Annotated in this window: 56 protein-coding genes and 1 riboswitch (1 of these 57 cut by a window edge); of the genes, 33 read left to right on the plus strand and 23 right to left on the minus strand. The window is 56.3% G+C overall.

The window, feature by feature from the left end:
- Window positions 1–91: 91 nt before the first annotated feature.
- On the plus strand, window positions 92–1,468 hold the full coding sequence (locus D3871_RS29090) for a hypothetical protein (RefSeq protein ID WP_147376942.1): 1,377 nt from the start codon (window positions 92–94) through the stop codon (window positions 1,466–1,468).
- Between the two features lie 385 nt (window positions 1,469–1,853).
- On the plus strand, window positions 1,854–2,039 hold the full coding sequence (locus D3871_RS29100) for a hypothetical protein (RefSeq protein WP_119772627.1): 186 nt from the start codon (window positions 1,854–1,856) through the stop codon (window positions 2,037–2,039).
- A gap of 446 nt (window positions 2,040–2,485) precedes the next feature.
- On the opposite strand, the gene D3871_RS29105 is transcribed toward D3871_RS29100, so the two are convergent.
- The 10 genes from D3871_RS29105 to D3871_RS29145 form a co-directional block, all read right to left on the minus strand.
- Window positions 2,486–3,010, minus strand: coding sequence for a CHRD domain-containing protein (locus D3871_RS29105; RefSeq protein ID WP_119772628.1), 525 nt, complete (start codon window positions 3,008–3,010; stop codon window positions 2,486–2,488).
- Between the two features lie 293 nt (window positions 3,011–3,303).
- Window positions 3,304–3,810 carry a hypothetical protein gene (locus D3871_RS29110; protein WP_147376943.1) on the minus strand — a complete coding sequence of 169 codons (507 nt, stop codon included), beginning with the start codon at window positions 3,808–3,810 and terminating at the stop codon, window positions 3,304–3,306.
- On the minus strand, window positions 3,798–4,187 hold the full coding sequence (locus D3871_RS29115) for a hypothetical protein (protein WP_119772630.1): 390 nt from the start codon (window positions 4,185–4,187) through the stop codon (window positions 3,798–3,800). Before D3871_RS29115 ends, D3871_RS29110 begins: the two co-directional genes overlap by 13 nt.
- 605 nt (window positions 4,188–4,792) lie before the next feature.
- Window positions 4,793–5,059 carry a hypothetical protein gene (locus tag D3871_RS29120; RefSeq protein WP_119772631.1) on the minus strand — a complete coding sequence of 89 codons (267 nt, stop codon included), beginning with the start codon at window positions 5,057–5,059 and terminating at the stop codon, window positions 4,793–4,795.
- 205 nt (window positions 5,060–5,264) lie between these two features.
- A complete protein-coding gene (locus D3871_RS29125; RefSeq protein WP_119772632.1) occupies window positions 5,265–7,340 on the minus strand; it encodes an NHL repeat-containing protein in 2,076 nt (691 codons plus the stop codon).
- A 40-nt stretch (window positions 7,341–7,380) separates the two neighbouring features.
- Complete coding sequence (locus D3871_RS30075) at window positions 7,381–7,812, minus strand: hypothetical protein (protein WP_147376944.1); 432 nt, start codon at window positions 7,810–7,812, stop codon at window positions 7,381–7,383.
- 392 nt (window positions 7,813–8,204) lie between these two features.
- Window positions 8,205–9,200, minus strand: coding sequence for a tripartite tricarboxylate transporter substrate binding protein (locus D3871_RS29130; RefSeq protein WP_119772633.1), 996 nt, complete (start codon window positions 9,198–9,200; stop codon window positions 8,205–8,207).
- Between the two features lie 209 nt (window positions 9,201–9,409).
- Window positions 9,410–10,420: a porin gene (locus tag D3871_RS29135; RefSeq protein ID WP_233575867.1), complete on the minus strand. Its 1,011-nt coding sequence runs from the start codon at window positions 10,418–10,420 to the stop codon at window positions 9,410–9,412.
- Between the two features lie 76 nt (window positions 10,421–10,496).
- A complete protein-coding gene (locus D3871_RS29140; protein ID WP_119772903.1) occupies window positions 10,497–11,474 on the minus strand; it encodes a Bug family tripartite tricarboxylate transporter substrate binding protein in 978 nt (325 codons plus the stop codon).
- Window positions 11,475–11,738: 264 nt separating this feature from the next.
- Window positions 11,739–12,638 carry a LysR substrate-binding domain-containing protein gene (locus D3871_RS29145; protein WP_119772635.1) on the minus strand — a complete coding sequence of 300 codons (900 nt, stop codon included), beginning with the start codon at window positions 12,636–12,638 and terminating at the stop codon, window positions 11,739–11,741.
- Window positions 12,639–12,751: 113 nt separating this feature from the next.
- On the opposite strand from D3871_RS29145, the gene D3871_RS29150 reads away from it, so the two are divergent.
- Genes D3871_RS29150 through D3871_RS29165 form a run of 4 tightly spaced genes read left to right on the plus strand, consistent with a single transcriptional unit; the run spans window position 12,752 to window position 16,526 of the window.
- Window positions 12,752–13,846, plus strand: coding sequence for a 4-oxalomesaconate tautomerase (locus tag D3871_RS29150; protein ID WP_119772636.1), 1,095 nt, complete (start codon window positions 12,752–12,754; stop codon window positions 13,844–13,846).
- Window positions 13,843–14,868, plus strand: a complete 1,026-nt coding sequence (locus D3871_RS29155; protein ID WP_119772637.1) for an amidohydrolase family protein — start codon at window positions 13,843–13,845, stop codon at window positions 14,866–14,868. Before D3871_RS29150 ends, D3871_RS29155 begins: the two co-directional genes overlap by 4 nt.
- Window positions 14,869–14,870: 2 nt before the next feature.
- Window positions 14,871–15,569, plus strand: a complete 699-nt coding sequence (gene ligK, locus D3871_RS29160) for a 4-carboxy-4-hydroxy-2-oxoadipate aldolase/oxaloacetate decarboxylase (protein WP_119772638.1) — start codon at window positions 14,871–14,873, stop codon at window positions 15,567–15,569.
- A 42-nt stretch (window positions 15,570–15,611) separates the two neighbouring features.
- Window positions 15,612–16,526 carry an amidohydrolase family protein gene (locus D3871_RS29165; protein ID WP_119772639.1) on the plus strand — a complete coding sequence of 305 codons (915 nt, stop codon included), beginning with the start codon at window positions 15,612–15,614 and terminating at the stop codon, window positions 16,524–16,526.
- 59 nt (window positions 16,527–16,585) lie between these two features.
- On the opposite strand, the gene D3871_RS29170 is transcribed toward D3871_RS29165, so the two are convergent.
- Window positions 16,586–17,059, minus strand: coding sequence for a MarR family winged helix-turn-helix transcriptional regulator (locus D3871_RS29170; RefSeq protein ID WP_119772640.1), 474 nt, complete (start codon window positions 17,057–17,059; stop codon window positions 16,586–16,588).
- 34 nt (window positions 17,060–17,093) lie between these two features.
- Here D3871_RS29170 and D3871_RS29175 point away from each other — a divergent pair, with 34 nt between their 5' ends.
- Window positions 17,094–17,831 carry a siderophore-interacting protein gene (locus tag D3871_RS29175; protein ID WP_119772641.1) on the plus strand — a complete coding sequence of 246 codons (738 nt, stop codon included), beginning with the start codon at window positions 17,094–17,096 and terminating at the stop codon, window positions 17,829–17,831.
- A gap of 11 nt (window positions 17,832–17,842) precedes the next feature.
- On the opposite strand, the gene fdhF is transcribed toward D3871_RS29175, so the two are convergent.
- Window positions 17,843–20,665 carry a formate dehydrogenase subunit alpha gene (gene fdhF / locus D3871_RS29180; protein ID WP_119772642.1) on the minus strand — a complete coding sequence of 941 codons (2,823 nt, stop codon included), beginning with the start codon at window positions 20,663–20,665 and terminating at the stop codon, window positions 17,843–17,845.
- A complete protein-coding gene (locus D3871_RS29185) occupies window positions 20,662–22,392 on the minus strand; it encodes an NADH-ubiquinone oxidoreductase-F iron-sulfur binding region domain-containing protein (protein WP_119772643.1) in 1,731 nt (576 codons plus the stop codon). The genes fdhF and D3871_RS29185 overlap by 4 nt, the downstream gene beginning before the upstream one ends.
- Before the next feature lie 136 nt (window positions 22,393–22,528).
- Between D3871_RS29185 and D3871_RS29190 the strand changes: the two genes are divergently transcribed.
- Entirely contained in the window at window positions 22,529–23,641 is a 1,113-nt protein-coding gene (locus D3871_RS29190) for a substrate-binding domain-containing protein (protein ID WP_119772644.1), read from the plus strand.
- A gap of 191 nt (window positions 23,642–23,832) precedes the next feature.
- Here D3871_RS29190 and D3871_RS29195 read toward each other — a convergent pair whose 3' ends face one another.
- From D3871_RS29195 to D3871_RS29210, 4 genes are all read right to left on the minus strand, one after another.
- Entirely contained in the window at window positions 23,833–25,920 is a 2,088-nt protein-coding gene (locus tag D3871_RS29195) for a TonB-dependent receptor (protein ID WP_119772645.1), read from the minus strand.
- Window positions 25,921–26,189: 269 nt separating this feature from the next.
- A complete protein-coding gene (locus D3871_RS29200) occupies window positions 26,190–26,534 on the minus strand; it encodes a DUF2149 domain-containing protein (protein ID WP_119772646.1) in 345 nt (114 codons plus the stop codon).
- Window positions 26,531–26,965: a MotA/TolQ/ExbB proton channel family protein gene (locus tag D3871_RS29205; protein ID WP_119772647.1), complete on the minus strand. Its 435-nt coding sequence runs from the start codon at window positions 26,963–26,965 to the stop codon at window positions 26,531–26,533. The genes D3871_RS29200 and D3871_RS29205 overlap by 4 nt, the downstream gene beginning before the upstream one ends.
- 17 nt (window positions 26,966–26,982) lie before the next feature.
- Complete coding sequence (locus tag D3871_RS29210; protein ID WP_119772648.1) at window positions 26,983–31,308, minus strand: cobaltochelatase subunit CobN; 4,326 nt, start codon at window positions 31,306–31,308, stop codon at window positions 26,983–26,985.
- 241 nt (window positions 31,309–31,549) lie between these two features.
- Window positions 31,550–31,754: riboswitch (cobalamin riboswitch) on the minus strand.
- A 105-nt stretch (window positions 31,755–31,859) separates the two neighbouring features.
- On the opposite strand from D3871_RS29210, the gene D3871_RS29215 reads away from it, so the two are divergent.
- The 3 genes from D3871_RS29215 to D3871_RS29225 all read left to right on the plus strand — a co-directional run bounded on the left by D3871_RS29215 (window position 31,860) and on the right by D3871_RS29225 (window position 34,911).
- The gene (locus D3871_RS29215) at window positions 31,860–33,014 is read left to right on the plus strand and encodes a zinc-binding dehydrogenase (protein ID WP_119772649.1); all 1,155 of its coding nucleotides are present in this window, start codon (window positions 31,860–31,862) and stop codon (window positions 33,012–33,014) included.
- 474 nt (window positions 33,015–33,488) lie between these two features.
- On the plus strand, window positions 33,489–34,421 hold the full coding sequence (locus D3871_RS29220) for a DMT family transporter (RefSeq protein ID WP_119772650.1): 933 nt from the start codon (window positions 33,489–33,491) through the stop codon (window positions 34,419–34,421).
- A 166-nt stretch (window positions 34,422–34,587) separates the two neighbouring features.
- Window positions 34,588–34,911 (plus strand): hypothetical protein, encoded by a 324-nt coding sequence (locus D3871_RS29225; RefSeq protein ID WP_119772651.1) that lies wholly within the window; start codon window positions 34,588–34,590, stop codon window positions 34,909–34,911.
- Between the two features lie 323 nt (window positions 34,912–35,234).
- On the opposite strand, the gene D3871_RS30080 is transcribed toward D3871_RS29225, so the two are convergent.
- On the minus strand, window positions 35,235–35,444 hold the full coding sequence (locus D3871_RS30080) for a hypothetical protein (RefSeq protein WP_147376945.1): 210 nt from the start codon (window positions 35,442–35,444) through the stop codon (window positions 35,235–35,237).
- Between the two features lie 607 nt (window positions 35,445–36,051).
- Between D3871_RS30080 and D3871_RS29230 the strand changes: the two genes are divergently transcribed.
- From D3871_RS29230 to D3871_RS29335, 20 genes are all read left to right on the plus strand, one after another.
- Window positions 36,052–36,396: a hypothetical protein gene (locus tag D3871_RS29230; RefSeq protein WP_119772652.1), complete on the plus strand. Its 345-nt coding sequence runs from the start codon at window positions 36,052–36,054 to the stop codon at window positions 36,394–36,396.
- A 581-nt stretch (window positions 36,397–36,977) separates the two neighbouring features.
- Window positions 36,978–37,430 (plus strand): hypothetical protein, encoded by a 453-nt coding sequence (locus D3871_RS29240; RefSeq protein ID WP_199724982.1) that lies wholly within the window; start codon window positions 36,978–36,980, stop codon window positions 37,428–37,430.
- Between the two features lie 12 nt (window positions 37,431–37,442).
- On the plus strand, window positions 37,443–37,886 hold the full coding sequence (locus tag D3871_RS29245) for a hypothetical protein (RefSeq protein WP_119772655.1): 444 nt from the start codon (window positions 37,443–37,445) through the stop codon (window positions 37,884–37,886).
- Window positions 37,887–37,920: 34 nt separating this feature from the next.
- Complete coding sequence (locus tag D3871_RS29250; RefSeq protein ID WP_119772656.1) at window positions 37,921–38,103, plus strand: hypothetical protein; 183 nt, start codon at window positions 37,921–37,923, stop codon at window positions 38,101–38,103.
- A gap of 348 nt (window positions 38,104–38,451) precedes the next feature.
- Entirely contained in the window at window positions 38,452–39,192 is a 741-nt protein-coding gene (locus D3871_RS29255) for a GNAT family protein (protein ID WP_119772657.1), read from the plus strand.
- 270 nt (window positions 39,193–39,462) lie between these two features.
- On the plus strand, window positions 39,463–39,708 hold the full coding sequence (locus tag D3871_RS29265) for a hypothetical protein (RefSeq protein ID WP_119772659.1): 246 nt from the start codon (window positions 39,463–39,465) through the stop codon (window positions 39,706–39,708).
- An 11-nt stretch (window positions 39,709–39,719) separates the two neighbouring features.
- Complete coding sequence (locus tag D3871_RS29270; RefSeq protein ID WP_119772660.1) at window positions 39,720–39,911, plus strand: hypothetical protein; 192 nt, start codon at window positions 39,720–39,722, stop codon at window positions 39,909–39,911.
- Window positions 39,912–39,945: 34 nt separating this feature from the next.
- On the plus strand, window positions 39,946–40,155 hold the full coding sequence (locus D3871_RS29275; protein ID WP_119772661.1) for a hypothetical protein: 210 nt from the start codon (window positions 39,946–39,948) through the stop codon (window positions 40,153–40,155).
- A gap of 36 nt (window positions 40,156–40,191) precedes the next feature.
- Entirely contained in the window at window positions 40,192–40,863 is a 672-nt protein-coding gene (locus D3871_RS29280; RefSeq protein WP_147376946.1) for a TonB family protein, read from the plus strand.
- Window positions 40,864–40,984: 121 nt separating this feature from the next.
- The gene (locus tag D3871_RS29285; RefSeq protein WP_119772663.1) at window positions 40,985–41,512 is read left to right on the plus strand and encodes an MltR family transcriptional regulator; all 528 of its coding nucleotides are present in this window, start codon (window positions 40,985–40,987) and stop codon (window positions 41,510–41,512) included.
- A 59-nt stretch (window positions 41,513–41,571) separates the two neighbouring features.
- Complete coding sequence (locus tag D3871_RS29290; RefSeq protein WP_119772664.1) at window positions 41,572–42,015, plus strand: hypothetical protein; 444 nt, start codon at window positions 41,572–41,574, stop codon at window positions 42,013–42,015.
- Window positions 42,016–42,053: 38 nt separating this feature from the next.
- Entirely contained in the window at window positions 42,054–42,263 is a 210-nt protein-coding gene (locus tag D3871_RS29295) for a hypothetical protein (RefSeq protein WP_119772665.1), read from the plus strand.
- Window positions 42,264–42,273: 10 nt separating this feature from the next.
- Entirely contained in the window at window positions 42,274–42,468 is a 195-nt protein-coding gene (locus D3871_RS29300; protein WP_119772666.1) for a hypothetical protein, read from the plus strand.
- A gap of 17 nt (window positions 42,469–42,485) precedes the next feature.
- Window positions 42,486–43,130 carry a YkgJ family cysteine cluster protein gene (locus D3871_RS29305; RefSeq protein ID WP_119772667.1) on the plus strand — a complete coding sequence of 215 codons (645 nt, stop codon included), beginning with the start codon at window positions 42,486–42,488 and terminating at the stop codon, window positions 43,128–43,130.
- An 11-nt stretch (window positions 43,131–43,141) separates the two neighbouring features.
- Window positions 43,142–43,876 (plus strand): energy transducer TonB, encoded by a 735-nt coding sequence (locus D3871_RS29310; RefSeq protein WP_119772668.1) that lies wholly within the window; start codon window positions 43,142–43,144, stop codon window positions 43,874–43,876.
- 13 nt (window positions 43,877–43,889) lie between these two features.
- Window positions 43,890–44,078 (plus strand): hypothetical protein, encoded by a 189-nt coding sequence (locus D3871_RS29315; protein WP_119772669.1) that lies wholly within the window; start codon window positions 43,890–43,892, stop codon window positions 44,076–44,078.
- Between the two features lie 203 nt (window positions 44,079–44,281).
- On the plus strand, window positions 44,282–44,563 hold the full coding sequence (locus tag D3871_RS29320; RefSeq protein WP_119772670.1) for a hypothetical protein: 282 nt from the start codon (window positions 44,282–44,284) through the stop codon (window positions 44,561–44,563).
- 245 nt (window positions 44,564–44,808) lie between these two features.
- Entirely contained in the window at window positions 44,809–46,278 is a 1,470-nt protein-coding gene (gene xdhA, locus D3871_RS29325; protein ID WP_119772671.1) for a xanthine dehydrogenase small subunit, read from the plus strand.
- Window positions 46,279–46,294: 16 nt separating this feature from the next.
- Window positions 46,295–48,649, plus strand: coding sequence for a xanthine dehydrogenase molybdopterin binding subunit (gene xdhB, locus D3871_RS29330; protein ID WP_119772672.1), 2,355 nt, complete (start codon window positions 46,295–46,297; stop codon window positions 48,647–48,649).
- Between the two features lie 107 nt (window positions 48,650–48,756).
- The gene (locus D3871_RS29335) at window positions 48,757–49,854 is read left to right on the plus strand and encodes a porin (RefSeq protein WP_119772673.1); all 1,098 of its coding nucleotides are present in this window, start codon (window positions 48,757–48,759) and stop codon (window positions 49,852–49,854) included.
- Between the two features lie 111 nt (window positions 49,855–49,965).
- On the opposite strand, the gene D3871_RS29340 is transcribed toward D3871_RS29335, so the two are convergent.
- Entirely contained in the window at window positions 49,966–50,862 is an 897-nt protein-coding gene (locus tag D3871_RS29340; RefSeq protein ID WP_119772674.1) for a LysR family transcriptional regulator, read from the minus strand.
- Window positions 50,863–51,205: 343 nt separating this feature from the next.
- Here D3871_RS29340 and D3871_RS29345 point away from each other — a divergent pair, with 343 nt between their 5' ends.
- Entirely contained in the window at window positions 51,206–52,732 is a 1,527-nt protein-coding gene (locus D3871_RS29345; RefSeq protein WP_119772904.1) for an MFS transporter, read from the plus strand.
- Between the two features lie 327 nt (window positions 52,733–53,059).
- On the plus strand, window positions 53,060–53,185 hold the full coding sequence (locus tag D3871_RS31500; protein ID WP_274381790.1) for a hypothetical protein: 126 nt from the start codon (window positions 53,060–53,062) through the stop codon (window positions 53,183–53,185).
- 140 nt (window positions 53,186–53,325) lie between these two features.
- On the opposite strand, the gene D3871_RS29350 is transcribed toward D3871_RS31500, so the two are convergent.
- From D3871_RS29350 to D3871_RS29365, 4 genes are all read right to left on the minus strand, one after another.
- Window positions 53,326–54,636, minus strand: coding sequence for a hydantoinase/carbamoylase family amidase (locus D3871_RS29350; protein WP_119772675.1), 1,311 nt, complete (start codon window positions 54,634–54,636; stop codon window positions 53,326–53,328).
- A gap of 127 nt (window positions 54,637–54,763) precedes the next feature.
- Window positions 54,764–55,702 carry a LysR family transcriptional regulator gene (locus D3871_RS29355; protein ID WP_119772676.1) on the minus strand — a complete coding sequence of 313 codons (939 nt, stop codon included), beginning with the start codon at window positions 55,700–55,702 and terminating at the stop codon, window positions 54,764–54,766.
- A gap of 121 nt (window positions 55,703–55,823) precedes the next feature.
- Window positions 55,824–57,242, minus strand: a complete 1,419-nt coding sequence (locus D3871_RS29360) for an amidohydrolase family protein (protein ID WP_119772677.1) — start codon at window positions 57,240–57,242, stop codon at window positions 55,824–55,826.
- Window positions 57,243–57,492: 250 nt separating this feature from the next.
- Window positions 57,493–57,671, minus strand: the 3' end of a protein-coding gene (locus D3871_RS29365; protein WP_119772678.1) for a BMP family ABC transporter substrate-binding protein. Its footprint extends 910 nt past the window's final position; 179 of the gene's 1,089 nt are visible here — the last part of the coding sequence; the start codon falls outside the window, past its right edge — the gene reads right to left on this strand; it ends in the stop codon at window positions 57,493–57,495.

Genomic DNA, 57,671 nt, shown 5'->3' on the forward strand with positions numbered 1-57,671 from the left:
CGTTTTGGCCCCGTATTCGCGGGCTCATCTTGCATTTATACGCTACTGCACTTTCTTGTTTCTCTCATTTATTTACCGTTAATTACTCTGCATGACCACAAAACTTAAACAACCCTCTCCTGCCGCGGTCATTAAATGGACTGACGGAGAATGGGAATTGATTGCAAAGCAGCTTTATCAAACAATGGGTCCCGCATTGTCGTCGTCCGCGGACCTCAGCGAGGTCAAAGCCAAGGATGTCTTTCTGGCGCAGGAAAGCGCATTGCCGGAGGACCGGCATCGCAAGCTCATTTCCATTTCACAAGGGTTTCAGGCGATCCGTCAAAAGCTAAAGCCGATTCTTGCGAAGGCAGCAGGCACGCCCCAACAGGAACCCTTGCAAGCTCAGTCACGCCAGATTGAACCGAAGTCTCCTGGCCAAAATACAATGGAGGCGGACAACAAGACCGGCGCTACGCCAATTTCCATTGAAGTGCCAGTTGGGATCCCTGATACCGGCCGCGCAGACGCGGTAGCGTCTTCAGAAAGCGGTCACGCTACACAGAACGGATCGCGGCTCAATGGTGCCACCGCTACAGTCGACGTCGCTCGACCAGCTTTCAATGCCGACAGAAGTAAGGAACGCCAAGGTCAGCCGCGTGATCCTCGCCCTGCCGACTCGCTCTCGAAACACAAGTCGGCGACCGGACACGTAGGATCTATGCAGCAACTGCCTGCTCCTGCTACAAAGGACTTCATTGAGGTCGTACGTCCCTTTATTACCATGGTATGTGAGGAGTTCGCGAAGGCATTGGTTAACGTCGTGTCCCAACCAGCCAATATCAATGCCATGTCCGCTATGTTGCGACGAGCAATACCCCCTGCCGGCGGAATCGATCGGAACAAGGCTGGCACCGGCGATCCATCGCTCCGCCGAAATGAACAACACCGGTCGAACCCGCGCCAGGAGCCTGTCCTTTATAAAAAGGCGGACGCGGTCGGCAACGTATATCCGGAAACGACCGTCGACGATGAAGAAGAAAGTGATATGGACAATGATGTGCAACCATTGTTTGATCCAAAGTTGCCGCCGTCTGCCAATAGCAGTTTTAAACCCATCGTGGGTGTCGTCGGTGCAAGCCCACAGGACTTCAGCGACTTGCAACAGATGTATCCGCAACTGAGTTTGACAGCCATAGCCGTCGATGATGTGCCCCATGCCCAGGCGCTTGATCAATGCCAACGCGTGATCGGTCTGCGTGAGGATGTACCTGCCAAGACGGATGAAGTCTTGCGACAGACCTTCAGAAACCGTTACTTGCGACTAACCGGTGGCATGGCACGCGTTCGGGAACAGCTGGATGCCTGGCTTGATCAGCCCGGCGCGACGGAGCCACGTCGTCCAAAGTTTAATAAGTCGCGCGGCAATAAAGGTGCGGGCGGCGCGCCGAAGAAGCACAATGGAAATTTTCAGCGTCCGCCCCGCTAGAGTAGTTTCGCCCTGACTTGCCAGGTGAGGCCGAGGCGATTTGTCTGTGGAACAAGGCGCGGCGACGCGACATGGCGAGCCATGGCAAGGAGATGCAACGCCGTGCCGCGGGCAAAGCGTCCGGCATCGACGGCACAGTCAGGGTGAAACTACTCTTAAATGAGCTCGCGCCGGTCAGTGAATTGTGCGGCCGGTTCAGCACGAACAGGGGATTGATGCGTACACGCTTTACAGCCACAATCTGTATTAGTTATGCTACATATTGAATACGCCATGCGAGTACCGATACGCAAGCAAGTTTTTCTAACCGATGTCCAATGAGGCCTTAATGGGTCATCTATAATGCGGCACGCGGTAATACTTAACGAATAATGAGGAGAATGTTATGCCGAGATCGATTTCAACAGTGGTCAGCAGCAAGCCGGATGGTTTCATCAACGTGCCTGTATCGCAGGCGACGCGTCAAGGTTTGCATGAATTGAAAGAGTCCATGGGCGTTGCCAGCCAGGCCGAGGTCATTGAGAAAGCCGTGGCGATCATGCTGGCGATTCAGAAGATCGCACGGAACTAAGCAACTAAATCTTCCGGTCAAGCGGGATGTGTGGATCCTGTAGCGGTGATCGCGACACAATGAGAGGCCCCGCCACACTCCGCTTGACCATGGTTTCTTTCGTCCGTTTAGCCGATTCCTCTCCGAATTTAGCTGCTTCGGACGCCTGGTGTCCTGTTCCGCCAATTCGTTGAAAAATAAATGCGGCGAAATTGTGTCGAGACAAGGAAAAAGCACAGCAAGGCCGAGGCCTTGCTGTGCTTTTTTGACGCGGTATCGGCGCAATTGTCGTCGCGTTTATTCAACGAACTGAGGAAACAGGACTCTAGCCAGGGGCACTGTAGTCATTGATGCCTTCCCGGCTGTGGCCGATTCAATATGCTTCGGACCCGCCAGGTGGTATCACTGATTGCCGACAAACCCGTTCTCAAGGTTCTTGGCACCCGATCCACGTAGTAGTTTACCTCTTACTGCCCCGTCCTAAGAAGCTGGCCGCGGAGTTCTCCTGCGGGAAATCTCGTCGTATGAACGTTTCCATAGGCTGTGCGAGTCGCAATGGCAGCAACCAGGCCAGTGAAATCACCAGCGGCCAGATTTTGCGGGGCCTGTGCTACAACACTCTCGGAGGTGATCGTGCCGCTGACTGTACCTTCAAGTTGCGGGCAGGCAGGAGTGCCGGTCGGGGGATTAGCCAGATTCGAGCACAGGAAGGCGATAACGCCACCGTTAACATGATGTTTGCCGAAGTGAATATGGGCTTGAGACACTGGACTTGTCACGCCCGAATAGGACAGCGTGTATTGCATTGTGCCTGCGCCTTCATCAATGGATACATCAAGTGTTCCGGATCCTGGCGACAGGATGGCGAGGGGAACTTCATTGAATCCGGTCAAGCGCGCGGAGAAATTACGTCCCGAGTCATTCTCGGCGCCTGCAAAGCCGGTAAAGAGATAAGAAACTGCAAACAATGTTCCAATCATCCTGCGGTTCATGTCACACCTCTACTTTCCTTGTTGGTCAGATTTTCAAGGTTCCCCTTATGCCAACCTGGCGGGCTTCTTCAGCCTGCACCGCTATCAGCTTAGTAAGGGACGCATGCGCGCATTAGAGATATGTCAATATGGCCTTGCCTAGTTGTCCAAACGGTGTCATCGCACCACGCTTGCAATCCCGGTGGTCATGATCAATAGTGCAGTTACTGGCAACTGCCGCAACTATCGGCCTCGCCATTCAACGAACAGTTTTTCCATTGGTTATTTTAGCGTCCGCAGGCGACTCGTCCGGCTCAATTGCTCGTGCAAGTAATCGCGTCCCGCAGTCCCCGACGCAACACTTCAACCGCTTCCATATTTCCGACTTTTTCGGCCAGTCCGCCAAGATCAGTGAACTGGGTTGCGCCCAACGCTTTCGCAGCAGCGCGCAAGCCATGCACGATCGCCGGCGAGTAAGCGTAACGCCCTTTCGAATCGAGCAGCACGAAAAACGGGACCTGGCCAACCGTTGAACTTGATCTCACAAACTGCAAAAGCTCGAATACCGCACCTTGGGAAAAATGCACGCCGCAGACAACTGCCTCTATACCCTTGGCAACAGCGGCTTGGGCGGTTTCCAGGGTATGGCTAAATACCAGCTCGTATTCGTCTCCCAGGATAGTGTGTGCAAGCGGCATGTCCGTTTCCCGAATGGCGATAACGAGTTTGGATCGATTGTTCTGAGGAATCATTCTTGGAAATACTTCGTTGCGTTTACCAGACAGAATATAACGACCAGATCGGACCATCAGAAGTTCCACAGTTCCAACTGTTTCGGCTTTTCCCTGTCAGGCGGCTTTTCCATATTGCACGCGACCCGCTTTGTAGCTGCCTGGCCCGCAGGCGGCTGATACTGCTGGAGGCCGGTATGCAGTGCAACAATGCGGTGAACCGCCTCGCTCAACTGCGCTGCGGACAATCGCTCAACTGCTGTGCGTATTTCCGTTAAAACACTATCTACGGAACACGGATGAAGGTGGGTGTACAGCCAGTCATGATCCTGTCTTACCTCGCTGGGCAGATCCTTCAATCTGACCTTGTCCAGGTGTCGGTACGCCTCGGCCAGTCGGACCCGGATGTCACCTTGTTTGCGTAATGCCCGTATTGCATTTTGAAGCTCATGCCACGCATCTGCCATTGTCGACCTCGTCAGTGGGACAACCGTTTTGCTGTAATCTTGTCAAGAGGAATGAATATAAACGGCCTGGAGAAAAGTTGCAAATGCTATAAACGTGAAGAAGTTGCAAACGATAACGCCGGCCTTGCGAGTGCAGTGTAACCGGTCAGGATATTTCGCGCTGACTGCGAGCGCTGGAGCGCATATCTGTCATGCAATACCCTCCTGTTCATCGATTGCTCTTTTGCAATTGAAGTGAGGACATCCCCTGGGCCGAGTGGGTATTTCTTGCGAAATTTTTTCTCTTATCGAACACACAGGCGACCATTTTCTTGGCGGCAGTTCGATGCGTGGCTTAACGCGTATGGAGGAAATGCGCAATGGGCAGGTTCGCCAACACGCGAAATGGGCCGAGCGGCTGGCGATCCAGACTTGCGCCCATTTTGTTATTACATTGCCAATGCAGTGCAATTCTGTAAGACCGGGGGATCGGACCGAACGAATCGCCGGGAGCTGTAGGAAGCATTTCCGGTTAAACGTAACAATGGAAATGCACCATCAAAAAAAGCCGCCTCTATAAGGGAAGCGGCGTTTGGTCCAGCAGAAATTAATTTTGTGCAGACCGCTTAATCATGCTGCGAAGCGATCGCCCGTAGTTCTGCAAGGACTGCCGGACGAACGGAATCAGTGCTGCCCGATAGACGATACAACTTCATCAGATTGACGCCGCTGGCACTTGCCGATACAGCAGCGGTCTTCGGGGCGGCGGCTACGATTCGGGGCTGTGCGCCCAGTAACGCGGCGATCAGTCGACGAGCAGCACGACCCAGGTTGTCGGCATAGTTACCGGCAACGCCGGAGGCGGGGTAAGTGGCAACAGTCGCTGTAGTCATTATGAGCTCCTTCATTACATGTGTAGACTTCGATGTAATCAGTATGGAGCAATCCAGAAATAATCCCACTTTCCGTTCATGATGTGGCGCTATTCACTTTCGTGATACCTCAGGTTCTTTATCAAAACTTCACTTTGCCTGGAGAACCGGCAAGCTTGGCAACAGCGTTGTCATGAGCGATTGGCCTGGCGTATGGCCATCCTTACTATTGCAAGCTAAGCTTGATTACGCTATTCCCACTAGTAACGGCCATGCTATTCGGACCGCTCAATGCCAAGCCAACAGGAAAATCAAGATTTCCTGGCAAAGCGCCCAAAGCGACCCCGCCAACGTTCGGGGTACCGGCAATGGTTGTGACATCGCCTGCGGGGGTAAGCCTGCGAATGGTGTGATTCCCGGTATCGGCGACGTAGATGGTTCCTGCCGCATCCACCGCGATGCCTACTGGAGTGTTGAACTGCGCTTGTCGCCCATTGCCATCCAGGCTGCCGGCGGTTTCGACACTCCCGGCAACCGTACTGACCACGCCTGCCGGGCTGACCTTACGAATCGTGTGATTTCCTGAGTCTGCGACATACAGGGTGCCGCCAGGATCGGATGCGATGCCAAGCGGTGTGTTAAATCGCGCGGCGGGGCCGGTTCCATCGGCACCGCTGCTAAAGCTGCCCGGCACCCCCGCGAGAGTGGAGACTACGCCTGTGGATGTGACTTTACGGATCGTATGATTGCCCGTGTCCGCTACATAGACAGTGCCCGCCGAATCCACAGCAATGCCGGCCGGGGTATTAAAACGCGCATCCAACCCGGTTCCGTCGGCATTGCCTGCCTGTCCGGCAACTCCCGCCATGGTCGTAACCACACCTGTGCCGGTGATCTTGCGGATAACGTGATTGCCGGTGTCGGCCACATATACATTGCCAATTGTATCGACTGCGATACCGTACGGCAGATTGAATTGACTCGCAACGCCGCTACCATCGGCGGCACCCGGACTGCCCGCCGTTCCTGCAAAAGTGGCCACTGTGCCCGCGGGACTAATCTTACGAATAGAATGGTTTCCGGTGTCGGACACGTAAAGGGTTCCTGACGCCTCAGCAGCGATGCCGAATGGAATAGTAAACCGGGCCGCAGCGCCAGTTCCGTCCATGCTTCCCCCGCCTGGCAAAGGACCTGCGTAGGTCGTGACTGCACCCGCAAGCGAGATTCCCCGAACGGTATGGTTGCCGGTATCGGCAATATACAAACCGCCGGATGGATTGACCGCAATCCCGTATGGCGCGTTAAATCTCGCTTCTGCAGTCCCGTCTTCATTACCGAAACTGCCCGCGATCCCAGCGAAAGTTGTCACCGTACCGTCAGCACTGATGCGACGTACCGTGAAATTTCCCGTATCGGCCACCCAAAGGTTTCCAGTGTTATCGGCGGCAATTCCGAAAGGCGTGTTGAATCCGGCAATAGTTCCAATTCCATCGTTGGCAGCGGGAATGCCGGTCATTCCCGCCAAGGTAGTCACTACGCCTGCCCCATCGATCCTGCGCACTGTATTGTTTCCGGCATCTGCCACATACACGTTAGCTGCCGTATCCACAGCAATGCCCACCGGTGTATTGAAACGAGCCGCTTGTCCTGTCCCATCGTCACTTCCGCTGATGTGGGGCATACCGGCGAGAGTAGTGACAACGCCTGTCGATGATATTCTCCGAATCGTATGATTGAACGCATCCGCGACATACAGGTTGTTGGCTGCATCTACGGCTATGCCAGTTGGAGCATTGAACTGCGCAGCGGTGCCAACTCCATCGACGCTACCGCCGACCTGCATCGTACCTGCGACGGTGGTGGTGACACCGGACGGCGAGATCCTTCGAATGATGTGGTTACCAGTATCTGCAACGTATACATTTCCTGCGGCATCGACGGCGATTCCGACAGGCGTATTGAAGCGCGCCATGTTTTGTGGGCCGTCGGCGCCGCCAACAATTCCCATGGTGCCGGCGAACGTGCTCACGCCGCCGCCTCGATCGATCTTACGGATCGCGTGGTTGCCCGTGTCGGCCACATAAACATTTCCCGCAGCATCGGCTGCGATCCCGGCCGGCACTCTGAATCGTGTTGCTGTTCCGACGGCATCGACCGCACCTGGCCCACTGGTATTGCCGGCAATCAGGGCCAGACCAGCTTGACCAAAGGCAGGAATAGCTATCAGGAAGGTAAGGAAGAATATCAGCAGCCTGGACCATATCGATTCCTGCCGCCGAAAGATTAACCCTAGCCGCAACATAGTCGCTCCGATCGTCGAAGTGGAAGAGTGAGCAGCAATGTCACCTGAAGTTGCCGAACCAGGGGCCGCAGGCGATTACATACGGTGTGTAGCGTATGGGGGTTCGCACTCTTGCTAAAAACGTTTCATAGCGAATTCCCTGTTGCAAGCGCACTTGAACCTCTCCAGGGAAAACGTCGAACGGTATGAAATATTGCCCGCGATATCCGTCGTTTATCCACACGTGGGCGGTACGTCGATAGTTAACACTATCAGCCAGAAGGGCAACTGTCGTGCCGTTGGCATGTTGCATTACAAATGGCGTAATGCCCGGAATGTAGCTTGTACTTTGGCAGCCTTGTGAGTGAGAAGGTGTTGTGTACGCCGCACATACAATGAGAGCGATGACAAATTTCGAACGACGAATGCACGTAAGAGTTGTTGCACGCTCGACGCGGAAGAAGCAGGCATCATCTTGACGGGATGCAGACATGGCAATCTCCTCAGTTCTTAATGGCTTGGCCCACTAAGGCGAAAAGCCTTTATTGCCATGCCAGGACGCGAGTCACATATTCCGTTAGATCCCGGATACGATAAACGCATGAGGTAACAAGAACTATAGCCACTCAAAGGAGAATTTCGACTACTCTTTTTATTTGGTGACGTACACCTTGATATTAATCAGCGCTCCCTTCCGGACAGTATGTTTAATGTGCGAGGCTTTAAATTCGTTCTGCAAAGACGCTCGCGGTCATTTCCGAAAAGTGCGGAATCAGCATTGGTGCCCTCTTTGACAATCATGATGGGGATGCAACGCGGCGCGATGCATCCCCATACTCGCATGCAAATACCTGCAAGCCATATAAAGAAGATTATTCCTGAACGTCAGTCAGGCTGGATACTTGCGGCTTTGATTACTTTGGTCCATTTCGCAGTCTCCTGCCGTACAAATGTACCGAATTCCGGCGCGCTGCCAGGGGTTATCGTCGCGCCCAACTCACTCATTCGCTTTTCCACAGCGGCATCTGCAAGGGCCTGACGCAATGCTCCGTTAAGCTTGGCAACAATGTCAGGTGAAGTTCCCTTTGGTGCGACCAATCCCCACCATACTGTAGCGGAGCTGCCAGGCAGTCCCAGCGAGTTCACCGTCGGGACTGAAGGCAACAATGGCGTGGGTCGTGTATCCATGACCGCAAGTGCACGCAGTTTTCCACTCTGGATATGTGATATCACTTCCAGCGGATTAATCGACATGAAGGAAATGCGATCACCCAGAAGATCGGTAATTGCCGGGGCGCCACCTTTGTAGGGAACATGCAATGCATCGAAACCGGCCTCTTCTTTCAACAGTTCACTCGCCAGATGACCGGAGCTGCCATTGCCGGCAGATCCATATGTCAGCTTGTCTGGATTGGTCTTGCCAAACGCAACGAGATCGCGCAATGTTTTAAACGGTGAAGCCTGAGGCACGACAACAACTAAGGGAGCATATCCGATGCCACCGACCGGAATGAGATCCTTCTCCGGATCGAAACTCATATTTTTGTAAAGGGCGCCGTTGCTTGCCAAGGTATTAGAAGCGGTCAAAAAGGTATAACCATCCGGCTCGGACTTTGCTGCAGCGCCCATCCCGATATTGGTTCCCGCGCCCGGACGATTGTCCACGATCACGACCTGTTTAAGAAGCTCGCCCATCTTTTGACCCACGAGGCGAGTCACGATATCAACCCCGCCGCCGGGAGCATAGGGAACGATGATGCGAACCGGTTTATTGGGATACGCGTCTTGCGCTTGTGCTGCCGATGCCGCAGATGCTGCAAGCAATACGGCAACGCTAATGTTTTTGCAAAATGCGGATAGCGACCAAACGGCGTTTGCCATGGCTGTCTCCTATAAGATTCGAAGTGGAAGGTAGGGAATGAATGCGTCAGCGATACTATGGAATATCGGTTGGCGATCTGAAAAGCCGCCATACCAGGAAGGTACGTGGCCCCATTTTTGTTGCCTTGCTTTGTCGATCGCGATGGCAGCGGCATGATCGATTGGGGCGCAGTAAGGGCGCAATAGGTTCGCATTGCGCCCCGCTTCGATTAAAACGTATGCCGTACGCCCATACCAATTGTGCCGGTCGAACCAAAGCCGGTCTGCCGGTCACGAGAATAGACGGCATAGACATCCGTACGTTTGGACAAGAAATAGTCGTAACCGACCGATCCGGTATGGCGCTCATTATCCGGAACGCCGGCGCGAGTACGCTTGGTATGTGCCCACTCAGCCAGCAGAGCACCGCTTTTGCTTACGGGTATGCGTACTCCGACGTCGTAGGTGCGCGTATCGTTGGTGGTCCCGCTGGCGTCGGTCTTGACAACGGACCCATACAGCTTGACGACTTTAAAGTCATACGTCGCGCCCAACAGGTACGCGTCTTGTTGGGTAAGCGGTGCAGTCACCGGAGTACGGAATCGCTGTGCAGAGAAAGCCGCACCGAAGTTGCCGTTCACATAATTGGCATGCAGGCCGATATTTGCAGTTCCCGGACCTCCGGCAACCTCGCCCAGGCCGTACATCACGCTACCGCCGAGACCGGCTATACGAGGCATCGTGTACTGGATCGTATTGTTCCAGACCGTATCGCCCACCAAGGCGCCGTTGTAGGTCCCGATGAACGACTGCAACACTAAAGGGGAAAACACGACCGAGACGCCGAATGGGCTCAACGTACCCATGTTGACGTAGGTCGGGTTGGTCTGGCGGCCAAACGTCAGTTTACCGAATCCGCCTTCAAATCCGACATAGGCATTTCGAGAAAACAAGGGGTCCGTCGCGTTTCGTCCCATGCCACCGGTATCGGTCTGGAAGAAGCTCTCCAGTGCGAAGATCGCCTTGTATCCGCTGCCCAGGGCTTCGGTACCTCGTACTCCCCAGTACGAGGTAGTAAGCCCGCCATGGCCAAGTTGCGTCACGGCTGCCGGTCCGCCGCTGCGCTCCGATTTCGCGACGTAGGCACCGACGAGCCCGTATAGTTGAACCTGCGTTGTCTCCTGTCCGAAAGCAGTCAGCGCTGCGCCCGCAGCGATGAAGCCGACTCCCAGCTTCATCATTTTATTGTGTCTCTTTTTCATTGTTATGGATTTCGAATTAAAGGGTGAAATAAGTCACTTGGCCAGGCGATCGCGCTTACTGCTTTTCGATTTTTGCTTTTTCGATCACGACGCCCCACTTGGCAATATCGGAAGCAAGCAGGTTCTTGGTCGAATCCGGTGTGCCGCCCTGCGCGACTACGCCGAGTTCCAGCAGGCGTCTCTTGACGTCCGGGTCCGCTACTGCGAGATTGATTTCCTTGTTCAGACGATCGATGATGACTTTGGGCGTCTTGGCGGGCGCGGCAAGTCCGTTCCATGAGGTCGCCTGGTAGTTCGGCAAACCGCTTTCCGCGACGGTCGGAACGTTAGGCAGGCCGGCAAAGCGCTTCGTGGACGTCACCCCGATCACGTTCAGGTTACCCGCCTTGATTTGGGGAAGCGTCGGACCGAGGATTTCGACGGCCACATCGATTTCACCCGTCGTGACCGCGGTGATGACTTCCGGCGTTCCCTTGTACGGCGCGATCAAAGCGTCGATACCTGCCATTGATACAAACATTTCGGCGGCCAGGTTCTGCGTGCTGCCGCGATTGATCGTTCCGATATTGAGCTTGCCTGGATTGCTCTTGGCGTAGCTGATCAAATCCGCCGCCGTTTTGATCGGCAGCTTTTTGTTAACGATCATCGCCAGATCGAAATATCCCAGCGTGGATATCGGCGCAAAGTCTTTCAGCGTATCGTAGGGCAACCTCTTGAACAAACCCGCACTGATAGCTGTGCCGTTACTGATCAGCAGCAGCGTATAACCGTCGGGATTCGCCTTGGCGACGGTATCGGCCGCAACGATGCCGCCCGCGCCGGGCCGGTTTTCCACGATGATGGGCTGCTTCATCGAATCGGACATTTTCTGTGCGACCACACGCACGGTGAGGTCGGCGATGCCGCCTGCACCGAAGGGCACAACAATTTTCACCAGCTTGCCGGGATACTCCTGGGCCAAAGCCGATGTGGAGAGTACGAGCGCCAGAGCGGCAACGCAGCACTTACTATTCTTGAATATTTGTCGGATCATGAAAGCACCTTGGTAAGGGAATAGATTGCCGTGCTTCTGGCAGCCCATATCGTGAATGGAAGTGGTCTATGGAAGCTGCTCTAGATAGCACTGCCTTGCTTCACTGTGCGGCGATTATCAGCCAGCCCTTATTCATAAACAATGCGATATATGCGCTAGCTGCTATAACAGATTGTTATAGCAGCGGCTTCGGACGGCATTGGCTACATTGGCTAACGAGGGGGAATCCGTCGCGGAACGTACGGTTCCAAACGCGCTCTTTCTTTACGTCTTGCGAAGGACCTCGTTGGCGACGCTCTCCAGCAATTGCATCATTGCCTGCTGCGTGCCTGTTGCAGGGCGATGGGAATTGATAGCAATAAAAAGCTTGGACCGCAGCCCCGGCTCGACGATGGGACGCGTCGCGTAACGCTCCGGATGTGCCGCCGTAGTGACTGCATTGCCCGACAGGATGGCCTTGCCCATGCCATCGGCGACAAGATCGAGAATCGCCCCAACGCCATCGACTTCCATCGCAATTTTCGGTTGCACGCCAATATTGATGAGCTCCGTTTCCACGTGCATGCGTATGGCATTCGGCCGGCTCGGAATAATCAATGAATGTTTGCCGATGTCCTTGAGCTTGACCGGTTTCCCGCTGTCCGCATCGCTGAGACGCTGCACTAACAGGAGTTCTTCCTCGACCAGCGGCAGCAGGTCGATGTCCGGGGACGGCGATGCGTTATAGAGAAGCGCAATATCGAGCCGGCCGGATAACAGCGACTCCAGCATGGTCTTCGACAAACCTTCACTAATTGACAACGTGGCCTCAGGCATTAAGCGCTTGAATTCTCGCGTGATCGGCACCGTCAGTATCTTGGACAAGGTCGGCGGAAGGCCGATCGCGACACGTCCCGCCAACGAGCCCTGCACCAGCGACAATTCTTCGCGCAGGCGGTCCATCTGGTGCAGTACGCCGCGACTGTGCTCCAACAAGACCTTCCCTGCCTCGGTCAGTGTGATGCCCCGTCCATTGCGCACCAGAAGCGTCTGCCTTACCTCAACCTCCAACAGGCGCACTTGACGACTCAAGGCAGGCTGAGCGATATCCAGAGCTATTGAAGCGCGCGTGAAACTGCCTAGTTCGGCCACGCGAACGAAATAGGAAAGTTGTTTGAAGTCCATCTTCGTAGAAAGCCGGAATTGCAATAGATCGGCCCATGATATAACAAATTGCGATAGCTGCTAGAACGCTGCAGGCCTTACTCGGAAGCGGCAACCGGTCCAAAATGCGGCCCATGCAAACATCTATCCGAACCCTTTTCATGCGAGGAGGCACCTCGCGCGGACCATTCTTTCTGGAATCCGATCTCCCTGCCGACAAGGCAGCACGGGATCGCGTTCTGCTTGCCGTCATGGGATCGCCGGACCGACGTCAAATCGATGGCTTGGGTGGCGCCCATCCGCTGACCAGCAAGGTCGGTATCGTTCGGCGCAGTAAGGTGCCCGGCGTCGATATCGATTTTCTGTTTGCGCAATTGCAACCGGACAATGACACGGTCGATACCACGCCCAATTGCGGGAATATGCTTGCGGCTGTCGTGCCATTCGCGCTGGAAACCGGGCTTGCGCAGGTACAAGGTGACACCACGACCCTGCGCGTACTGACCCTCAATACCGATATGCAATGCGATATCACCGTGCAGACTCCACATGGCCATGTTGCCTATAGCGGCGATGCGCACATCGACGGTGTCCTCGGCTCGTCTGCGCCTATCACCATTAACTTCCTGGATACCGCCGGCTCGGTATGTTCGGAACTTCTGCCGACAGGCAATGTTGTAGATGTGATCGACGGTGTCGAGGTGACCTGCATCGATAATGGCATGCCGCTGGTGATCTTCCGTGCAGAATCTATTGGCCGCACCGGCTACGAAAGCGTCGCCGAGCTCAATGCCGACGACGAGCTCAAGGCACGCGTCGAAAAGCTGCGCATTGCCAGCGGTTATGCGATGGGCTTGGGCGACGTAACAACAAAGAACTATCCCAAAATGACGTTGATCGCCCCGCCGCGCGACGGTGGCAACCTGACTACCCGCAGTTTTATCCCGCATGTCTGCCACGACGCGATCGGCGTGCTCGCCGCCGTTACGGTAGCCACCGCCTGCGTGCTCAAGGGTTCGGTGGCCGACGGTATAGCCGTCGTGCCTGAAGGCCAAGTCAAACAGGTATCGGTCGAGCATCCCACCGGCGAATTTTCGGTCGAGCTCGAAGTCGACGCCGCTGATCCACAGAACGTAACGCGTGCCGCCCTGCTGCGCACCGCCCGTCTCATCATGCGCGGAGAAGTCATGGTACCCACCTCGGTATGGAACAAAGGAGAAACAGCTTGATCATCGATATCCACGGTCATTACACCACTGCCCCGAAGGCGCTCGAAGAGTGGCGTAACCGTCAGATTGCGGGGCTTAAAGATCCCGCTGTCGCGCCCAAGGCATCCGAACTAAGGATCAGCGATGACGAACTGCGCGAAAGCGTCGAATCCAACCAGCTTGCCAAGATGAAGGAACGCGGCTCGGATCTCACCATCTTTTCGCCGCGCGCCAGCTTCATGGCGCACCACATCGGCGATTTCAATACCAGCGCGACCTGGGCTGCGATTTGCAATGAATTGTGCCATCGCGTCAGCGAACTGTTTCCCGACTACTTCATCGGCGCGGCGATGTTGCCGCAGTCGCCTGGCGTCGATCCGGCAAGCTGCATCGCCGAGCTTGAGAAATGCGTGAAGGAATATGGTTTCGTCGCCATCAACCTCAATCCGGATCCGTCCGGCGGCCACTGGACCAGCCCATCGCTGACCGACCGCCACTGGTATCCGATCTACGAAAAGATGGTGGAGTACGACATCCCGGCGATGATCCATGTGTCGACCTCGTGCAATGCCTGCTTCCATACCACCGGCGCGCATTACATCAACGCCGATACCACAGCCTTCATGCAATGCCTGAGCGGCGATTTGTTCAAGGACTTCCCGACGCTCAAGTTCGTCATTCCGCACGGCGGAGGGGCTGCGCCCTATCACTGGGGGCGTTATCGCGGCCTGGCCCAGGAAATGAAGAAGCCCCTGCTGCAGGAACATCTGCTCAACAACATTTTCTTCGATACCTGCGTCTATCATCAGCCCGGCATCGATCTGTTGACGCGCGTTATCCCGGTGGACAATGTCCTGTTTGCGTCCGAAATGATAGGCGCAGTGCGCGGCATCGATCCTGAAACCGGGCACTACTACGACGATACCAAGCGCTACATCGAAGCAGCCAACCTGACTGCGGAAGAACGCTACAAGATTTACGAAGGCAATGCCCGCCGCGTCTATCCACGCTTGGATGCAGCGCTCAAGGCGAAAGGAAAATAAACATGACGACTCCCTTGTTCAATCAGTTGGGCGTAGTCAGACGCAATATTGTCCGTCCCGATCCGGCAGTGACCGCGCAACTTGGAAAGTTTGGCAGTGCCACTGCGCATGAGGCCATGGGTCGGATCGGCTTGCTCAAGCCCTACATGCGGCCCATCTATCGCGGTGCGCAGGTTTCCGGCACTGCAGTCACCGTATTGCTGCATCCCGGCGACAACTGGATGATGCATGTCGCCGCCGAGCAGATACAGCCGGGCGATATCGTCGTCGCGGCGATCACCGCGGAATGTACGGATGGTTACTTCGGCGACCTGCTTGCCACCAGCTTCATGGCACGCGGCGCACAGGCACTGATTATCGATGCCGGCGTGCGCGATGTGAGAGTGCTTACGGAAATGGGCTTTCCGGTGTGGAGCAAGGCAATCAGCGCCAAAGGCACCATCAAGGCGACGCTGGGCTCGGTGAACATTCCGGTTGTCTGCGCCGGGGCGCTGGTTCATCCGGGCGATGTGATCGTGGCCGATGACGATGGCGTGGCAGTCGTGCCGGCAGCCGATGCCGGTCGCATTGCCGCTGCGGCCCAAGCGCGTGAAGAGCTGGAAGGCGATAAGCGTAAAAAGCTTGCCGCCGGCGTACTCGGTCTGGACATGTACAACATGCGCGGGGCGCTGGAAAAAGCCGGTCTTAAATATATCGATTGACACTATAGACAGTGATTCGAAAAACTGGCGCTATTAATCACAATGGAATTCATGAAGACACCCGGTTGGCTAGATTGGCATCAAGACCCGAGCAAGCCTCGCTTCCAGTTACCGGCAGGCGCAATCGATGCGCATTGCCATGTATTTGGCCCAGGAGCCGCTTTTCCTTTTGCTCCGGAACGCAAGTACACGCCATGCGACGCCAGCAAAGAAAAGTTGTTTGCGTTGCGCGATCATCTCGGCTTCGCACGCAATGTGATTGTCCAGGCGACTTGCCATGGCGCCGACAATCGCGCGATGGTCGACGCATGCCTGTCATCCGGTGGCAAGGCGCGCGGCGTTGCCACTGTGCGCCGCAGTATTAGCGATGAGGAATTGCAGCAACTGCATGACGCCGGCGTTCGCGGCGTACGCTTCAATTTTGTCAAACGCCTGGTCGATTTCACACCGAAGGATGAACTGGCGGAGATTGCCGGACGGATTGCGCGTTTCGGCTGGCATGTGGTGGTCTACTTCGAGGCACAGGACTTGCCGGAACTATGGGATTTCTTCGCCGCCTTGCCGACCACGGTAGTCGTCGACCATATGGGCCGGCCGGATGTGAGCAAGCCGGTCGATGGCGAAGAATTCGCACTGTTTCTCAAGTTCATGCGCGAGAATCCGCAGGTCTGGAGCAAGGTCTCTTGTCCGGAGCGGCTGTCGGTCACGGGTCCCGAGGCGCTGCATGGGGAACAGCACGCTTATCGCGACGTGGTTCCTTTCGCCCGCCGTATCGTCGAAGAGTTTCCGGATCGCGTATTGTGGGGCACCGATTGGCCGCATCCGAATCTGAAAGGCCACATGCCGGACGATGGTCTGCTAGTCGACTTTATCCCGCATATCGCGCCGACTTCCGAACTTCAAAAGAAGCTGCTGGTAGACAACCCGATGCGCTTGTACTGGCCGGAAGAGTTCTAACGAGCTAACGCAAGCGGGCGACTAAAGTGATTCGATGCCACCGAAGTTGCCCGGCAAATTCACTTTTCCTCGCTCTCAAGGTTGGATCGGACCCGATCCAGCATAGAAACAAGCACCTGTTTCTCCTCCTCGCTTAAACCCTTCACAGCGATGTGGGACAAATGCCGTCCCTGTTGCTGCAAGTGCCTGAACACGGCCTGTCCTGCGGAGGTCACTTGCAGGCGAACGCTACGGCGATCTGCTGCATCGGCACCGGCCTCCAGGAAGCCGCGGTCCTTCAAGCCTCGAATCAGACGGGCAAGCTGGGCTTTGTCCCGTCCCGAGTGCATGACAAGATCGCTTTGCGTTGCTCCTGGATGCCGCGCGAAGAACCCAAGCACCTTGTTTTCCATATGCGTCAGGTCATGAATGCCATCACGCAGCGCTCGATATTGCTGGGAGCGGTAGAGATGCATGATCGTATGAATACGTTCAAATACCTCATCGGCGGCATCGGCCGAAATTTGGTTGACGTTATCAACTTGTTTTCTCATAATAGGAGACATTATCAACTAATAGGTGGAATCGATGGAAGCAATTTTGTATAAGCAGCGCGTTCAGCGCGTCCGTCATGAAATAAAACAAAGAGAAGTGGAAGTGGTTAGTGTCAATCCGATAGGTGCCAACTTTATCAGCATTACGTTTAAAGGCGACACATTGCACGACTTCGTGTCCGACTCTTTCGATGATCATGTCAAATTCATATTCGTTGACCCGAACGGCGAACGCGTGCGCAGAGACTATACCCCCCGGTCTTTCGATCGGGCGAAGCAAGAACTGACAATCGAGTTTGCCTTCCACGGCGATGGACAAGCGTCGGAATGGGCACGACAAGCCACGGTGGGACAGCGCGCGGTTATTGCCGGGCCGCGCGGGTCAATGATTATTCCAGTCGACTACGATTGGCATTTTCTTGCAGGCGACGCCACTGCACTACCTGCAATCCATAGACGCCTTGAAGAGCTTCCCGCGACTGCACGCGTGACTGTCGTAGCGCAGGTCGCCGATGCGGCGGATCGGCGTGAATTTATCGGCGACCCGCAGCTGAAAGTACATTGGGTCTCGACAGCGCAAGAGTTGGTTGCGGCGGTACAGGCTATACAACTGCCTCAAGGCGATGGTTTTGCATGGTGCGCCGGCGAGGCTTCGGTGATGGTTCAGCTGCGCAATGTCTTATCGGTAGAGAAAGGTCTTCCGAAAGAGGCTATGCGGGTTGCCGCTTATTGGAAGCATGGTGCTTCAGAGCATCACCAGATGCTGGATTAAAAGGCATCGCATCAAGATTCAACCACTGCTCGCGTCAGGATTTGGCCGCCGCCGTAACTGCCCTGCAGCGGACTTGTGCCGCCCAAGGAAAGTCGCACTGCGCAATACTTGAACTCGGGGATTTTTCCGAAGGGGTCCAGTGCTGGATTGGTCAATTTGTTAATCGCCGCTTCGTAATAACAGAACGGAACAAACACCGCACCGACAGGCGTGCCTTCATCCACCCTGGCATACAATGCGACTTCGCCGCGACGGGATGTCAACGTGACGAGGTCGCCTGCCTTGCCGCCGAGTCTTTCCAGATCGAGGGGATGGAGCAGCGCAACCGGATCCGGCTCCAGGGCATCGAGGACGGTAGCGCGACGCGTCATGCTGCCCGTGTGCCAATGCTCAAGCTGTCGCCCGGTAATCAGCACATGCGGGTACGCCGCATCCGGCTTTTCGGCTGCGGGAATAACCTCCACCGGCACGAAGCGCGCCTTCCCTGTCGCTGTCGGAAAGTGATCCGTGAACACCACCGCGTCCCCGGCATCGCCTTCTTCCGTGCAGGGATAGGTGACCGCATGCTCATCGAGCAGCCGCTCCCAGGTAATCCCTGCTATGGTCGGCATGCTCCGACGCATTTCATCGAACACGTCCGACACATCGGTATAGTGCCAGTCGAGTCCCATACGTTCGGCAATCTGCTGAATGATCCACAAATCCTGCCGAGCGTCGCCCGGCGGATCGATCGCCTGTCGTCCCAGTTGCACAAGGCGGTCCGTATTGGTGAAGGTGCCGGTCTTTTCCGGGAATGCCGAAGCGGGAAGCACAACATCAGCCAAGTAGGCCGTCTCCGTCAGGAAGATATCCTGCACGACCAAATGATCGAGCGCAGCCATCGCTTCACGTGCATGGTTGGCGTCGGGGTCGGACATTGCCGGATTTTCGCCCATGATGTACATGCCGCGAACCTTGCCTTCCTTCGCTGCATGCATCACTTCGACGACAGTCAGGCCGGGCTCTTTGTCGAGGGTGGTTCCCCACAGGCGCTCGAACTTCATGATCGCCTCGGGGTTGTCGACGCGCTGGTAGTCCGGATACATCATGGGAATGAGTCCCGCATCGGACGCACCCTGCACATTATTCTGCCCGCGCAGCGGATGCAGCCCGGTGCCCGGCCGGCCGATTTGTCCGGTCATCAGCGCCAGCGCAATCAGGCATCGCACATTGTCCGTGCCATGGACATGCTGTGACACGCCCATGCCCCACAGGATCATGGACGCCTTCGATGTGGCATACAGGCGCGCGACATAGCGTATGGTGTCTGCATCGATACCGCAGACCGGCGCCATCAGTTCCGGACTGTACCCTTCGACGTTGTGCTTCAGTTCTTCGTAACCGATCGTGCGGGAGGCGATGAATTGTTCGTCGACCAGGCCTTCATGAACAATGACATGCATCATCGCATTGAGAAGCGCCACGTCGGTATCGGCCTTGAACTGCAGGAAGCGATGCGTCAACCGATCCATGTCGGATCGGCGTGGATCGGCAATGATGAGTTTGGTACCGTTCTTGACGGCGTTCTTGATCCATGTCGCTGCCACGGGATGGTTCACCGTGGGATTGGCCCCGATGATGATCACGACTTCGGCTTTGGTCACGTCCATGACCGGATTCGATACCGCGCCGGAACCGATGCCTTCCAGCAAGGCAGCAACCGAAGACGCGTGGCATAGCCGGGTGCAATGGTCGACATTATTGCTACCAAAACCGGTACGCACCAGCTTCTGGAACAGATAAGCTTCTTCGTTGCTACCCTTGGCGGACCCAAAACCGGCAAGCGCCTTTTTACCGTAGTGATCGCGAATAGATGACAGGCGATTGCCGACAAGATCAAGCGCTTCTTCCCAGGTCGCTTCGCGGAACACATCCATGACCCGCTCCGGATCCATGGCCATGTCGGCACGTTTCGGTACGCCAGCCCTGCGAATCAGCGGCTTGGTCAGGCGCTGCGGGTGATGCGCGTAGTCGAATCCATAGCGTCCCTTTACACATAGCCGTGCGTGGTTGGCCGGGCCGTCGCGGCCCTCGACATAAAGGATTTTGTTGTCCTTCACGTTGTAGGTGAGCTGACAGCCGACACCGCAATAGGGACAGACCGAATCAACTTTCTTGTCGGGTATCGAAAGTGCCGCATCGCGCGCAGGCATCAATGCGCCGGTGGGACAAGCCTGCACGCACTCGCCGCAAGCCACACAAGTCGATGCACCCATCGGGTCATCCATGTCGAACACGATTTTCACTTCGTTTCCGCGCAGGGCCAGGCCGATGACGTCATTGACCTGTTCGTCGCGGCAAGCCCTCAGGCAACGGGTACATTGGATGCACGCATCAAGATTGACCACGATCGCGGGGTGGCTCTGGTCGGGGACAATGCGTTCACGCGGGGCAAAGCGTGGTTTGCCAAGTTCCAGTTTCGCAGCCCATTCATCCACTTCGTTGTGGCGCGTGGTCGCGACTTCCGGCATGTCCGACTGCAGCAACTCGACCACCATTTTCTGGGCCTTCACCGCGCGTTCGCTGTTGGTGGTGACTTTCATGCCCTTGCTTGGGTAACGGCAGCAGGATGGCGACAGTACGCGCTCGCCATTGATTTCCACCACGCAGGCGCGGCAGTTTCCTGCGGCCGCAAGTCCGTCCATGTAGCAAAGATGCGGAATCGCGATGCCTTCGCGTTTGGCGATCTGCAATAGGGTTTCGTTTTCGCGTCCGGTGACTGTTTGCCCGTTGAGCTCGAAAGTAATCGTAGCCGCATCTTGCGACAATTGCTCGCGACGAAGGATGGCGTTCATGATGTCCTTGTTCCGGTTTCGGTTAACTCATGCGGAAAATACTTGATGACGCAATCGATCGGGTTCGGCGCTGCCTGTCCCAGACCGCAGATGGATGCATCCCGCATCACTTCCGACAGGTCCGCAAGCAATGCTTGATCCCAGTGCGACTGTTGAATCAGGTCGAGGGACTTCGCGGTGCCGACGCGGCATGGCGTGCATTGTCCGCACGACTCATCGTGAAAGAATTTCGTCATGTTCCGGGCCGCGCCGACCGCGCTATCCTGCTCAGACAAAACGATGACTGCGGCGGAGCCGATAAAGCAGCCATAAGCCTGCAGCGTATCGAAGTCGAGCGGGATGTTGTTCAGGCTCGCCGGCAAGATGCCTCCCGACGCACCGCCCGGCAGATAAGCATAGAAACGCTGACCCGCCTGCATGCCGCCACAATATTCGTCGATCAGTTCCTGAATCGTGATACCTGCGGGCGCAAGATGGACGCCGGGCTTGTTGACGCGGCCGGATACCGAGAAGGACCGCAGTCCCTTGCGGCCGTGCCGTCCATGCGAGGCAAACCAGTCGGGGCCTTTTTCAATGATCTCGCGCACCCAGTACAGGGTCTCGAAGTTATGCTCCAGCGTCGGCCGCCCGAACAAGCCGACCTGCGCAACATAAGGCGGCCGCAAGCGCGGCATGCCCCTCTTGCCCTCGATCGATTCAATCATCGCGGATTCTTCGCCGCAAATATAGGCCCCTGCGCCGCGACGAAGATGAATCTCCGGCAGCTTGCCGGCTGGCGGATTTGCCTGCAGCTTCGCCAGTTCCTGCGTCAATAAAGCGCGGCATCCATGGTACTCGTCACGCAAATAGATGTAGATGGCCTCGATGCCAACCGCCCATGCGGCGATCAGCATGCCTTCCAGGAAGCGATGCGGATCGCGTTCGAGATAAGTCCTGTCCTTGAAGGTGCCGGGCTCTCCTTCATCGATGTTGACTGCCATAAGACGCGGTCCCGGTTCATTGCCAACGATGCGCCACTTGCGGCCCGCAGGAAAACCGGCGCCGCCCAAGCCCCGCAACCCGGAACTCTCCATCGCTGACATCACGGCTTCGACGCTCTTGTCGCCGGACAAACAGTCGGTCAATAGCCGATAGCCGCCTTGCTGCAGATAGCCAGCGTAGTCGATGTAGCCCGAAGGCGTGTCCTGCGTTTCGCCGGCGTCGACTACGGCGCAAACTTTCTCGGTTGAGGCATGCGCAACCGGTTTTTGCCCCACGACTGCCACCGGAGCCTGCTCGCAACGGCCGACACAAGGCGCAGCCAGTACGCGCACATCGGCGCCGAGCAGCCCCGGCAGCCGTTCCAGCAAATCCCTTGCTCCAGCCATTTCGCATGAGAGGCTCTCGCAGACGCGCACAGTCAAGGCGGGCACTGCAGCGGCATTGGTTGCGGCGTCGTCTCTTACCACGTCGAAGTGGTGATAAAAGCTCGCGACTTCATAGACTTCCGCCTGCGCCAAACGCATTTCCTGTGCGAGTGCCGCAAGGTGATGGGTCGATAGCCGGCCATAGTGGTCTTGAATCAGATGCAGGTGCTCGATCAGCAAATCCTTGCGGCGAGGCCGATCGCCAAGCAAGTGCTGCACTTCGGCAAGCAATGCCGGGTCAACCCGACGTCCTTTTGGCGCCTGCCTCTTGCGCTCGCGGGTAGGCGACATAGGCCGAATGGGGATAATTTTCTGTTCCATATATGAATGTGAACCACCGGACTGCCTGATAAAATCGGCACCAATATATGCAAATATAAACATATATGACACCCAGCTTTATTCGAACTCTATCAGACGAATTCCGATTACGAAATATGTAATAGTTTGCACATATATGAAAATATCCATCACACCACGCTGGGCGATACAGGCTCCCTCGCACGACACGATTACTCCAGCCATCGATGCGACGATGCTCATCCAGCTGCTGACGAATATACAAATCTCGGGGTCGATAGCCTCTGCCGGGCGTTCGATGGGCTTGTCGTACCGGCATGTCTGGGGCTTGCTTCGCGATGCAGAGCAAGTGCTTGGGGCGACGCTGATCACTAAACATCCTGGTCATGGCACCTACCTGAGCGACCTGGCAAATCTGCTTATTCAGGCAGACAAGCGTATCGTGGCCCGGCTTGCCCCAACGCTAGAATCCCTGGCATCGGAACTCGAAGCGGAACTTCGGAAAGCCTTGCCTACCGAAGGCGCGGTACTGCGGCTTTGTGCCAGTCACGGCTTCGCGGTAGAGACGATGCTCAATATGATGAGGGAAAAGGATTTGCTGGTCGAAGTGCGTTATAGAAACAGTACGGAAGCACTTGCAGCACTTGCCAACGCCGACTGCGACATGGCGGGTTTCCATGTACCGGTTGGCACTTTCCAGCAGCAGGCGATAGAGCAATACATGAGGTGGCTGTCTCCCGGCCATATGCTTATTCACTTGGCAACGCGCCGTCAGGGATTGTTCACGGCTCGTGATAATCCACACGGGATTAACGGACTGAAGGACCTTACCCGGAAAGATATTCGGTTCGTCAACAGGCAGAATGGTTCCGGCACTCGCATGCTAATGGAAATGATGCTGAAAAAGCAGCGCATTTCACCCCATAAGATCACGGGTTTTGAAACAGCCGAGTTCACCCATGCGGCAGTTGCAGCGTATATTGCAAGCGGCATGGCCGATGTTGGGTTTGGCATTGAAACAGCCGCACATCGATTTGGTCTGCATTTCATTCCTTTGGCCGAGGAACGGTATTTTTTTGCGGTGAGAAAGACGGCACTGGATCTTTCAACTGTTCAAGACACGCTCTCAGTTCTCAGATCCGGAAGGTTTCAGGCGGCAGTATCGCAGTTGCCGGGATATGAATCATCCGGTGCCGGTACGGTGATATCGGTTCAGGATGCATTTCAGTTGGCACCGGATCGACCGAAAGGACCAAAGCAGATCGCCTGAGGAATTATTGCTCGAATGAACGGCTCGGAAGAGCGCACAATAGATTGTATGGCGTCATCGTTGATGAGGAGGCTGCCATGACAATGGAGCATTCCCCACAGCACCTGACCGTACCATTTTTGCGCGATGAATATAAAAAGAAGCCGGAGCCCCTTTGAACAGCTTGGCTACAGATGGCTTTGCCCGCCTGGCTAGAAGTTCATGTTCAACGTCACCCTGAACGAGCGCGACTCAATAGGATGAAAGTGGATATCATCGGTTGACGTGCCGACCGGCTCATTGGTCAAGCGCGAAGCATAGTAATAGTCGATGGCGGAGTCCTTCCGGTTGGTCAGATTGAATCCTTCCAGTTCAATACGTGTTTTCTTGTTGATCTTGTAGCCGATGCGGCCATTGAGGGTCGCCGTGCTCTTGGAGCGCACGCTGTTGTCTTCAATCAAAGGGCGGGGGCCGAAATAGCGCAGTTGCAGGGCGCCGAAATACGGACCGATATTGTTTACCGCGAGCGCGACCGAGGCAACGCCTTCGACTGCACCCGGTATATGTCGTCCGGTCGGATCGAAACCACGGAAACGCGCCCTCGCAAATGCGAGATCGGCATCAATGGTCAGCCAATCAGTCGGCTTATAGTAATTGTTGAACTCGAAACCGAGACGTCGGCTCGGGCGGCCCGCTTCAGTGGTTCCGGCATCACCGACGAACACCAGTTCCGAGTCGAAGTCGAGTTGGTAAACGGAAAATGAGCTTTGCAAGCCTGGAATGATCTCGGTACGGATACCTAACTCGGCGCCTTTCGAGCGAACCAGAGGCGGGACGCGATCGGCAGCCTCGCCTGAGGCCGGGTCTATCGTAATCGTGGTGCCGCGCGCATCGTTGCTATGAAATCCGGAACCGATATTGAAGTAATACTCTGTCTTGGCCCACGGCCCGAAGATCAGGCTCAGCTTGGGGCTGGCGATGCTGTCATTTGCCTTCCCCGAGTTCGCCGGGTTATCGCTATTGATGTTGAAGCGGTAGAAGTCTTCGCGCAGACCCGCCACAGTCCTGAACGTATCGGTCCAGCGGGTATTGTTTTCGAAATAGATGCCGGCACTACTTTCAACAATATGGTCCGCCCGTGTCGTCGACAGCCTTTGCCGGGCGGCGGTGCCAAATAGTCCATTGAAAATATTGTCGTTCTGTAGCTGCAGTCCGATGGTATTGTCGGACTCGCGTCCAAACATTCTGGTCGGCCATGTATGACTTGCGTTCATCCCGGTCGTCGTGCGCTTGTCGCGTTGATTGAATTGGTCTCCGTTTACCGGGTCTACATCAAAATACGTGAAGTTGGAATACAGATCGAGTTCATTCCGGATGACATAGGCGTTCACATTTGTCGATCCGGATGCCGTGCTTTGCCGCCACGCGCTCGACAGGCTGTATCTGCGCGCATTGCCGCCATCTGTCGGATCGATCGCATCAAACCGTCCGATCAGCCCGCTCTCGACTGCGCGCCGGGGAATCTGGTCCGTGGCGTTCCAATTGCCGCGGTAAGCCATCGCAGTGACATTAAAGCCATTGGCCGTCGTGCCTTCGCTGTAGCGCAGAACGCCATTCAGCTTCCGGTAGTCGTCCGGATTGGTGAACGGTCCGTCGTTATGAAAAAGTTCCAGCGCATACAGCAGGTTACCGTTGCCGGCTTTCGGAGCATCCATCAATAAAGTCCGGCGATATCCGTTCTGGCCTATGCCTATGCTTGCCAGACCCTGGTCAAGTCTGTTCGGATACAAGACGCTGACGGCCCCGGCGGAAGCGAAATCACCTTCAGACGCATAGTAAGGACCTTTCTTGTAATCGAGTCGGTTCGCGAGTTCGGGAATCAGGAAGTTCAAGTCGGTCCATCCCTGGCCGTGGCCATGGCTGCGCTGATTGACCAGCATGCCGTCGACGGAGGTACGAAGGTCCGTTCCGTGATCAAGATTAAACCCGCGGAGGTAGAACTGATTCGCTTTGCCCTCACCGCTATGCTGACTGACAATCAATCCGGGCATGGCTTCCAGTGTTTCACCTGCCCGGTAAACAGTACGAGCCTCCAGCTGCTCCTGGGTGACGAAACCGGCATTCGCCGACTCCGCAACGCCGATCTGGCTTGTCCGTGATGCATCGACGCTTACTGCGGGCAGGACGTTATCCTGTGCTATGGATGTCGGAGAAAAGCCGAGAATTGAAGCGCCGAAGAGGGTCGCGACGAGCGGATTATGTTTAAAAGACCGAATTGCGAATTGGTTGGAGTATTTCATTATTTTTACCAAAGGCAAGTTTGCAAAATTAGTCTTCCACCAAATCCGGGCAGATCATCAAATAGTACGGTGATAGAACAGCGATGGATTCAAAATACCGGACAAATTGCTATTCATTAATCAAGAGTCACGAAGATGCGTACTGTGTATGTCCTACTACTCGTCCCAGTAATCCGTCGCTCTTCAATTTTCGGCTTACCGCCATGTTGGCGGAAGCGTGCCGGAGCACTAGACTGAAATTGAGATGGAATCCACGACTAACTGAGCAATTATTTGTTCTGCTGGTTCTTAGTAAAGGGAGTAGAAGGCTCGATCAAAACGAGCTTGCCGGTTTTCGGGTCACGAAATACCTCGCCGACGCGGTCATAGCCGTTGCCTTGCTGGGTAATGCCGCTGGCCGGGCGCTGAATTTCCCGGCCCTTGTCTACTGGCTTCGGTACCTTCAATGCGTTTTGCGTGCTAGCTGCCAGTGCCGCGAGCAGGCCGCACGCAAAAACGAGCATAACATCGACCAGATTGACCAGACTTGCACGCGGGTCTTCGTCAACGTCGTCGAGGTGAGCATCGAGCCGGGAATAGAGGCGCAGACGCTTGCGCGCTTGATTGGCTTTCATTCCATCGCCTCCAGTGTTTCTTCGTACCAGCGGCGCCGCAGCTTACCGATGACCAGGCCGCCCATTCCTGCCAATAGTCCCAGCACGGTAGCGTCGAATGCGACGGTGACCGCGCTGGCCAATTGTGCGGGATCACCCTTGCCAAGCGCGGCTAATCCCGGGCCAAGCGGAATGATGGTGGCCATCAAGCCAAGCATGGGCGGAATGCGAGCCAGCAGGTCAGCGCGTTCGAGGCGATGGCGAGCGACAGCCTGGACGCGCTGCACGTCGCCGACGGTCTTAAGCCGGGCAAGGCCGTAAAAGCGTTCCCCGACAGCGATCCCTGCTTCAATGAGGGCGATGGCGCATGCTAGCAATAGTGCAGCGAGCGCTGGCGTCAGTAGCCAGGTGACGCCTTCATGTAGCCAGGCGAAGGATAACGAATCGTTCATCAAAAACTCCTTTCAGGTTATGAGGTTTGCCGGCCGCACCACAGGCCGGCACTAAACAGGACAAGGCTTGCGGCAAGCAAACCGAGCAGGTTGATGGTACGACCGACAAGATCTCTTGCCGGTGCATCAGGTTCGGTCAGTTCGTAGTAACGCGGCACGGCTTCGGGAGCGGTCGGCGCATCTGTCGCTTCCTGGTATTTTGCCGGTAGGACCGCGGGGTTCGTCTTGGCGGCTTGGATCGGCGGGCGGGGTGCAACAGCGGGCTCTTCACCTCGTGATTTGGCCAGCGTCACACCGAGCGCATGCGCATCAGCGCTGTCGAGTTGCGGCGAAAGCCACTGCCACATCGGGTGGTTCGGCGCGGTATGACCGCTGCCGGGCAAGCCGTTTTTGGCAACGAGTCGGGCCAGTTCGCCTCCCATCTGCTTGATGGTGGCAGCGTCGGTATTCCAGAAACCCTTTTCAGCAGCAACCATGAAGATGGCCAGCATGTGTGCCTTGACATGCGCATTCTGTCCCTCGCCGAGGAACTGAGCGAGGCCGAGCTTATGCGCATCATCGAAGTAGACCGATTTCACCTCGTCCCAAGCCCAGTTCTTGATCAGGTCGGGACGCGTAACCTGCCAGCCCCACAGGTTTTCGAGGAATTCCGTGCCCATCGTACGGGCACCGGCATAACCGTGACCCATCAGCGGCCTGAGCCATGCGGGATTAAGGAATCGGCCACGCAGTTCGCCCAGCAGTGCGCTTGTCAGTGGCTCGACATCGGCCCGGCCGGGTTCGGCATGCTGCAGGATCAGCGCTTCCGGCGGGCGCCCGGTGCGGCCTTCGATTGCCAGCGACAGGCCGCCGAGGTAGTCGAAGGCGTCGTTGTTGTCGAGTAAGCCATAAAGGTTGCTGGCACGGCCATGGTACGTACGAGCGATGCCGTCGAGCGCCGTGTCGAAAGCGGCGTGGCTGGCTTCGCCACTGTCATCGAGGCCATAGGCGTGACCCATCCGGTTGCGATAGACGCGGCCAATTTCGTCGCGTTCGCGCCAGGCACCTGAGCGTTCGGTCAGCCGGTTGACGCCGGTACCGTATGCGCCAGGGGCGTCGCCGAAGATACGCTGGGCGGCAGCGCGGCCGGCCTCGCTGGCTGAAAGACCGGATTGCCTGAGGGCGGCAAGACGGTTCATCCATTCGCGGGCAATCCGATTCTCGGCCGCCGCCTCATGGCCCCAGATCGCCGTCGGTACCGGACCAAGGGCCGCGACCAATGCTTCCTTGAATTCAGGCCGCTCTTCGGACAAGCCTGCAGCGGAAGCCGCCAGCGCCATTCTGCCGGCCCGGTCGATGAGATTGATCAGGTTGGGGTAGAGGTCGCGGAACAGGCCAGAGGTGGTGATGATCACATCGCGGCGCTTGGCCCCTGGTTTGAGGCGGACGTCGGTGACGATACCGCGAGCATTCCATACCGGTTCAGCACCCATCATGGCGAGCGCGAAAGCGACCATGACACCTTCGTCGCGAACCGCGTCGGAAGCCCACAAAATGACACCTTCGGAGCCCTGCTCCGACCTGCTACGGGCCAGGGCCTTGCCAACCAGTTCCTCGCCAAGACGGTAACCAAGGCGGGTCGGCAGGATGTCGCCGTCCACGGCATGAAAATTACGGCCAGTCGGCAGTGAATCCGGCGAACGCAGCGGGTCGTTCCCCTTGCCGGGCGGGATATAACGCCCCTCGAGCCCGGCCAGCAGGCCACGCATTTCGAGGCGCGGTGAATCGGCTAGCATGCGGCTGATATGCGGGTCGTCGATGCCGCCTTTCCTCATCGAGTCGAGCATCAGATCCAGGGACTGCTGACTCCAGGTACGACCGAAAATGTGCAATCCGAAGGGCATGAACTTTTCCTGCAGCTTGGTCAGATAGTGGCCGACTTCGTGAGCCAGCAAGTCGTCGTCGGCCGCTTCGTAGTCGATGCCACGTACTGCCAGCACGTCCGCCATCGAGGCTTCCAATTCTGCCTTCAGGTTGAGAGCGATGACCTGTTCGCGGATGGTGCGAGCGGCCTGGGCTTTCAGCGATTCGCTGGAGGCAGCCTGAAAGCTCTCGACAAGCTGGCGCAAGGCCAGCAACTGGTCGTAGAGGGGCGTCGCGGCTAGCGGTGGCGTGAGGTGATCGACGATGACGGCCAAGCCGCGACGCTTTGCCTGGGTTCCTTCGCCGACACCATCGACGATATAGGGGTAGATACCGGGAAGGTCGGCTGCGATCAAGCTTGGATAGTCGTCGGCCGTCAGCCCTACTGCTTTGCCAGGCAGGAATTCGTAGGTGGAGTGGCGACCTACATGCACGATCGCATCGGCCTGGAAGCGGTCACGCAGCCAATGATAGAAGGCGAGATACTGGTGCGGTGGCGTGACGCTGGTATTGGCGTGCAGGAGTTCCTCATCCACTTCCCAGCCACGCGGCGGCTGCGGACCGATGAATACGTTGCCGAACGTGATACCCGGCACAAGCAATTTCCCGCTGTCGACCATTACTTTGCCCGGCGCTGCGCCCCACCCCTTCAGTCCCTCAATACCGTAACCCGTCAGCCGGCGGTTGAGTGGGGCTAGCGTAACGCAACGGTGGCTCGGCTTGTCGGCCAGGCAGGCGAGATAACCGGCTTCCAACGACTGCATGTCGCGGATTGCCTGGTCGCGTTTCGGATGATCGGCGCCGTCCACCAGATGACGCAATTCCTTTAACACCGCATCGACTCGTTTGCGACCGACCGCACGTTCGTTGGCGGCCTCGGCTTCGAGCACTTCAGCCTGCAGCCGTCCGAGCGGTCCGCCCGTCATTTCAGCCTGGACGCGAACCGGCAGCGTCGCAAACCAGCGGGCATAATCGGCTGCTTTGATCGTTTCAACGGAAGAGCTCAACTCACGTAGCGCAGCGCGGTCTTCCGGCAGATTCACACCGTGAGACATGATGCGATCGAGCAGCGCTTCCGGCGACGCGGGCAAATCACCGACCGTATAGCCTGCCGCCTTAAGCGCGTGCAGCATGTCGAACAATGACGCCGGCACATCAAGGTTGTCGGCGCCGATGTTTTGACGTCCCGGCGGGTGGTTGTAATAGATGATGGCAACGCGCTTGTCCCGGTTTGCCTTGCTGCGCAACGTCAGCCATCGATGGACGCGGGCCGCGAGGCGATCAACTTCCACTGCCAATGTGGCGGGCGGTCGCGTTTCAATGCCGGTAACCCGATCCAGCTTGCTACGTCCAAGCGCCGAGACGACAATAGGCTGGCCGATACCCTGCAGCTCAGGCAAGGCAACGCGGTACTGCACGGAGTCGGCCGGCAGTCCATCGGGTGAGAGACGCCACTGGGTCACGTTACGATCAGTTAAGCGGATAGCTTTGAGCACTGGCACATCCAGCTTTTTGAAGGCTTCAGTTACAGTCTCCCGTCCTTCGGCGGCTCCCACCACGAAATCCTGCAACACAATCAACGCTTTCGGCTTAGCTGGAGCAATCAGCTCGGGCAGGCGCTCGAGCGCGTTCCGCGAAGCGCCGCCCCAGCGGGTCAATACCTGCACACAGGGCAGGCCCCGTTGTTCGATGCGCTGGCAGATAGCTGTGGGAGCGCTGCCGTCCATGTTGGCGAGGTCGAGGACAACGACGGTTGGCATCGCCTTCAGGCCAAGGGCTTCACCGCCGCCCCAGGCTGCCGCATCGCTTAATTCCTTGTCGCCGACACGCAATCGCAGCGTCGGTTCCGGTTTCACTGCTGCCAAGGTGTGGCGCGGGTCAAGTAGATGCGCGAAGAGCGCCGCCGTATTTTCAGTGCCGCCGGCCTGCCATATTTGGCGCGCGGCTAGCCAGTGACGGGCCGTCGGGTAAGCTGTGGCGGCAGCCAGTGCTGCTGCGGGCGGGTGTTCAAGCGCAAGCTCGCGTAAGGTTTCTGGAGGGAAGTTATTCAGGCTGCCTGATTTATTCGCAGAAAGATTACGGCTCATCAGGCTTAAACCGGAGTCGCCGTTCATCGCCAGGACAGCCGCTTGCGGTCGGGCATACCGCGCCACGGCATCCTTCAGGCGCCGCGAGGGATCCCCGAAGACAGAGACCGCTAATACGATGTCGGCCTGCGCAAGCCACTGGCTGAGTTGCCTGTCGCTCGCCGCCATGAGTTGAGCCGGCGTACGCAACAGAATGCGGTCGTTCGGGTGGCTTGCGAGATGGCGGTGCGCTGCCTCGATCGCAGTCGGAGCAGCGCGTTCAGTGACGATGCCAAATAGGGTTGCCGCGTTTAGCTGCCCAGAGATCGCGCAGAAGAGGATGCAAACCAGATAGGATGCGAGTTTACTGACCATCAATATGGATTTTCACTATAGTCCAGCGCTGATCAGTGGTAGAAAAATCAGCGAAGAGAACTCTTGGGGAAGCTCACCATCCGTTGCAGAAGCTTTTTTGTCGAGCGTGCAAAAGATTATCGAGCGACACTAGGTTCCCTTTGATTGGCATATGCAATGCACCAGATCCAGGCGAAACTGTTCTATGAGAGGTTGCGGCACGCAGCCATCAACAGAACCTTTCCCATCACCCCGGGGAATGGTGCTACTTATGCTTTAGGCCGGTCTCCTGGCTTGCCATCTTCTTTCTCCGTTCCTTCCCATGCACTAGCACAGTGGAGCAATGCGGAGTCATCCGGCCTACAGTAGCGGGGGCTGCGCCGGAATGTCTGAATATCAGAGTCACCGGCTTCCCGTTTCACCCTCTCAATGAACATGAGAAAGGCACCTAAAGTGGCCCGGAGTATAACACCAGTTGAATGGATCGCCGCCTTAAAACATGCAAATCCCGCCGGTGTTAAGATCAGCGTCATTCCCCAAAACCGGCCAAAGCCATCGCGAAGGAGACAGCAATGCACACCAATGAATCAGGTACCTCCCTGCAACTTCGTTCGCTCGTCAAAAAAAGCGGTGAGCTGGAGTTGTCTCTGGTTGAAGTGCCTGTGCAGGTACCCAAGGACAATGAGGTGCTGGTTCGCATCGACGCCTCCCCTATCAACCCCTCCGACATTGGCCTGCTGTTCGGCGCAGCCGACATGAGCGCGGCGACGGCCATCGAAACGGCCAACGGCCCTGTCGTCACAGCCCGTGTTCCAGAACGCGGATTGAAAGCCATGGCCGCGCGGCTCGACATGTCCATGCCGGTGGGTAACGAGGGCGCCGGACTCGTGGTTGGATCGGGCGCATCCGCCGCTGCCCGGCAGCTGCTGGGCAAGACCGTCGCTGTGCTCGGTGGCGCCATGTACTCTCAGTACCGCTGCGTCCCGGTAGAGCAATGCCTGCTGCTGCCGGATGGCGCAACCGCCGTGGAGGGGGCATCCTCGTTCGTCAATCCATTGACTGCACTCGGCATGGTGGAAACCATGCGTGCGGAAGGACACAAGGCACTGGTGCACACGGCCGCTGCATCCAATCTTGGCCAGATGCTGAACCGCATTTGCCTGCAGGACGGTATCGACCTGGTCAACATTGTGCGGTCGCAGGAGCAGGAAAACCTGCTCAGGAAAATCGGCGCGAAGTACATTTGCAATTCCGATGCCGATAACTTCATGCCGTCGCTGACCGATGCGCTTGCGGCAACCGGTGCGACGATCGCGTTCGACGCCATCGGTGGCGGCAAGCTGGCCGGACAGATCCTCAGCGGAATGGAAGTTGCGGCAAACAGAAACGCCAAGGAATACAGCCGCTACGGCTCAACCACGTTCAAGCAGGTCTATATCTACGGCTCGCTGGACATGCGCCCGACGGAATTTATCCGCGACTTCGGCATGACCTGGGGCATGGGAGGTTGGCTGCTGTTTCCGTTCCTGCAGAAGGCCGGTCCGGCGACCGTTGAACGACTGAAGCAACGCGTGGCCGCCGAATTGAAAACGACCTTCGCCAGCCATTACACGAAGGAAGTTTCGCTTGCCGAAGCCTTGCAGCCGGATGCGATTGCAGCATATGGCAAGAGAAGCACCGGCGAGAAATACCTGATCGTCCCCTCGAAGGGACTGGTCGGGCAGTGAGCGATATTGCTGACGTTCTGATATTCGTTCTGTAGGCGCCGGCAGGGAGACCTCGTGGCCGGTGTTCGATAACCATAGTCGTATGCATGCCCGCTGTGGGGCCGCCCACAGCCGGAGAATCGAGTTCGACGATCTCATGCTTTCCGTTCGCTGGCAGCCGGCAGCCATTCCCTCCTTTTCGCGAATCAGCAAAAGCGCTTCTCCATGCGCTTGTTAAAACACGTTTTGAGCCTCGCCAAGTGAGTTGAAAGGCGTCGCATCAGGCACAGATGCCGATCTGTCGTTAAACCATCGTTAGACGCATTAAAGAAACACTACAAAGCCAGAATGTATGACGCCAATGCGAAGTTGTACGATGACTGTTATGATCTTCCCTTTTGATGCCGCGTCGGCCGCTATAACCGGCGCGCAGCTTGTTCTGATTTTTCAATCTTCCTGTCCATGTCAACTGTATCAGCCGTGAAATCCCGCAGTATGCCCTCCGTCGGCAACATCTTTACCAAGCCCAAAGTCGTCTTGCTGATCGCTACCTTATGCTGCCTGCTCTGGGGTAGTTCTTATCCGGCTATCAAGAATGGCTACGCGCTGTTTGGAATTGCACAAGCCGACATCCCCGGCAAGCTGGTGTTCGCAGGCTACCGCTTCGTGCTGGCTGGACTATTGCTGCTCGCAATCGCTATCGCAACCGGCAAGCCGGCGTTCGGGCTGAACCTTCGCAAGATAGGACAACTATCGCTGCTGGGACTGACGCAAACCGCGATTCAATATGTATTCTTTTACGTGGGACTGGCCTATACCACTGGCGTGCGGGGTTCGATTCTCAATGCAACCACCGCATTCTTCAGTGTGCTGCTTGCGCACTTCATCTTTCACAATGACAAAGTATCGGCGCGCAAGGCGCTTGGCTGCCTGACGGGCTTTGCCGGCGTGCTGGTCGTCAATTTCGGCCAGGGACTGCTCGATTTTGAATTCACCTTGTTGGGCGAGGGTTTCATCGTGATCGCGGCATTCATCTTGTCGGCCGCATCGATCTACGGCAAGCGGCTTTCGCAAGACATGGATGTCATGGTGATGACCGGGTGGCAGCTCGCCATTGGCGGCATCTTCCTGCTGTTTGCCGGTCTTGCTTTCGGAGGCACGCTAAGCAATTTCACGCCGATATCAACCGCGCTGCTTGTCTATCTCGCCGTGCTGTCGTCAGCGGCATTCGGTATGTGGAGTCTGCTGCTCAAATATAATCCGGTCGGCATGATCAGCATCTTCAATTTTCTGGTGCCGATTTTCGGCACCGCGCTCTCTGCGCTCTTTCTCAATGAAAGCATTCTCGAGTGGAAAAATCTATTGGCCCTGTTGCTGGTGTGCGGCGGCATTTGGCTTGTCAGCGTCAGTCCTAAAGCATCGAGGTAAGAATCATCGGCGCGGCGAATGTTTTGTTGTCTTATGCGTTACCGCGCTTTGACTAAATAGCGACGAGCGCGCGACTTTATTTGCCGGTTTCGGCACGTATTATCCGAATGGTATACTCCGTCGCTTAAGGAATACGCTGGCTTAAAACATTAAACAGGGAGACTCTATGCGCACGTTTCTTTTCGCACTGTTTGCGATGACTACAGGGATAAATACCGCAAACGCCGCATCGCAGCAGCAATGTGAAGCGTTACTGAAGCCGATTGAAGCGAAAATGGATCGCATGCAGAGCATGGACACCGGTAAACCTACACCTCAAGCCTGTGCTCGCGGCGCCGAAATGATAAAGATGTATGTTAGCTACAAGGCAGAGGCCGATAAATTGAACTGCCCTTTCGCCTTTGTCTCGGGACAAAAAGTCGGCGGCGCGCCTGAGCGCGCGGAACTGATTGCGGACATGAAGAAGGCATACAGCGAACAGTGCCGGTAGAAAATCTCATGGCAATGGGCCGCGCGGCGGCCGCATGCCGCGACTTGCCGTTCAAGCCCGATTGCGTACAACCGGTCCGGTAATTGTAATAGGCCTTACGCAAGCAGTTACTGATTTCAAAATTTATGTAAGCCCAAATGGGGCAAAGATTCGGTAAATTTCCGGCCATGACATCGAACCGACCGACGCGACCGGATTACTGCCAATGCCTGCTGGTGAGCCAGATCAACTGCACCATTAGCGTCCCCGGTTGGTCGACAAGAGATTCTACGAGAAGCGCGACGCATCGTAGATGTTTCGCGCTCCCGATGAAAAGTATCGAACTACGGTGAGCGTTCTCCGGTCAGGCTACTGTTAAGTCTTCTAGCTTCCGCCTTTACCGCTTCGCGATCACGGGAGACCTCCATCAGCGACACCACACCATACTCGCGAGCCAGTTCGGCCATTCTGATCGGATGGTTGCCGAACCTGAAATGTTTTGTTGCTTTGCATGAAGAAGGTAATTCGTAGAGGCCATATTCACCGGTCTTCATCGTGCACCTCGCATTAATGGTTGATGGATGGTTGAACCCAGTGTAGTTAATCCAGCGACGGAATAAACGAGGCTGAATTACTCGGCGTATGCCGATGAAAGCGAAGCGATAACGTCACTTTGCGTCGTTCGCGCGGCCGCCGCCGCCGGTGGGCCGTCCGCCTGCTGAGCCGGCACCGGCCGTTCCCTTTCCCTCGCCAGCTGGAAGCGACGTACCTACCACTTTCCCGGACTTGTCGTAGGTTCCAGCGTTTGGGGCTTCTTTCGATCCTGATCGCGTCGCCGCCTGCCCGCTGTCACCGCCCTTCTTCCCACTCCCCTGGTTGTCTTGTTCGTTCTTGTGTCCAGAAGTGGGGGCACCGCTGCCACTTGGCGCTTTGGCGGGCGGGACGTCTTTCGTACTGCCCGTTCTACCGACCCCAGAATCTTGTGTCAGCGCTGTGCTACCCATGCAAAGACACATTGATGCCACTACCAAGGCTGTTCGTTTCATGACTTCCTCCAATGTAAAGCGAACAAAGGGAGCGTCAACTGTACGCCTGGGACATGCTCATGTACGCGGCCTTTCCCGCGTCAAAGCGGTATCAATCAACTGAACGGAAAAGCCCATGGAAATTGCGGTCCCTCGCATTACAGCGGTGCTCGGCTTCATAGGTGGTCTGATTACGCCCTGGGTTAAATCGCGAGTAGCGGAGCGCGAGCAGCGCAATGAGTACCGTCGGAAGCAGCTGAAGGCGTGGCGAGACGCGATTTCGGATTATGAGGTCTGGAATAACGGGTTCGGTAGCACGCCGGAATACTCGTCGCTTCGTGCCCATATGCTACCCGACATTATTGTGAAGTTTGAAGCGCCACGGACGATGTATGTAGCAGGTGGGCGCGGCGAAGACGTCCGAAAGCACATGCTGCTGGATGAAGTTGCTCGTATCGAGAAAGAGTGGAGTTTGCTCTAGAGAAACTGGCATGCCCCTCGCTTGCAAGACTTCCCGACCTATATGCAACCGCATGCAACCCGCGACGAGCGGTTTCATGGCTGCGGCACGGTAGAATGCCCCTTTGTTGGTGGCTGGCGAGTCGATGGTAGGGTGGTGTCATATGACAATGAGGCGAAATCTTGGCTCAAGCCTCATGGATTCATACATCATGGCCGTCGCTGGCTCCGTGCAGACGACGTTGGATCGAAATAAGAAGGAAAAATATGTCTGACCAATTCAAGTTTAGCTCCATCAATTACAAAACCGCACGTAGCCGCGAAATCGGCAGCAACGCGCCTCCACAGCAGGTTGGAGTCAATAGTGCGCATGTCAAGTGTGCTTGCGGTCATGAATGGGATGCGCGTGCTGGTGCCGGTCTCGATGGTGTGCTTGGCGGCGTCCTTGTCACATGCCCTGTTTGTCACGCATCTGCCAGCGTCAGCGGTCGCCAGCTTGGCATCTAGGAAAACCTATTCCCATATCTATGGGATTTCCGATCTGTGCATTCGAACGACAATGGCGGTTTGATAAAAAAGCAATCGACCTGTAAAGGATAAGCAATAATGGACTTGGCGAGCAAGCTTCCTGAGCTTCTACAAAAGGCAACGACCTGGGCAGAAGGCCAATCGGAATTTATCATGGAGCATGGGTCTCCACTTTCTGTGACCGGTATAACTGACGCCAGGGTAGTTGGCGTGTCCAATCCTGAAGCTATCCGAGTATGTGTGGTGCAATGCTTGCCTCTACCAATTGACAACGAACTTAGGACGGTCGCGTTGGAGACTGGCTTGCTTGCTCCGAATATAGTTGGATTGACGCTGGGTCATGGAATCTTCATCGTGGATGGCCATGGTACGCGCCGACTGCTGTCGCACGAATTCCGACACGTTCATCAATATGAGCAAGCTGGATCGATTTCTGCGTTCTTGTCTGTCTATCTATCGCAGATTGCTTCGGTCGGATACCGCGAAGCACCTTTGGAAATTGACGCTCGTTATCACGAGATTCAGTAAAGGAAAACGACCTTGGGTACTGCACTCCCGATCATCGTTGCTCTTGTCGCAGGGTTCTTTTCCCTGTTAGGCGGCTTTTTTGGCGCGAAGTTGACTCGCCGCACCGAGTATGAAAAGTGGTTAAGGCAAGAGCGTGGCACCGTCTTTGGTGAGTTCTTGAGACAGATAAACAAGGCGCAAGCAGAGGCTCTAGACGCTATTTACTCCACAGAGAGAACTGATCTAATGCGCGATATTCGGGTAAGCGAAATTTTCCAGCCCCTCAGGGCGCAAGAGAACATCGTGCGACTCTATCTCCACCCGGACGATCGACAAGCCTTTTCGGAGGAGATATCAAAGTTTATCGTCGCCTATAGCCCAACGACAGAGCAAATGAAACGCTTAAAACAGTCTGAAGCGACTTTGAAACACGTTCAAGAGGTATTTGAACGCACAATTTTCGTACGGCCCGAGTAAGAAGGAAAACGGCGTACACGGAAAAGGAATAGAAATGAATGAAAATCCAAACATACTGCATTTGGTTAAAGAAGTTCGCCACGTCTACGAAACCGAAGTAAATGCGCTGCTTGACCAAGGGTGGATTATTTTGGCGGTTGCATCAGGTCATGAACCAACGGAATCGCAAGACAATCTGCCTGTATTCAAATATAGCCTTGGATTTGTTCCCTTTTAATGCAGTTACAAATAGAGCGTAGCAGGGCATGTTCAATAAATCTTTAATTACAATAGGTCTCGTGGTGCCATTTTTTGCGCTAGCCGCGCCCGTTCCACAGATAGATGTTTGTGGCACCCTCATTTCGACGGGAAAGCATTGGAATGGCGACGAACGACTCGAGCGTGTGCTGGATGTGAATGGAACCACGATGAGTACAAAGGAGTTCTATCTCCGCTATTGCCAAAGCGGCGAGGCAAGCAAAACAGAAACATGCAACAGAGCGGCTACCGTTGCGCGATTAGATATGGGTCATGTGAATCGTGAGATGCCGCCCGGCCTATGTAAAAACAGCTAGGAAAACAGTTGATGAAACCAATTGGAAAAATACGTCCAGCGACCGCAGCCGACATGACGACCATTGAGGCATGGCTGCCGAAGGATCGTTCTATCGGCACGTTAGCTGCGAACTGGAATCTCACCATGTGTATTTTCCATGAAGGACGGGTGTCAGTATGGGAAGATGAGATCAGTCGTAAGCCCGTGGCGTACTGCTGGGGAAGTTTGAATTCGTACGACAGCATTTTGGAAGTTCAACGTGAATATCGGGGACAGGGCGTTGGTCGAGCCATGTCCGATTTCATGTTTGAAAGCTCCATCGCCGATAGTGAACCGCTGTTGGAGATCCAGATCGCGCCGGAGTCTTCGGAACCATTCTGGCAAGCGATGGGCTTCGAGACATACTGGACAGGAGGTTTCTGTTATGGCCGTCGCATGCTTGAACTCCGACGAGATGTCCCTACCGGTGTGCGGCGTCAGGTGGGAGTTGCCTTTCTACCAGAGCAAGCCGCCTGGATGCCGGATACAAGGCCACTGATTGTTCATCAGTTGGAAGGCATCGAAGTTCAAGCTGACAACAAGATTGTCCTTGGCACGACGGTTGCGCATTTCGATCTGCCGCCTGGTGAAGACCTCGTCGTTGAAGTGACGGTCTGTGGACAACGCCGTTATCGAGGGAAGGCCAAGTACGAGGAAGCGGCTCTGATCGGTGTCCAGCGTTGCAGGAATGGTTTTATGATCAGCGAAATCGTATCTAACGGAAGTCTGTAGCGAGGCAGTGACGGGAAAATTATGTGGCTCGAAATGTTGATGAGAGGTGACTTGAACACGATTGGCCTTGTCCTCGGGTTCCTCGGGACCGTCGTTGTGTTCTTTTTCGGCATGCCCTCCGTGAACGTATTGAACGAAGGGAGCTATGTCGCGATGGAGATTACGCCAAAGATGAGGTTATACAGCTGGATATCACGCCTCGGACTGGGCCTCATTGCCATTGGTTTCGCTTGTCAGCTTTCCGCTATCGGATAACCTGAGGAAAACAATGTGTTCACACTTCGCTTTCCATTGCATAGGCATGCGGCATTGAAGCCCGTCTTTACACAGCTCTCCCTGGCAGAGCGTGTATTTATCAAGGAAGGAATGTTGGTCTTGCAGCTAAGCGAAGAGGAATTCTTTGAATTGAAGCTTAGCTTGTCCGGCATCCACACTGGCCCTATCGGTGGCTGGAAAATGAACCCTGATAAGGATCGTCCGACAACAAAGGCTCCGGACGGTCTGGATTTCAGCTAGAGGAAAACAACATGGAGCGCGTCAAGGTACAGGCAAGCTATACGGTCGGTGCTGATCCTACGGTGAAACGTGCTGAATTCGTTGCGAGGATCAAGGATTCAACCGAGGACTACAAACTGGCTGCGCGTGCGCAAAATGCGGCTGCTCGCCGCGAGAACCTGCCTCGATCTCACATCAACATCATCGGTTGTGCAGGTGAATGAAAGTACGAGGAAACTGACCAATAGGAGGAAAGTAATGGCAACAACAATGTACTTTGAGGAGACAATTCATGACCAGGGCGGCAAAGCTACGTTCGATGTTGAGTTAGGCCGCTCTTCATTCTATAAAGAGGACAGCATTTACCTGACCGTCGACGGAAAGACCGTCATTATGGATCGGTCTACAGCAAAGCGGTTTGTGGAAGCTATGGTTGCAGTGGGCCAGTACCACGGCATGATCGACTAATCGAGCCAGCGGAAAACGGAAAAGAATGGAGCGCGTTTGAAAAGCCGTATGCATATTGCGGCCATGCTTTGGATTACCCTCCCGGTCGCTGCCCAAAATGTAACTACAGATTCTGGGTCACTTCCTTCTGTGCTGAAGCCACCGCTATATTTCTACCCAGATGAGGCCAGGAATAAAGGCGAGCAAGGTACGGTGATCGTCCGTTCGTTGATTGATGAGGAAGGGTACGTGCGTACAGCGGAAGTCGTAGAGTCGTCTGGCTCTAAAAGCCTTGACCAAGCTGCTGTCATTGCGGTCCGCTATGCCCAGTACTCTCCAATATTAGTCGCGGGAGCGCCAACACCTACGCACATTCGTGTACCAATAAAATTCGACCTTACAACCCCGCCGGACCCCAGTGCAGCTCCTGCCAGGCCCGAGGGTGCACGCATGACTATGAAAGATACGCGTCCACTGGGTGCGCGAATTAAAGCCAATATTAACTTCACGGTCCCTGCAAGTTGGGAGAGAAATGATCCAGCCGAATATGAAATTACGTTGAAGCCGAATGGGATGCTTTATAGCGCCACCTTACTCAAGTCATCGGGCTTGCCACTGTTTGACAAAGCTGTCGGGGACGCAATTGCCTCTATTCAGCCATTTCCTACTACAGAAGATGGGGCATTTCCGACAAAAATCATCCTCGTAGCGAGACCGAAGGAGCAATGATGGCAATCGAGACGACTAGGAAAACTGTTTCCCATAACTATGGGATGACCGATGCGTCAGATAGACCGACAATATCGGATTCTCCATAAAAGAACAGCGTCTAACCGTCAAGGAAAAAGTGATGAACGTGAAGACACCAGAGTACAAGCGTTTCGAAGGCATGATCGCCGAAGTGAAAACCCAAAGTGACAGAGCATGCGCACTCATTCTTGCTGCCAATCTTGATAACCGGCTCTTAGAATTACTGAAAGCATTCTGTATCGAACTGGGCAACGATTTTTCAAAGTCAGTGTTCAAAGGTAATGGATTTATGAATTCATTCTCTTCGAAGATTAGCCTTTGCTTCATGTTGGGACTTATTAGTAGCAACGAGCATCACGATTTGGTACTCATCCGGAAGATCCGGAACTTTTTCGCGCATGAAGAGCATGGATGGAATTTTCAGCACCAAGAGATTATAAGTCGGTGTCATTCCTTGAAAATGATTCAAGAGATGACTAAGGAAAATCCGGATTTGAACGCTGACTATACAAATCCAAGAAACGCCTTTGTCCTTTGCGCCGCGTCTCTATCATTATTGCTTGTGGATAGAGCGGAGAAAGCCAATGAGCAAAAGAGAATTGAGCCGTCGCCTGGGCGAATTCTATAGCCCATGTGAAGTAACGAGTCTCGGGACCCTAAAGAAGTTGGCGCTAACGAAGGAAAAACATGGCTGTTACAAAAATCGCTTGTGCCGATGATCTCGCTGCTCTAGCGAAAGAAACCCTCGACCATGTTTGGACGGACAAACGATTTAGCGACCTGATCGGCGCCATCCTCATGGCGAACCACGTTGCTGATTGGCACTTTCAGGTTGATCTCAAACGAAAGTTCGAGAAAGCGGAGAAGCAAGCAATGAATGACGCCTACCCGGAGTGGGAGACAATCCGCCAACTAGCTAATGGAACGAAGCATTGCAAATTGATCTCGGCTGTACAGCCAAAACAAGAAGACCTCCAATGGGAGCATGACGACTTTTGGGGCTCGCCTGGACACGTTGGCGGCGACGGCATCGACTGGTTCGTGGATCACGATGGCAAGCAGCGGTCCGCAGCGGTCTTGATTAGGACGTTCCTTGAGAAATTTGACAATTCTTCGGCCCGGCCGACATGACCCACTCGCGTCAATAGTAAGGCAAAGAAAACTCAACCATGTACATGATCGAAAGGCAAGGCGACTTGTACAGAATTGAGTGCGAGGAACACGGCGAGAGCTATCCTGGATGGCGAACCTTTGAGCAAATTCCGCAAAAAGTGCAAAAGCGCTTGGCCATAGTGCAGGCAGCGACGAGCGGAGTAAATTGCGGTAATGTGGACGGCGTTGGCGAGAAAGTCTCTGCTACCGAATATTTGATCTATTGATGGGAAAACGATGGGCGAATTTAAGCGGGTAAAGACCTTTCAGGAAGCGCTTGAAATCGCACGTGCGTTTGCGGCGCATTATGACGTACACGACTCAAGAGCAGAGGCGTATGCTGAGAGCTGGTACGAGGCAGGAAAAGATTACGATAAAGCGTCTGCTGACGATCTCCGCGCTTATCTTTTGCGACGTTTCGACCTCGCCTAAATACACAAGGGAAAACGATGAGCATCAAGAGTGACTTCCCGCATACCTGGGCGAATATGCAAAAACTTGAAAGGAAGATTCCAGTCAAGCTTGAACGGGAACAGGGAGAGCTACCAAAGCGTGTGCGCAAAATCAGTAAAACTAGCCCGCTTAAAGCTTTGCAGGCCATTTATGAATATGTGGAGCGTTATTTTGCTGGCGCAAAGAATTTAGTTGCATGTCAGAAAGGATGTGCCAACTGTTGTCATGGTCGCATCTGGATCAAACAAGTAGAAGCCGATCTAATTGCTGACACTTATGGTGTGAAGGTTCCACGGATTCTGGAAATCATGGATGACGGCACCTTCCCAGTAAGAGATTCGAGCCGTCCATGTCCTTTTCTGTCAGCGGATCAAGCGTGCACTATTTACGAGGTTAGACCGCTTGTCTGTCGAACGCATTTCAACTTTGAACCCACGAATGAGCTTTGTCAGTACGAGAATTCTAATAAGCCAATGCCACTGTTGGATCGCCACAAAACGATTCCTGGCGTACTCGACGCAATGGAGGAAGTTGGTCAGTCACACGGCGGTGGTGGCGGAGATATGCGCAGATACTTTGGCGAATCGCGTATCAACGTAGCGGCAAACGTATTTAGCGCGTCTAAGCCGACTCGGAGTTAAAGGAAAACACTGTGAACAGATTTGCTGCAATACTCGCTGTTATTGGCAGCACAATCTTGGTCGGATGTGCCACCCAACCCCCGGTCCAGAAGGAAAAATCTCAGCGGCCTGCTAGCTTGGCAGCGCAAAGTTCCGCAGCCCGGTTAAGCAACCAGATAAGGTCAAATATTGCATTTGATGTACCGAAAGATTGGTTACGCAACGACCCGGCTGAATACTCAGTTACGCTTTTTCCAGACGGATCTGTACGGGATATTCAGCTACTTTCTTCATCTGGGCTTCCTGGATTCGATTCTGCAGTCTTAAAAGCGATCGAGAAGTCGCAGCCATACTCCCTTTCTGGAATTTCTAGTTCTCCTCCGCGCTTCATACTCTTGGCTCGACCACTAGAGCGTGATGAAATCCGAACCGGCACTACGCCGACAAGCCGCAATGTACCGAACGAGATATACGCAAGCCAGGTTAGAAATGGGAATGTGGCACCGGAATATCCGGTCGGCTCCTTGACGCGTAAGGAGTCTGGAACTGTTTTGCTTCGAGTACTGGTCAACCGAGGAGGGACAGTCGACCGGCTTGAGTTAATCAAGTCAAGTGGCTATGTAGAGTTGGATGAGTCGGCAAGACTGGCAGTGAGCACTTGGAAATTTACTCGGTCAAAAGAGGAGACTGTGCGAAACGCCACGACGTGGGTACAAGTTCCTATTAAGTTTGAATTACCTGAAACCGATCGGCCAATTGAAAGATAGCGGGGAAAACACCATGTCACTACAGATTAAGCGCAGAGACGGCTCCATCGTCGAAATCCATGACGGAACAGTGCGGTTGAAAGCCCAGATTCAGGTTTACGGAACGGCGGAAGTTCATGACCCGAAAACCGACACGCCATTCCAAGTGAAAAGGGTCGCGGATGGAAGCCTCGCCGAAGCAACGCCTCCCTTCATCTACTGAAGCCATGGAAAATACCGTGACTCAAACAACCGAACAAAAGCTAGCGGAATTGGCAGACGCAAGCAACGAGCTGTGTGTCGCTCTCCGGACAAACTTGATATTGGGTTGTAATTGGCGATGCGGAATCACCAGCCGAAGCGCGAGAGTTTTTGAATGCGTATCGAAAGACCCGTGCATCTGGTGCTTAAAGTCGAGGAAAAGCCATGCTCACGATTGACGATGCTGCAACCGTGATACGAGCTGCATTTGTGCCCCTCGTCTGCGGGATAGAACGTGGAAGATACAACGATTCCCTGAAAGTCATGGTTCGTAATGCAGACGGCAATAATTTGTATGACATGGGCGAGCTTCGGCAGTCCATATTTGGACAAAAGGCCGCGCTCATTTCAATTCTGAGAACCGTCTACCACATCAAGCACGGATTGCTGGACAACTATCTCTGTCAGCAGCTCAAAAAACCTTCCATCAAGATGCGTTTTGCGTAAGTCCTATGTAAGAAAGGCTGCGTCAGCTGACGGCGGATTTTGCAAGTCCGGGCTTGGATCTGCCGCATTCTTCAAAGCAGCTGCATATTGTATGCGCTAACAACGTCATCGGCTGCGCGAACATCAAATCGACAATCCATCGCTCATCTATTTCAGCGCCAAAATATATCCCATCACATTTGCGACATCGCAACTCAAATTCCGGATGCTAACCTCGTTGCACAAAAACAGGTTCCGGAAAACGAATGTCTCAACCCATACGCTTTTATTATCGCGGCCAAGTCCAGACCGTCGCGGATGCATCGCCAACGCAAACGATTCTGCAGCATGTGCGCGAGGATCAGCACTGCACCGGCACCAAGGAAGGCTGCGCCGAGGGCGACTGCGGTGCCTGCACGGTGGTCATCGGCGAACTCAAGGGCGATACCGTCGAACTGAAATCGGTCAATTCCTGCATCCAGTTCACGCCCACGCTCGATGGCAAGGCCTTGTTCACGGTGGAAGACCTGCAGCAACCCGGCGGTGCACTGCATCCGGTGCAGCAAGCCATGGTCGAGTGCCATGGCTCCCAGTGCGGCTTTTGCACCCCCGGCTTTGTGATGTCCTTGTGGAGCCTGTACCTGAAGCAGGAAGACAAGCCCTGCGCGCCGCAGCGCAAGGAGATCGACGATACCCTGTCTGGCAACCTGTGCCGCTGCACCGGCTATCGCCCCATCATCGATGCCGCGCATCGCATGCTGGAATTGCCCAAGGCGCAGTTCGACCGGGATGCGCTTGTCACTGCCTTGCAGGCCATCCAGCGCAACGACATGCTCACCTATACGCATGACGGCCAATCCTTCCATATTCCCCTCACGCTGGAACAGCTGATCCGGATTCGCGCGGAAAAACCGGAGGCCACCCTGCTCTCCGGCTCCACCGATATCGGGCTGTGGGTCACCAAGCAAATGCGCGATCTGGGCGACATCATCTACATCAATCAGGTCAAGGAACTGCAGTCGCTGTCCGGGCAGGACGGCGTGCTCGACATCGGCGCGGCGGTGTCGCTCAATGATGCCTATGCGGCGGTCTGCCAGCACTATCCGCAAGAACTGTCGGAACTGCGGCAACGCTTTGCATCGCTGCCGATCCGCAATGCCGGCACGCTGGGCGGCAATGTCGCCAACGGTTCGCCGATCGGCGATTCGGCACCATGGCTGATCGCCTTGGGCAGCGACATCGTCATCAACGGTCCCGACGGCCAGCGCACCATGGCGCTCGAGGATTTCTATCTCGATTATCAAAAGAAGGATCTGCGCCCCGGCGAATTCGTCCAGGCAGTGCGCGTCCCGCTGCCGCAACAAAACCGTCACTTCCGCACTTACAAGCTGGCAAAACGCTTCGACCAGGATATCTCGGCGGTCTGCGCCGCATTTGCGATCACGCTCGATGGCGATATCGTGCGCGAGGCGCGCATTGCTTTCGGCGGCATGGCGGCGACTTCGCGGCGCGCACCGAAGGCGGAAGCAGCATTGCTCGGACGCGCATGGAATGAGACAGCGCTGCGGGAGGCGATGCAGCAACTGACGCAAGACTACACGCCGCTGACCGACATGCGGGCCAGCAGCGATTACCGCATGAAAACCGCGCAAAACCTGTTGCAGCGCTTCTGGTACGAAACGCGCACCGATGCGCCGCTGGCGCCGGCCGCGGTCAATGCCTTCGCCTGCGCCTAAGCCAAGAGAGACGACGATGAATACACAGAGCGAAGCATTTCTCCAGCAACAGGCTGCGACCGCCAACTGGACCGAGGTCGGCAAGCAGCGCCCGCATGAATCGGCGGTGCTGCATGTGCTGGGCGAAGCCACCTATACCGATGACATCCCGGAAATCCAGGGCACCTTGCATGCCGCACTTGGCTTGTCGCACAAGGCGCATGCGCGGGTGCACGGCATGGATCTGAATGCAGTGAAGGCATCCATCGGCGTGGTCGCGGTCTATACCGCCAAGGATATTCCCGGTACCAATGATTGCGGTCCGATCATCCATGACGACCCGATCCTGGCCGATGGCCTGGTCGAGTATGTCGGCCAGCCACTGTTCGTGGTGATTGCCGATACGCATGATAATGCACGCCGCGCCGCGCGCCTGGCCAAGGTCGACTATGAAGAATTGCCAGCCATTCTGACGCCGCAGGAAGCCAGGAAAGCACAATCCTTCGTGTTGCCGCCGATGCATCTGGCACGCGGCAATTTCAAGCAGGCGTTCGAGCAGGCACCACACCGCGTCAAGGGCGAATTGTATGTCGGCGGACAGGAACAGTTTTACCTGGAAGGCCAGATCTCGTATGCGATTCCGAAGGAAGATCGCGGCATGCTGGTGTATTGCTCTACCCAGCATCCGTCGGAAATGCAGCATGTGGTCGCGCATGCCCTGGGCCTGCATTCGCACCATGTGGTGGTCGAATGCCGGCGCATGGGTGGCGGCTTCGGCGGCAAGGAATCGCAGTCGGCCTTGTGGGCATCGGCCGCCGCCATCAGCGCCGCGTTGCTGAAGCGCCCGGTCAAGCTGCGCGCCGACCGCGACGACGACATGATGGTGACCGGCAAGCGCCATTGTTTCTATTATGAATACGAGGTGGGTTATGACGGCGAAGGCCGCATTCTGGCGGCCAAGGTCGAGATGGTGTCGCGCGCCGGTTATTCGGCGGACTTGTCGGGTCCGGTGGCGACCCGTGCGGTATGTCACTTCGACAATGCCTATTACCTGTCGGATGTGGACATTGTGGCGATGTGCGGCAAGACCAATACCCAGTCGAACACCGCGTTCCGCGGCTTCGGCGGTCCGCAGGGGGCGATTGCGATCGAATACGTGATCGATGAAATCGCACGCAATCTGGGCAAGGACCAGCTCGATGTGCGCAAGATCAACTTCTATGGCCGCAACGATACTGAAGGGCGCAATGTCACCCAGTATGGCCAGAAGGTGGTCGATAACGTGATCCATGAACTGGTGGCGGAACTGGAAGCCACCAGCGCGTATCGCCAGCGCCGCGAAGAAGTACGGGCTTTCAATGCGACCAGTCCGCTGCTCAAGAAAGGCTTGGCGATCACGCCGGCCAAGTTCGGCATTGCCTTCAATGTCAGTCACTTCAACCAGGCCGGTGCTCTGGTGCATGTGTATGTGGATGGTTCGGTACTGGTCAACCATGGCGGCACCGAGATGGGCCAGGGCATCAATACCAAGGTGGCGCAAGTGGTTGCGCATGAACTGGGACTGGACCTGTCGCAGGTGCGTGTGTCGGCGACCGATACCAGCAAGGTCGCCAATACCTCGGCGACCGCTGCATCCACCGGCGCCGACCTCAACGGCAAGGCTGCGCAGGATGCGGCGCGCCAGATTCGATACCGTCTTGCGGCATTCATTGCGCAGCGCTACAACGCGCCAATACCCTCAGTGAGTTTCGCCGGCGGCATGGTGCATGTGGCAAAGCATTCGGTCGCTTTCACGGACCTGGTACGCGATGCGTACGGCGCGCGCATTCAGCTGTGGTCGGACGGCTTCTACGCAACGCCCGGCCTGTACTGGGATGCGAAAACGATGACCGGTCATCCCTTCTACTATTTTGCGTATGGCGCCGCGGTATCCGAAGTCGTGATCGATACGCTGACCGGCGAATGGAAGCTGCTGCGTGCCGATGCACTGTATGACGCCGGCAATTCGCTGAATCCTGCGATCGACATCGGCCAGGTCGAAGGCGCGTTCATCCAGGGCATGGGCTGGCTGACCACCGAAGAACTGTGGTGGAACAAAACAGGCAAGCTGATGACGCATGCCCCTTCCACCTACAAGATTCCCGGTGTCTCCGATTGTCCGGAGCAGTTCCATGTACGCCTGTTCAACAACCGCAATTCAGTCGCCAGCATTCATCGGTCGAAAGCGGTCGGCGAACCGCCTCTGCTGCTGCCGTTCTCGGTGTTCTTTGCGATCCGCGATGCGATCGCCAGCGTCGGCGACTACAAGATCAATCCACCGCTGAATGCGCCCGCCACCTCGGAAGCCATCCTGAGCGCGGTCGATGCGGTACGCGCGGCGCTGCACGCCTGAGCACAGCGTGTGACCGCTTCGATACAGGCATACGACATGTCAGTCGCTTTCTACGGCGCCGGGACGCAACCCGGCTGATTAATACATGTATTACAACAGGAGACGTCATGCAACAAAACAGGGACAAACTAAAAAGACTCATGCTGCTGGCCGCCATCGGAAGCGCGTTTGCCGGCTCCGCTGCGGCGCAAACCAATGTGAGCGTCAGCGGCCTGGTCGATGCCTACGCCGGCAGAATGCGCTATGCCGGCGACCCGGCCGGCCGTGCGGCGGTCAACAGCAGCGGCATGACAACCTCCTGGTTCGGATTCAGAGGCACGGAAGATCTTGGCGGCGGCCTGACCGCCCGCTTTGCACTGACCAGCTTTTTCAAGACGGATACCGGTGCGGTCGGCCGGTTTGCATCGGACACCATGTGGGCGCGTGACGCCAGCGTGGGGCTGTCCGGCGGATTCGGATCGGTGCTGCTGGGACGCGGCCTGGCGCCGAACTTCCTGCCTTCGGTACGGTTCAATGCCTTCGGCGATTCGTTCACCTTCTCGCCGCTGATCCTGCATATGGATGTCCCGCTGTTCAATGGCTCGCGCTGGACCAACTCGGTACAGGGTGACACCGGCTGGAGCAACGAGATCATCTACAGCACACCGAATTTCGGCGGCCTGACAGCCAATGTGCACTACCAGTTCGGCGAAGTCGCGGGTGACAATGGTGTCAACAACGTCGGCGCCAACCTGTTCTACGCTGCCGGCGGCCTGGGTCTGACCGCTTTTTATCATCAAGTCGAAGTCAGCAATCCGCTCAACGCGACCGTCGGCAACGTACAGCCGGCCGGCAATCTTCCATTGCCTTCCGGGCTGTTCGCGGCACGGCAAAAAGCCTGGATGCTGGGCGCCAGCTATGATTTCAAGGTAGTCAAGGTATTTGCGACCTATGGCCAGACTTCGCACAATATCGATCTGGACGACAAGACGGGATCACTGAGCGCGAGCGTTCCCATGGGCGCCGGCAGAGTGCTTGCCGCATGGGCCCAAACCAAACGCAACGGGCTTGCGGTCGGCGCGGATCAGAAGCGGGATACGGCCTCGGTCGGATATGTATATGACTTGTCCAAGCGGACGGATTTGTATGCAGTGGCAATGAACGACCGGATCACGCGCCAGAGCAGCGGCAACAGCTTCGGTCTGGGAATGCGCCACCGATTCTGATGCGTTCGTCTTCCGTTCTCTCGTCCGCGAGAGAATGGAAAATCAGAAGTTATCGGCACCGATCTTGGCGTTGCTGCGCCAGAGCACACTGACTGCGGAAGCCCGACCTCGTCAGCGGATCGCCGTGCAGATATCCCGAACGAGGCCGCGCAGCCAGCGATGCGCCGCATCGGCTTCCAGCCGTGGATGCCAGAGCATTGAAATCGTGACCTCCGGCACATCAACCGGAAGCGGAAAACTATGCATCCCGGCGCGCAAGATTCCGGTGTGTCGTTCGGGCACACTGGCGATCAGGTCGGAAGCCCGAGCCAGCGCCAGTGCGCTCGAAAAATCACCGACGATCGTGACGATCTCCCGCTCCAGCCCGAACGGCTGCAAGGCTTCATCAATCGGTCCCTTATCCAGCCCCCGCCGTGAGACGCAGATATGCCTGCCGTTCGCATAACGGGAAGCAGTGATCTCGCCCTGGCTCAGCGCGTGCCCCGCTCGCACGACCCCAATAAAACGGTCCCTGAACAAAGCCTGTACCCGCACCTCCGGACTGGTCGTCTTCCCTACCACGCCGGTTTCCAGATCGACGGTCCCGTCGCGAAGAGGGGTACTGTCTTTGTTCGGCTTCTGCATGAAACGCAGCCGCACGCCAGGAGCTACTTCGCCGGCGCGGGCAATGAGGTCCGGTCCGAAGTTTTCCACAAAGCCCTCGGAGGTTCGCAGCGTGAAGGTTCGAACCAACTGTGCGAGATCGAGCTTTTCGGCAGGGCGTAAAACCGCTGCTCCGTCCTGCACCAGCTGACTGACCAGTTCGCGGAGCTCAATTGCCCGAGGTGTGGGAACGAGACCGCGTCCGGCCCTGACCAGCAGCGGATCGCCTGTCGTCTCGCGCAAACGCGCCAGCGCGCGGCTCATCGCCGACGGGCTCAGCCGCAAACGTTGTGCTGCGCGCGCAACGTTGCCTTCCGCGAGCAGCACATCAAGGGTGACAAGCAAGTTGAAATCCGGGATCGACATAAGTTGATCTTAGCCCAGTCCGTTCTTTATGTGGCGTCAAACGCACGAATAAAGTGCAAATGATGCGCCTTCCGCCATGTCAGCGAAGGCGCTATGGTTCAGGTAACTCCTTGGGGAATTAATTTTTGAAGCCATTCATTGCCTGGACGCGATCTTGTCTACCGTAAGCAACTTGTCTCATTCTCACACGCGCACACGCTTCTCGAGGCTGCGTTTTACGCTGCTTGTGCTGCTCGGTACCTACCCGGTCCTCACTGCAATTCTTTATTTCATCGTTCCGCTGACGAAAGACTGGTATCTCTGGCAACGAAGCTTGCTTGTCGCACCCATGATGGCCGCCATCATGGTGTGGGGCGTTATTCCTGCGGTGCAGAAACTGTTTGGCCGCTTCATCCTTCCGGTCATCGGGGACGCCGTTCAACCGCAACCTGAACGTGTGGAACAGACCCCCTCGGTGAAATGGGCGTTAGCCAGCCTTTCGCTATCCATGCTGCTGTCCTCGCTTGGGACCAGCATCGCCAATGTCGGTTTGCCAACGCTGGCACAGGCGTTCAACGCTTCCTTTCAGGACGTTCAGTGGATCGTGCTGGCCTATCTTCTCGCCGTCACCGCCCTGATCGTCAGCGTCGGAAGGCTCGGTGACCTCATCGGCCGCCGACGGCTGCTATTGGCCGGCATCGTCCTGTTCACGCTGGCCTCGATCCTGTGCGGCGTCGCACCCACGCTCTGGCTGCTGATCGCCGCCCGCGCGGCGCAGGGTCTTGGCGCGGCCATCATGATGGCCCTCACCATGGCGTTTGTCGGCGAGATGGTACCGAAAGCGAAGACCGGCAGCGCCATGGGACTGCTGGGCACGATGTCCGCCATTGGCACCGCGCTCGGACCTTCGCTCGGCGGCTTACTGATCGCCGGGTTCGGCTGGCCTGCCATCTTTTTCATCAATGGTCCGCTGGGCATCCTGACTCTGTTGCTTGCGTATCGCTTCCTGCCCGTTGATCGCCCGGGAGCGAAGACGGATGGCATCCGCTTCGACCATGTGGGCACCTTGGTGCTTGCGCTGACGCTCGCGGCGTATGCACTCGCCATGACCATGGGACGCGGCAGTTTCGGCCTGCTCAATGTGGCTTTGCTGTTGACGGCGGTCGTCGGCGTCGGGCTGTTCATCCTTACCGAGACCAAAGTCGCGTCACCACTGATCCGATTGGCGATGTTCCGCAATCCGGTGCTGACTATGGGCTTCGCCATGAGCACTCTGGTAACGACCGTGGTGATGGCGACGCTGGTGGTCGGCCCGTTCTATCTCTCCGGCGCGCTTGCGCTTGACGCAGCCCATGTCGGACTCGTCATGGCGTCCGGTCCGATCGCGGCCGCACTAACAGGCGTGCCGGTCGGCCGCATGGTAGACCGGTTTGGCGCACACCCCATGACCATCGCCGGGCTCATAGGAATGGCAGCCGGCGCCTCCATCCTGCCCATGGCGGCGGCGAGATTCGGCGTCCCGGGTTACATCGCCCCGCTCGTTGTCCTCACCGCAGGCTATGCACTGTTCCAGGCCGCCAACAACACTGCCGTCATGACGGATATTCGACCCGATCAACGGGGCGTCATCTCCGGCCTGCTCAATCTGTCGCGCAATCTCGGGCTCATCACCGGCGCATCCGTGATGGGTGCCGTGTTCGCTCTCGGATCGGCGACGACCGACATAATGACGGCTCGTCCCGAGGTTGTGGCGGCCGGGATGCGGATCACGTTCGCTGTCGCCGCGATTCTTGTCGTCGTCGCCCTCGCGACCGCATTTGCAAGCCATGCTCTTTCACGGCGCACCGTTCCTTCAGACCGTGAACAGGAGGATTGCCGTGGCCTTGAATGAGTTCTGCGCAGTAAGGCAGCGCACGCCAAATGCGAGAAGATTAGTCTCGAGCTCGATTGCGCTACGACACTTACAACAAGGGTAATTAATTCATGGCAATGACTATTATGGTGAGGTCGGCGACCTGCTCCGTGTCGTCGGAACTTGGTCGGCCAGCGAGCATCTGATCTTAGTCAAATTTGAGTACCTCGTTGCCGACGAGGTACTCAAGCGCGCGACTGCACGCAGGCAGTTGTTAAGGTTAGACCATGCACTCGTCGCGAAAGCCGAGGCTAGCGCTGGAAACGCGCATTGCCTTCTCGAATTTTTAAGGAAAGGAAACTGGACATGAAAAACTTAATTCTCATAGCCGCTGTCCTTCTTGCCGGCTGTTCAACATTCGCCCCGACCGACGTCAGCCATAGCGGCATGCATCCAACCGAATTGCCCGCTCTCTACGACGGGGGCGGCTGATTTGATGTGCTGCTGCAATACCTGGCACCTGGCACCTGGCGCTGCCCGCCTGAACGTATGGTACGTCTGACCGGCGATTTCTTCCGGTACAGCAGTGCGAAAATATGCGGGCAAGTTCGGGCCGCTACCTGCGCGATGCCTTAGCTTGCTTTATTTCCATTTTCAGAAATGCCCCGAATAAAGGCGAGCATGATCTCCCAAGCGGTTCCGATGTCATCCGCCGTTACGCTTTCGCGCGAGTCTTCCCCGAGTCCGGCGTTGTAGCAGCGCATAAACAACATGGCGACGTCCGTCACTGCGGCCATTTCCATTGCATCATGGGTGGTGCCAGCGGCCAGTTCGACCGGCTTGATTCCGGTACGCATGGCGGCCTCGCCTAGCTGGCGTCGCAGGCCGGCGGCGCAACTGACCGCGGCCACCTTTTCCACGCATTCGAACCGGACGTCCATATTGCGTCGATAGCAGATTGCATCGATGCCGATCATGATGGCAGCGATGGCTGCATCACGGGTTGCATCGTGTGCGGCCCGCACTTCGAGCGTCAGGCGGCAGGCTCCCGGAACCACATTTGCCGCCCCGTTCGGTATCTCGATCTCACCAACGGTGCCGACCAGCGAGGCGGTATCACTGCAGCACCTTTCCACGAGCAGAATGATTTCAGCAGCAGCTGCGGCGGCATCCCGTCGCAGCGCCATGGGTGTGCTTCCCGCATCGCATGCGGTTCCCGTCAGCTCAATCACGTAACGGCTGCTGCCGGCAATCGAAGAGACGATACCGGCTGGCAGACCGTGGGATCGCAACACCGGCCCGTCTTCGAGCGCGACTTCGACGAAGCCAAGCAAGTCGTTTCTGCGGCGCGCGATGTCCGGAATCAGCTGCGCGCTGTGGCCCGCATCATGCAATATCGTCCGTAAGCTCAGGCCCTCGGCATCGGTGCTGTCCAGCGCATGCATGTCAAAGCGTCCCGCTACCGCCTTGCTGCCCAGGAAAGGGCGATTGAAGCGCAAGCCCTTCCCGTCGGAAAAGCCGATCACCTCCACATGAAACGGCAGTTTCTCGCCACGGCTGTGCAAGTGCCGTACCACTGCGATCGGCAACAGTATGCCGAGGCGGCCCTCGAGTTTGCTGCTGTCGCGCGCGGTATCGTAGTGCGATCCGGTCATCAATGTCTTTGCGGCCGGATCATCGGATACATAGCGGCCGATCACATTTCCAACCGCGTCAATGCTCACTTCCATTCCGGCTTCGCGCATCCAGGAAGCCAGTTGCACCGCAGTCTTGCGGTGCGCGGTGGTCATGAAGGCGCAGGTCAGGCAATCGTCATCGTCGCTCCATGCCCCCAGGATCTCACTCCACGCCAGGATAAGCTTGCCGGCATGCGGAACAGCATCGCACCGGCTCAGCTCATCCGGCATGACGCTCGCAGGCGATAGTTGTTCACGCGGCATCATGGTGAGATCCGTTGTGCGGCCAGGTGGCTGAAGTAGTGCTGATATCTATTCATCATGTGTGCTCGTTCAGAATGAAACTGCAGGTACGACACCATCCGGCCCTGTAAACTGCTATTTATCGGAGCTGCTATTTATCGGAAAGCGATCTGGCGGTCGTCCGGATCAGCTCGCGCAGCCACTTGTGTTCCGGGCTGTGCTGCACCCGCTCGTGCCACATCTGGTAAAAATGCATGGTCGGAAACTTGACCGGCGCGACAAAGCTCTTGAGCGGCAATTTCTTTTCCCATGACTTCATGAATTGCCGGCCCGTGGTCAGTACAAGATCGGTACGCGTCAACATGGAAGGAATCAGCGCGAAGTAAGCCGACTCCACCACGACGTTGCGGCGCAGGCTTTGACTGGCAAGAAAAGATTCGATCACGCCCGAATAACCGGGCAGCATCTGCGACGGCGCCACATGCGGCAGGCTCAGATAGTCATCCAGGGTCATGCCATCATGGGCGGTGCGCAAGGCATAGGCGCAGTCTCCCCGCATGATGCACGCGATCTCATCGTCGAACAGCTTGGACACATGCAGGTGGTGCGGCGGCTCTTCCCAGTTTGCAATGACAAGGTCGAGATTGCCGTCCGACAGCAGGCGCACGTAATCCATTTCCGGCGCAAGACTATGGATGATGATCCGGCTCTTCGGCGATGCCCGCAACAGGTTGGCGACAATACCCGGCAGGAACTGGCTGTCGAGATAATCCGGTGCCGCGACATGAAAGGTGCGCGCATCCTGTTCCGGTACGAACGGAGTTTTTTGCTTGAACAGGCGATCGGTCTGTTCAAGGATATGCCGCGCCGGATGCAGCAGGCTTTCACCATGCTGCGTCAGCACCATGCCGCGGCCATTGCGCACCAATAAAGGATCGCCGGTGAGTTCACGCAGTTTGCGCAGCGAAACGGAGATTGACGATTGCGGCTGGTTCAGCTTCAATGCAACGCGCGAGACATTTCTCTCGGACAGAAGCATGTACAAGATCCGGATCAAATGAATATCCAGATGGACCGGCAAGGCGAACATGGTTACCTCGACAGAAGGTGCGGTACCCCGCCGTCATGCCGGCCTGCATACGGCCGCATGACTGTACTACCGCGGTTAGGCGCCACCGGCCGCACGGGCCGGTACTACCTCGAAATCAGTATCAAATATCTTCGACCAGACGCATGACGTCGGCACGCGCTTGTGCGCGCAGCTCCGCCATGTCGACCCCGGGGATCGCATCGTCTTCCACGACGATGCGTCCGCCGACCAGCAGCCATTTCAGACTTGGACGCCCGCCGCTGACGACCGGTCCGATCGCCATGTCGTGCAAGCCGAAATAGCGTGGCGAATCCAGGTCGTAGATCGCAAGGTCGGCCGCCTGCCCGATCGCCAGCGTGCCGACGCCATCGAAGCCCAGCGTGCGGGCGCCACCGGCCGTCGCCCAGTGAATCACTTGTTCCACGGTGGTGCTGTCGGCACCGCTCTCTCCCGCGCCTTGCGGCCGTGGCAGCGTCGCCGCGCCGGCGTGCGCACGGTGCATCAGCCAGCAGAAATGCACTTCGCTGATCATGTCGGCCGCTTCATTGGAGGCCGCGCCGTCGACGCCGATCGAGACAGCCGCGCCAAGACGTTCGAGCGCCGGTGCGGGCGCGACGCCATCGGCCAGGCGCGCATTGCTTTGCGGGCAATGCGCCATGCCGGTCCCGGTCTGCCCAAGGATCTTGCGCTCGACATCGGTCAGATGTACCAGATGAGCGAGCGACACGTCGGGGCCGACCCACTCGTTTTCGGCCAGGTATTCAATCGGCAGGCAGCCAAACGCCTCGCGGCAGTGTTCCATGTACGACACCGTCTCCGACATGTGGGTATGCAGCGGAATACCCATGTCGCGCGCGGCCCGGGCCACGGTCTTGAGCTCGTGTCGCTGCAGCGACACGGTGACCGTGGTGGGCGCCATCGCGACGCGCGTGTGCGGCCGCAAACCGTTTTGATGGAAGCGCGTGGCGGTGCGCTCGACATCGGAAAGCATGCCTTCCAGCGTTTCCGGTTCCACGTAATTGAGATCGTTGGCTTCCAGCTTGCGGGTCGTGGTCGCGCCGCCGCGCAAGAGCATGAAGCGCACTCCGAGCGCCGCGGCTTCGTCAAACAGCGCGGCCGACGCATCGTAAGACATGCCGGGGTAGTAAATGTAATGGTGGTCGGCAATGGTGGTGCAACCCGACAGCATCAATTCAATGATGCCGATGCGCGCTGCCAGCCGCAGCCGTTCTTCGTTGAAGTAGCGCCGGTAAATGAACGGCACCGACTGCAGCCACGGGCTGAGCGTTTGATTGATGCCTGCCGGGACACCCTTGAGCAGGGATTGAAACAAGTGATGATGCGTATTTATCCAGCCCGGATAAATTACGCAATCGCTGGCATCGAGCACCTTGTCCCCCGGCCGCTGCATCAGGCTGCGGCCCATTTCCGTGATGACGCCCTGTTCAATCCGCAAATCGGTGGCCTTGCTGCGCGCATCGCCGCCGCGCATGCCGGTGAGAATACTGTTTGCGTTCTTGATGAGAATGCTGTTCGTCATGTCTTTTCCTGTGGCACTCCGTGCCCGTGGGACGGAGTGCCGATTAATGCCATTGTTATGTGAAGGCTACGCTGAACAAGTCCTCGCGTGTCGCACATCCTGATTTCGGGCGATTCGCAGCGTTGCAAATCCTCGCCATGGCCCCCGCCATGCCTGTGGTTTGCGTGCGGCCGGCGAGGCCTTGCGCCTCATCCCGAAATCAGGCCCGCGCCATCGCGGGACTTATTCAGCGTAGCCTTAATTGTGGCTTTTACTTTTTTGGCACGGTTCCATCAATTCCCTGCACCAGGTAATTCATGGAGTTCAGCTCCTCCACGCTTAACACCTTGCCTGCAGGGACGCGTTCCTTGCCATCCTGATCAATGACGGGACCGGCGAACGGATGCAGCTTCCCTTCGATCAGGTCGCGTTCGGCGCGTACGAAGCGCT

Origin of the sequence: Noviherbaspirillum saxi, assembly GCF_003591035.1 — a bacterium.
Lineage (GTDB): Bacteria > Pseudomonadota > Gammaproteobacteria > Burkholderiales > Burkholderiaceae_D > Noviherbaspirillum > Noviherbaspirillum saxi.

Bases quoted from the DNA above. Each gene is read 5' to 3' on its own strand.
- D3871_RS29090 (WP_147376942.1), top strand. From the start codon at position 92: ATGACCACAAAACTTAAACAACCCTCTCCTGCCGCGGTCATTAAATGG.
- D3871_RS29100 (WP_119772627.1), top strand. From the start codon at position 1,854: ATGCCGAGATCGATTTCAACAGTGGTCAGCAGCAAGCCGGATGGTTTC.
- D3871_RS29105 (WP_119772628.1), bottom strand. From the start codon at position 3,010: ATGAACCGCAGGATGATTGGAACATTGTTTGCAGTTTCTTATCTCTTT.
- D3871_RS29115 (WP_119772630.1), bottom strand. From the start codon at position 4,187: ATGGCAGATGCGTGGCATGAGCTTCAAAATGCAATACGGGCATTACGC.
- D3871_RS29120 (WP_119772631.1), bottom strand. From the start codon at position 5,059: ATGACTACAGCGACTGTTGCCACTTACCCCGCCTCCGGCGTTGCCGGT.
- D3871_RS29125 (WP_119772632.1), bottom strand. From the start codon at position 7,340: ATGTTGCGGCTAGGGTTAATCTTTCGGCGGCAGGAATCGATATGGTCC.
- D3871_RS30075 (WP_147376944.1), bottom strand. From the start codon at position 7,812: ATGTCTGCATCCCGTCAAGATGATGCCTGCTTCTTCCGCGTCGAGCGT.
- D3871_RS29130 (WP_119772633.1), bottom strand. From the start codon at position 9,200: ATGGCAAACGCCGTTTGGTCGCTATCCGCATTTTGCAAAAACATTAGC.
- D3871_RS29135 (WP_233575867.1), bottom strand. From the start codon at position 10,420: ATGATGAAGCTGGGAGTCGGCTTCATCGCTGCGGGCGCAGCGCTGACT.
- D3871_RS29140 (WP_119772903.1), bottom strand. From the start codon at position 11,474: ATGATCCGACAAATATTCAAGAATAGTAAGTGCTGCGTTGCCGCTCTG.
- D3871_RS29145 (WP_119772635.1), bottom strand. From the start codon at position 12,638: ATGGACTTCAAACAACTTTCCTATTTCGTTCGCGTGGCCGAACTAGGC.
- D3871_RS29150 (WP_119772636.1), top strand. From the start codon at position 12,752: ATGCAAACATCTATCCGAACCCTTTTCATGCGAGGAGGCACCTCGCGC.
- ligK (WP_119772638.1), top strand. From the start codon at position 14,871: ATGACGACTCCCTTGTTCAATCAGTTGGGCGTAGTCAGACGCAATATT.
- D3871_RS29165 (WP_119772639.1), top strand. From the start codon at position 15,612: ATGGAATTCATGAAGACACCCGGTTGGCTAGATTGGCATCAAGACCCG.
- D3871_RS29170 (WP_119772640.1), bottom strand. From the start codon at position 17,059: ATGAGAAAACAAGTTGATAACGTCAACCAAATTTCGGCCGATGCCGCC.
- D3871_RS29175 (WP_119772641.1), top strand. From the start codon at position 17,094: ATGGAAGCAATTTTGTATAAGCAGCGCGTTCAGCGCGTCCGTCATGAA.
- fdhF (WP_119772642.1), bottom strand. From the start codon at position 20,665: ATGAACGCCATCCTTCGTCGCGAGCAATTGTCGCAAGATGCGGCTACG.
- D3871_RS29185 (WP_119772643.1), bottom strand. From the start codon at position 22,392: ATGGAACAGAAAATTATCCCCATTCGGCCTATGTCGCCTACCCGCGAG.
- D3871_RS29190 (WP_119772644.1), top strand. From the start codon at position 22,529: ATGAAAATATCCATCACACCACGCTGGGCGATACAGGCTCCCTCGCAC.
- D3871_RS29195 (WP_119772645.1), bottom strand. From the start codon at position 25,920: ATGAAATACTCCAACCAATTCGCAATTCGGTCTTTTAAACATAATCCG.
- D3871_RS29200 (WP_119772646.1), bottom strand. From the start codon at position 26,534: ATGAAAGCCAATCAAGCGCGCAAGCGTCTGCGCCTCTATTCCCGGCTC.
- D3871_RS29205 (WP_119772647.1), bottom strand. From the start codon at position 26,965: ATGAACGATTCGTTATCCTTCGCCTGGCTACATGAAGGCGTCACCTGG.
- D3871_RS29210 (WP_119772648.1), bottom strand. From the start codon at position 31,308: ATGGTCAGTAAACTCGCATCCTATCTGGTTTGCATCCTCTTCTGCGCG.
- D3871_RS29215 (WP_119772649.1), top strand. From the start codon at position 31,860: ATGCACACCAATGAATCAGGTACCTCCCTGCAACTTCGTTCGCTCGTC.
- D3871_RS29220 (WP_119772650.1), top strand. From the start codon at position 33,489: ATGCCCTCCGTCGGCAACATCTTTACCAAGCCCAAAGTCGTCTTGCTG.
- D3871_RS29225 (WP_119772651.1), top strand. From the start codon at position 34,588: ATGCGCACGTTTCTTTTCGCACTGTTTGCGATGACTACAGGGATAAAT.
- D3871_RS30080 (WP_147376945.1), bottom strand. From the start codon at position 35,444: ATGAAGACCGGTGAATATGGCCTCTACGAATTACCTTCTTCATGCAAA.
- D3871_RS29230 (WP_119772652.1), top strand. From the start codon at position 36,052: ATGGAAATTGCGGTCCCTCGCATTACAGCGGTGCTCGGCTTCATAGGT.
- D3871_RS29250 (WP_119772656.1), top strand. From the start codon at position 37,921: ATGAATGAAAATCCAAACATACTGCATTTGGTTAAAGAAGTTCGCCAC.
- D3871_RS29255 (WP_119772657.1), top strand. From the start codon at position 38,452: ATGAAACCAATTGGAAAAATACGTCCAGCGACCGCAGCCGACATGACG.
- D3871_RS29270 (WP_119772660.1), top strand. From the start codon at position 39,720: ATGGAGCGCGTCAAGGTACAGGCAAGCTATACGGTCGGTGCTGATCCT.
- D3871_RS29275 (WP_119772661.1), top strand. From the start codon at position 39,946: ATGGCAACAACAATGTACTTTGAGGAGACAATTCATGACCAGGGCGGC.
- D3871_RS29285 (WP_119772663.1), top strand. From the start codon at position 40,985: ATGAACGTGAAGACACCAGAGTACAAGCGTTTCGAAGGCATGATCGCC.
- D3871_RS29290 (WP_119772664.1), top strand. From the start codon at position 41,572: ATGGCTGTTACAAAAATCGCTTGTGCCGATGATCTCGCTGCTCTAGCG.
- D3871_RS29295 (WP_119772665.1), top strand. From the start codon at position 42,054: ATGTACATGATCGAAAGGCAAGGCGACTTGTACAGAATTGAGTGCGAG.
- D3871_RS29300 (WP_119772666.1), top strand. From the start codon at position 42,274: ATGGGCGAATTTAAGCGGGTAAAGACCTTTCAGGAAGCGCTTGAAATC.
- D3871_RS29305 (WP_119772667.1), top strand. From the start codon at position 42,486: ATGAGCATCAAGAGTGACTTCCCGCATACCTGGGCGAATATGCAAAAA.
- D3871_RS29315 (WP_119772669.1), top strand. From the start codon at position 43,890: ATGTCACTACAGATTAAGCGCAGAGACGGCTCCATCGTCGAAATCCAT.
- D3871_RS29320 (WP_119772670.1), top strand. From the start codon at position 44,282: ATGCTCACGATTGACGATGCTGCAACCGTGATACGAGCTGCATTTGTG.
- xdhA (WP_119772671.1), top strand. From the start codon at position 44,809: ATGTCTCAACCCATACGCTTTTATTATCGCGGCCAAGTCCAGACCGTC.
- xdhB (WP_119772672.1), top strand. From the start codon at position 46,295: ATGAATACACAGAGCGAAGCATTTCTCCAGCAACAGGCTGCGACCGCC.
- D3871_RS29335 (WP_119772673.1), top strand. From the start codon at position 48,757: ATGCAACAAAACAGGGACAAACTAAAAAGACTCATGCTGCTGGCCGCC.
- D3871_RS29340 (WP_119772674.1), bottom strand. From the start codon at position 50,862: ATGTCGATCCCGGATTTCAACTTGCTTGTCACCCTTGATGTGCTGCTC.
- D3871_RS29345 (WP_119772904.1), top strand. From the start codon at position 51,206: ATGGTGTGGGGCGTTATTCCTGCGGTGCAGAAACTGTTTGGCCGCTTC.
- D3871_RS31500 (WP_274381790.1), top strand. From the start codon at position 53,060: ATGAAAAACTTAATTCTCATAGCCGCTGTCCTTCTTGCCGGCTGTTCA.
- D3871_RS29350 (WP_119772675.1), bottom strand. From the start codon at position 54,636: ATGATGCCGCGTGAACAACTATCGCCTGCGAGCGTCATGCCGGATGAG.
- D3871_RS29355 (WP_119772676.1), bottom strand. From the start codon at position 55,702: ATGTTCGCCTTGCCGGTCCATCTGGATATTCATTTGATCCGGATCTTG.
- D3871_RS29360 (WP_119772677.1), bottom strand. From the start codon at position 57,242: ATGACGAACAGCATTCTCATCAAGAACGCAAACAGTATTCTCACCGGC.